The sequence below is a fragment of the Arthrobacter sp. zg-Y238 genome, from assembly GCF_024385525.1.
Lineage (GTDB): Bacteria > Actinomycetota > Actinomycetes > Actinomycetales > Micrococcaceae > Arthrobacter_B > Arthrobacter_B jinronghuae.
Genome location: NZ_JANFLU010000011.1, coordinates 452,786 through 510,456 on the forward strand (window position 1 = coordinate 452,786; position 57,671 = coordinate 510,456).

A 57,671-nucleotide genomic window follows, 5' to 3' on the forward strand; every position below is an offset into this window, starting at 1 on the left:
TCCACCGCCCTGCCGCTGGCCAAGACAGGAATGCGCAAGGCCCGCGGAGCAGCGGCCGCCCTGAAGGCCCGGCTGGGCCGCTAGCCCGCTAGGCGTCGATATCCAGCCGGGGGGCATCTGCTTCCCCGGCCGGAACCGACCCGACCGTCACGGCAAACGCAAGCGCGCCGTCGTCGTGCTGTGCGGAATCCGCAGCGAGCCGGGCCGTCACGGGTGCCTCGGACGCTGGAAGGAAGGCACTGTCTCCGGCCTCGAGTGTGAGGCTTCCCGCCGGGGACGTCAGGGCAATGGTGCCCCGCACCGCGATGACGACCGCCGGTCCGTGCTGCAGGACCGGCGCTTCGGCCGGGAGCGGATCTCCGGGCGCGGCGGAAGGTCCCTGAGCGAGCTCCAGGCGCTGGAGCGCGAACTCCTCGAACGGCGGGCGGAATACCTGCTGACCCGACCCCGTGTCCTCGGCCGCCAGGTACGGGACGCCCAACGGACGGAAATCCACGGTCCGAAGCAGTTCGGGTACGTCAATGTGCTTAGGGGTCAGCCCGCCCCGCAGGACATTGTCCGAGGCCGCCATAACCTCCACCCCCAACCCGCTGAGGTAGGCGTGGACATTGCCGGCCGGCAGGTAGACCGCTTCGCCGGGCTGCAGCGAAGCACGGTTCAGCAGCAGGGAGATCAGGACACCGGGATCCCCCGGGTAGTAGCCGTTCAGCTCGGCCAGTGTGGACATCTCGCGGGCATATTCACCGCCGTCGGCGAGCTTCGCGACGGCGGCCGCGGCAAGTTCGACGGCTTCACGCACGGATTCGCCGTCATTAATAAGGGTGCGGAAGACGGACTGCAGCCGTGCCGGTGCCGGGTGGCCGGAGGACAGCTCCGCCACGATCCATTCCAGCAGGTCGGGCACCTCCCGGCCGGAGGCGGTGACCGCAGCATTGACGGCACGGAAGAGGTCCGCGGACTCCTCCGGCTTACGGAAACCGCACAGCGCCTCGAAGGGCGTGAGCGCGAAAATCATCTCGGGCTTGGAGTTCCCGTCCTTGTAGTTGCGTTCCCGGGCACCGCGGTCCACGCCGGCTTCCTCCTCCGCGGCGTACCCGGCCCGGGCCTGCTCGGGTGTGGGGTGGACCTGCAGTGACAGGGGAGCCCCGGCCGCAAGGATCTTTGCCAGGAAAGGCAACTCGGGACCGAAGCGCCCGGCGGTGTCGGCGCCGAGCATCCGTTCAGGATCGGCCGCAATCAACTCGTCGAGTGTTTCGCTTCCGTCCACGGGCGGAACCAGCGCCGAGGGTGCCCCCGGGTGCGCACCGATCCACAGTTCAGCCTCGGGGTCGCCGGAGGGTTCCCGGCCGAACAGCTCGGCGATCGCAGTGGTCGATCCCCAGGCATAGGGTCGAAGGGTGTTCCGGAGCAGGTACACGGGCCTCTTTCGTGTGCTGGAGAGTCGGGTCGGGCTGGGAAGGCGGAACTATCCCACGCTGCACTCGCCGTTGTTGTTCAGGAGCGAGCCGAGGGTGGCATCATCGCCGATTTCCGCGAGGTACTGAAGATACTCCACCGTTATTTCGGTTTCCTCCTCCTGCGGCACCTCGGTGATGGGAGTTCCGTCGGCTGCTTCGCCGTCCGTCCCGGTGTCTGCCTCCGGCGCCGGTGCGGCTTCTGGTGCAGCTTCCTCCGGTGCGGCCGGCGCAGCTTCCTCCGCCGGAGCGGGAGCCGGAGCCGGTTCGGCAGGTGCGGCTTCCAGACCGGCCAGGAATTCCTGCACCCGGGCATGGATCAGGTTGAAGTCCGGATAGGTCACGAAGTTGTCCGCCGCCGAGCCGAAGTCCGGCGGGCCGATGGTCATCCGCTCCATGGGCTGGCCCTTGGCCTTCAACGCCAGGTCCACGAAGCTGCCCAGCTGGTCCTGGGGGAGGTCCGTCTTCACGATCTCCTCACCGGCCGTGGCGATGGCCTGGAAGCGGGTCAGGAGCGTAGCCGGGTCCATCTGCGCCACCATGGCCTGCTGGACACACTGCTGCCGGGCGATCCGGTGGTAGTCGGTTACGAATTCGCGCGAGCGGGCGTACCAAAGCGCATGGTAGCCGTCGAGGGTCTGGGTGCCCGGCGGGATCCAGCCGTCCGGTGGATAGTGCCGGTTGGTGCCGGGAATTTCCCCGGCCGTGATGGGGACCCAGCCGCCGGAATTGATGGTGACGCCGCCCATGGCGTCGACCAGCTGTTCGAAACCGCCCATGTCCACGATGACGTAGGCCTGCACCTCAAGGCCCAGACTGCCGCTGACGGCGTCCATCATGGCTTCGGCGCCGGGATCCGCTGCCCCGGGGTAGAGATCCGCGTAATTCTCCGTCACCGTCTGGTAAAGGCTGTTGATGATGCACTCGTCGCCGCAGTTATAGCCGTCGGGGTACACATCGTGCAGCGGGGAATCCGCGGGGAACTGGGCGTTCTGGAAGTTCCGGGGAATGCTGAACGTCACGGGCTGGCCGGTTTTCGCATCCACGCTGATCATCGAGATGCTGTCGGGACGCAGGCCGGTGCGGTCCTCGCCGGCGTCTCCGCCCATGAGCAGGAAGTTGTACCTGCCGTCCACCGGATCAAGGGACGGGCCCGAGGCAAAGATGGAGCCGAAAGTCTGCCGGCTGACGTTCATCAGGTAGGCGCCGTAGGCGAGGCTGCCGCTGGTGCCAACCATCAGCAGGACCAGGCAGGCGGAAACGAGCGGCCGCACCCTGCGCTGCAGCAGGGGAGGGCGGATGATGCGCAGGGTGTTCAGGAACAACAGTCCCCAGGCAACCGCCAAGGCGGCCAGCACGATCATGATGAGGAACGAGGCCCAGCCATTGGTCAGGACGTTGATCAGCAGTGCACGGTTGGTGACGGCCAGGATGATGGCTGCAATCGCCACTGCCCAAACCGCGAAGGTGACCTGCAGGGCACGCCTGCCCAGGCGCCGGTCCCCGGCAACCACCTGCGCTGACCCGGGAAGCACCAAGGTCAGCAGCAGGAGGATGAAGGCACGCTTAGTGCGCACTGCGGGGGCCGCAGCCTGGGGGTACCGCACGGGATCGGTGTAGGAGCTGCCCGAAGGCCCGGAGCGTTGCTGGTTCATTGCTGCTGGTCCGTTCCCGGCAGGGAGGTGCGCAGCGCGGCGCCTTTGGCCATGGCGGACTGGCGCAGCCCGCCGGCAAACTCGATGAGCTGCTGCTGGAGGCGGGCAGCGAGCGGGTCCGTGCCCGCTGCGAGGATCCGGACAGCAAGCAGTCCGGCGTTCCGGGCACCTCCGATCGAAACCGTGGCCACCGGCACCCCCGCGGGCATCTGGACGATTGAGAGCAGGGAGTCGATCCCGTCCAGGTACTTCAGCGGAACGGGGACTCCAATAACCGGAAGCGGGGTAACGGCGGCCAGCATGCCGGGGAGGTGGGCGGCGCCGCCCGCTCCGGCAATGATGACGCGCAGCCCGCGCCGGTGGGCGTCCTGGCCGTACTCCAGCATGTCGGCCGGCATCCGGTGGGCTGAAACGACGTCGGCCTCATAGGGGATGTCGAATTCGGCAAGGGCAGCGGCGGCTGCGTCCATGACCGGCCAATCGGAGTCCGAACCCATAACGAGGCCTACCAGCGGCGTGGTAGCACGGTGGGGCATGCTTCAGTTCTCCTTCAAGGGGTCGCGGCCGTCACGGATGATGGCTGCTGCCCGGCCGGCACTGCGGCGGAGGGCGGGGAGGTCGTCGGCGGAACCAACGGCATTAACGTGGCCGATCTTACGTCCCGGCCGGACGGATTTGCCGTAGGTATGGACCTTGACGGCGGGTTCGGCCGCCAGCGCCAGGGGATAGGCGGCAAACAGGTCGTTGTTGTCGCCGCCGAGGAAGTTCTTCATCACGGCCGCGCCGCCCCGTACTGCGGTCGCGCCGAGCGGGAGGTCGAGGACTGCACGCAGGTGCTGCTCGAACTGGCCGGTGACGGAGCCGTCCATGGTCCAGTGCCCGGAGTTGTGCGGGCGCATCGCGAGTTCATTGATCAGGAAGCCGGGACCGCGGCCGGGGGTCTCGAAGAGTTCGACAGCCATAACACCGGTGACGCCCAGTTCCTCGGCCAGGCGCAGGGCCGCTGCCGCGGCAGCGTCCGCGACGGCCGCATCCAAGTGCGGTGCCGGCGCGATGACCTCGTCGCAGACACCGTGAACCTGGATGGATTCGACAACCGGCCAGGCACGGCTTTCGCCGCTGGGAGTGCGGGCCACGAGGGCGGACAATTCCCGGTCGAACGGTACTTTTTCCTCGACCAGCAGGGGCCCGGAGCCGAACCAGTCGGCGCAGTCCGCGGCAGCCGCGGCGTCGTCCACTATGCGTACGCCCTTGCCGTCGTAGCCGCCGCGCGGGGTTTTCAGGACCACCGGCCAGCCGGCGGCGTTGCCGAACGAGGCCAGCTCCCCCGGAGTGGAGACCTCGGCCCAGCGGGGATTGGGCAGTCCGAGTCGCTCCACGGCCGCACGCATGACCAGTTTGTCCTGGGCATGGATCAGCGCGGCGGGACCAGGCTGGACATTGATGCCCTTCTCCACGAGGGCCCGCAGATGCTCGCCGGGCACGTGCTCGTGGTCAAACGTGACAACGTCCACTTGGGCGGCGAAATCCGTCAAATCCTGCAGGTTCCGGTAATCACCCACTGTGGCATTGGCCACTGCCGCCACGGCAGATACCTGGGGGCCTTCGGCGAGCACACGCAGCTCAAATCCGAGGGCTGTGGCCGCCGGGGCCATCATCCGGGCGAGCTGACCGCCGCCTATCACGCCGATAATTGGGAAATCCACGGCTTAAGCGTACCGAAGAGGGCTGTTATTCCCGCCTCGCGGCGCCGGTGTCTCCCCGGACACTAAGCAGACTCCCATAAAGGCGCGGTAATATCGCCTTTTGACCGCCGCGCGTCCGCGCGTCGGGAACTGGCAGCCGTCGATCCGAGTCTTTGGGAGTGCTGCCGCGGATCGGCCTCGGAGGGTCATGAATACATCGCTGTCAGATCGGCTTCGGGGCCTGGTTTCCCTTTTTTGGCGTGAGGTTGCCAAGTTCGGCACGGTAGGTGCCGTGGCCTTCGTGGTGGACAACGGCCTTACCCTCTACCTGATGCACGGACCCATGTCGGGCAGCGAGGTCAAGGCACGGTTCGTGGGCGCCGTCGTCGCCACCATGGTCTCCTGGATCGCCAACCGCTACTGGACCTTCCGCCGCCGCCGCAGCGTGGACAACGTGGGCCGTGAACTGGGGCTGTTCATTCTGATCAACGGCGTGGGCATCGTGATTTCCACGGGCTTCACCTGGGTTGCCCGTTACCCCATGGGTATCGAGGACAAGAACATGCTGTTCCTGGCCGGCGTGCTGGGCATCGCCGTCGCCACCGTCCTTCGGTTCTTCGCGTACCGGTTCTGGGTCTTCAACGTTGAACTGGACCAGGAGCCCGGCTTCGAGCAGGACTATGAACTGATCGACGAGTCCATAATCCCGCCCGGCAAGGTCAAGCCGTACGGCGCCGTTAAGCCTCCAAGCGCTTCGTAACCTTCTCAGAGGCCAATACCCGTTCATCCGGTTCCACGCCGGCCGCAGTAAGCACGACGGCGCCGCCCGAGGCCCATGTGCCCACGGCCTCCTCCAGCACGAGCGGCAGGTCGGGAGCCGAAGCGAGCAGCACTTCGGCGGAATCATCCGCTGCTTCGAGCAGGGTCCCGAGCGATCCGTAGGACACCGTTCCGTTCAATTCGCGGGCGGCAGTAGGACCCGCGACCTCGAGGGCCGGTTGTCCGCCGTCGGGCCGGGCGCCTTCCATGTACGTGTCGGCGTAGGAACGCACCTCCGCCGCGTAGTCGACGACGCCGGCCGGCAGGTCCGCCGGGAACGCCAGGTCCAGGGCGCCCAACGCGACGGCGACGACGGTCCCTTCGGCGCCGCTGTCCGCAGCATCGGTGACCGTGACGTCCACATGTGCTCCTTCATCCAGCGAACCGAGCACCACTGTGCAGCCGGTCTGCCAGGCAGCCAGTGCCCAGACCAAGGTCTTCCAGTGGATGGGGAGGTCCAGGTGGACGCGCAGGCCGGGCTCGGCGTCCAGTTCATCGACCAGGAAGTTCGAGGTCTTGGCCACCCAGTTGTCCAGCACCTTCCCTGAAAGCTCGATCCGTTCGCCGGCGGGGCCGTACCAGATCAGGGCAGGGGATGTAGCTTGGCGCGTGCGGAGCCCGGACAGCAGGGTGCTTGCTGCAGACATGGTCATGGAAATGGCCTCTTTCGTTGGTTCCCGCATGAGGCGGCGCGGCGTGCACCGGCCTCATGCGAATGTCGGTGCGTAATAAATACGGGGAACATGTAGTTCCCGGTTCCCGGACCGGGAAAAGTGCGACGCGCCGGGCTGATGTGCGAAATCCCGGGCGTGGCGTTCCCGGCATCCGTTGATTGAACTCTATAGGATGCCTGAACAGCTTGACGGAGCCGTATTACACACGTGTAATTAGGTATCGGATTTGTTCCAGCCACATGGGAGGAGCCGCAGGGCCCAGGCCCTGCCGGCACCACCACACAGCCGCCGCTGGAGCAGCAACACCGGGAGGACTCCATGGGGCAAGCAGAAGAAACGCAGGACAGCACGGTCATCGCCGGGCAGGCTTCGGCCAGCTACGGCTCAAGGGGTGTCCCCGTCGACTGGTACGTGGATCCTGCAGATCCGGCTGCTGCCGAGCGCTACCGCCGGGAAACCGCAGGCACCCTCGAGGACCAGGCCACTGCCTTCCTCGCCGCGCATGAAGCGCTTGCGGATGCTCCCGTCGACGAGGAGCTCGTGCTGGACCCGCCCGTTTCGTTGTTCCAGGCTCCGCCCGAGTCCGAAAGCCGGCCCGTGTGGATTGGACTGCCGGGCCTGGGCCAGGACTACGCAGACGAAGGCGAGCTGGGCTGGCAGGCGGATGCCCTCTGCGCACAGACCGATCCCGAGGCTTTCTTTCCCGAAAAGGGCGGCTCCACGAGGGACGCCAAAAAGGTCTGCGCGGCCTGCAATGTCCGTTCGCAGTGCCTCGAATATGCACTGGCCAATGACGAGAGGTTCGGAATCTGGGGCGGCCTGTCCGAGCGCGAACGCCGTCGGCTTCGGAAGCAGGCAGTCTAATTCATTCGCAAGTCCATGTCTGCGCTGTTGTTGTAGCCCATAACGGCGCCTCTTATTTGCCCGCTACACTCTCAGCGCTGACGGCCCAAACCCGGCCTGCGGACTTCTGCATCGGCGTTGACGCCGGTTCCACGGATGCCAGCGCCTCGTTGCTGCAGCTGGGACTCCCGGTCGGCAGCCCGGTCATCGCAGTTCCGGCGCGCAGCGGCTTCGGAGCAGCTGTGAAGGCGGGCCTGGCCGAACTCCCGGACAACCTGCGCTCCACCGGCAAGGTGTCCGCCCATGACGGCGGAACCGGGGACGGCGCCGGCACCGTGCAGGAATGGATCTGGCTGCTTCATGACGACTCGGCTCCGGATCCCGGCGCACTGGAGGAACTGCTCCTGGCCGTTGAGCGCGCACCTTCGGTAACCATCGCGGGTGCGAAGCAGGTGGAATGGGATAACGACCGGCGCCTGGTGGACGTGGGTCTGAGCATTGACCGGTGGGCCGAAAGGCTCACGCTGATCGACGCCGATGAACTGGACCAGGGGCAGTACGACTCCCGCAGCGACATATTTGCCGTGAACTCCGCGGGCATGCTGATCCGCCGCGATGCCTGGGACCTGCTGGGCGGCTTCGACCCCGCATTGCCCGGAAGCGGAGACGACATTGACCTCTGCTGGCGGAACCGGCTGGCCGGAAACCGGGTGGTGGTGGTGCCTTCGGCACGGATGCGCCATGCGGGCAACCGTCCCAACCCTGCCGCCTCCGCATCTGCTGCCCGACGGGCGGAGATCTTCCTCCGGCTCAAACACGCACCCTTGTGGCAGGTGCCGTTCCTGGCAGTAGGTGCGGTCCTGGGCGGCATTGGCCGCTTCTTCCTCGGGATGGTGGCGAAGGACCCCGGATATGCGGTGTCCTCGCTCCTCACCAGCGCAGCGGCGGTCGTGCGTCCGGTCGATCTGTACCGCTCCCGTCGGCGTGCGGCGGATACCCGGGGGCGCCCGCGCAACGCAGTTAATGCACTGCGCAGCGGCAGCAGGGATGTCCGGGAGCACCGGCGGACAATGTACCGGGATGCTTCGCCGGAGGCTCCCGAAACAGGGAGCGCGGAATACGTCCCCAGCGGGGACACCAATAATGACTTTGCCGCCTTGGAAGGCCCTGCGCGCGCCTGGGTAGGGCTTGGCGCCCTCGCTGCTGCACTGCTGCTGGCAGGGTTCTCCCTGGCCGGGCTGCACCGGCTCTTCGGCGCCTCGGCCGTGGCCGGCGGGGCGCTGGTACCCCTGGGGCAGGGCGTGGGTGAGATCTGGACCGCGGCTACCGGTTGGTGGGCGCACCTGGGCTCCGGAGCCCCTGCACATGGGGACCCGTTCAACTTTGTCCTCTCACTGCTGGCGGTCGCCGGATTCGGTAACGGCAATGCCGCCCTGCTGATCCTGCTGTTGCTTGCGCTCCCGCTGGCAGGGCTGAGTGCATGGTTCGCCGCCGGAGCCTTCACCGGCCATCGTGGGCTGCGCTTCTGGGCAGCGATGTTCTGGGCGGCGGTTCCCGCGTTCCAGGTGGCCCTGGGCAGCGGCCGGCTCGGCGCCCTGGTTGTGCACATCCTGCTTCCACTTACGGTGCTGGCGCTTGCCCGCGCCGTCGGCTCGGGTACTGCAGCCGGGACGGCATCCGCTGGGATGGCAGCAACCGGGACCGCAGCACCTGCCCGTGCCGCGTCCTGGACCGCAGCCGCTGCCGCAGGCCTTCTGCTGGCCGCCGTCACTTCTGCCGCACCGCTGGTGTTCGTGCTGGCTGCCGCCGCAGTGCTCCTCCTGACGCTGGGACTGCGGCGCCGTGCAAGGACCCTGTGGTGGGCCCTGCTGCCCGGCGCTGTCCTCCTGCTCCCGCAGGTCCTCTCCGCTGCTCCCAACCTTCGCGCTGTCCTGGCCGATCCCGGCATGCCGCTTGCTTTCGTCCGGTCCGAGGCCTGGCAGCAACTGCTCGGCTATCCACTGGCCTTCGACGTCAACGGCACCCTGGCGGGTCTGCTTCCGGTCGGTCCCTGGAACCTGGTGCTGGCACTGGTGGTCGGTGCTCCTGTTGTGTTCCTGGCGGCCCTTGCCCTTTTCCGGCCCCGGTCCGCGCCGCTGGCCAGGCTCTGCTGGCTGCTGGTCCTGGCGGCCCTGGCCCTGAACGCCGCAGCGTCCTACGTGGGAACCGCCGCGGCGCCGGATGCGGTGGTGACGGCATTCACCGGACCGCTCGTCTCCGCCTGCTCGCTGTTGCTTCTCTGCCCGGCGCTGGTTTTTGCCGGCGGCCTCCTGTCCGGTGCGCGGCGCCGCAGGGTTGCCCGCGGCAACCGCGTCCTGGCCGTAGTGCTTGGAACGGTGCTCGCAGCCGGTCCGGCCGCCAGCCTGGGCTTCTGGGTCATCCCGCAGTTCACCGGCAGCGGTTTCCCCGGAACCCAGACCCCGGACGGTGCCGCCGCAGGCATCCTGCCGGGCACCAATCTGGAGGTCCAGGGTGCAGAAGACCGCAGCCTGCCCGCCACGGCAGCCGATGCCGGCCATGACACTACACAGTCACGCAGCCTTGTCCTTCATGTCGACGGCGAGGGCAATGTCTCAGCCGCACTCATGCGGGGCGGCGGGACCACACTGGAGCAGCTTTCCACCATTTACGCTGCCCGCGGGATAAAGGGCGGTGCGGGCGAGGAAACGCTGGCCGACGACGATCCGGCGACTGCCGACCTGCGCCGCGCGGTTGCCGCGATTACTGCCGGAACAGGAGTTGACCCGCGGGCGGACCTTGCCCGTCTCGGCGTCGCCTTCGTGGTACTGCAGGAATCCGATACGGCAGCTGAGCTGCTGGCCGGGCGGATGGACTCCGTACCCGGATTATCCGCAGTGGGACAAACCGGCTCCGGGTGGCTTTGGCGGGTGAGTGAACCGCTCAGCGCAGCCGGTACGGAGACGCAGTCCGGGCTTGGTGCCAGGGCGCGCATTCTTAACGCGGACGGCAGCACCGCGGCGGCCGTGCCGTCCCAGTCCGAAGACATCCGCACCTCCATCCCGGCCGGCGCCGAGGGCCGCGTGTTGGTCCTCGCCGAACGCGCCGACGCCGGATGGCAGGCCAGCCTGAACGGCAGGCCGCTGACCGCCACGGATCGTGAGTGGGTGCAGGCCTTCGAACTGCCTGCCGAGGGCGGAGAGCTTCGCGTGGACTATGTCAGCGCAGCCTCGCCGTGGCTTGAGGCACTGCAGATCCTGGTGATCGGCCTGACCTTGCTGCTGGCGCTTCCCACACCCACCGGCCGAACGGTCCGCCTTCCCGGCAAACGGGATTTCCCCGAGACACAAACGGAGGCTAACGAGCCGCAGCCCGCTGCCGGCCCGGTAGACGGTTCGGAACAGCCGGCTGTAAAAGAGGAATCGCCCGTACCCTTCGGTGCAGGCCCGCACCGGGTTGACCGGACCCCGGAAGGAAGCCAGCAATGAGCAGGGACAAATCCGGCGGCAAGCCGGGAAAGCAACAACACCCTTCTACCGGGGACGAGGCTGAGGTGCTTCCAGAGGCACCGGAACGGTCTGCTTCAACTTCTCCTGCGTCCGGGCCTGCCGGCTCCGGGTCCAGCGGGGCCACTGCCCGCCGGTCCAGCTCCGGCGGAGCCAGGACCGCAGGACGCTGGACCACCGGGGTCCTGCTGCTGACCGCCGCCGGTGCCCTGGTGGCGGGGACATCGCTTGTGGGAACCGGTTCCGCAGGCGGCGCCGTCGACGTTCCCTATGCCGAAGTTCCCGCCGGACCCCTGACCGGTGTGTGCCCGCAGCCCCCGCGGCTGCTCGCCGGCAACACAGCCGGTACGGACGCCGAGTTCAGCGCGGAGTCCACCTCTGCCAAGTCGGTGGTGAGCGCCGTTCTCCTAGCCGATGCAGGCAACCCGCTGCCCGCCGCCGAACTGTCGAAAGTCTCGGACGGTTCGGTCCTCAAAAGCATCGGCGGCGGCACGGACTCACCGCTTGCCGGAGAGCGGACCGCCGGCGTCGTACGCGGGACGCCCGTCTCTGCGGCGGCGCTTTTGAGCGCGGAGCCTTCCGGTGCCCAGCAGGTCACGGCCGGTGCCACCATGACCTATACCGCTGCAGACGGCGATCTGGCCGGGCTCACGGCAGCCACTTGCCAGGCCCCGGCCAACGACCTTTGGCTGGTGGGAGCACGGACGAACGTCGGAGCCGCCGCGGTGCTGCAGTTGACCAACCCGTCCCTGACCCCCGCCGATGTCGACCTGGAACTTTACGGCACTGCCGGCCCCGTGGAAGGGCCGGGCAGCAGGGGCATCGCCGTGGGACCGGGCGAAACAAAGTCAGTGGTCCTTGCCGGACTGGCCGCCAACCAGGACTCCCTGGCCGTGCGGGTGCGTAGTTCGGGCGGCCCGGTTTCAGCGGTGATTTCGCAGAACCTGCTGCGGGGCCTGACCCCCGGCGGTGTGGAGCTGATCCAGCCCACAGCGGCTCCCGGGCCGGCGCAGGTGGTCAGCGGCGTGCGCATCCAGAACCCGGAGGCTACCCGCAAGCTGGCGAAGGAGGAGGGCTACGCGTCGGTCACGCCGTCGCTGCAGATAGCGGTTCCGGGCGCCAGCGACGCCGTTGTGAACGTCCGGGTCTTCGGCAGCAACGGTGAAGCCGCCCTGGAAGGCGGCGGAAGCTACAACGCTGCTGCAGGCACAGTCACGCGCCTTCCGCTGGATACGCTGCCCGAAGGCACATACACGCTCGATATTTCGTCCGACGTCGCCGTGGCCGCCTCAGCCGTCTTCAGCCGCGGTTCCGATGCCGAAAAGGGAACCGATATTGCCGTTGCTCCCGCCGGCGAACGCCTGGGCAGCGAGCACCTGGCGGTGCTGGCATCGGGGGACTCCACGCTCTCCTTCACGGCGCCGGAAGGGGCGTCCGAAGTGCGCCTCGCCGCTGTCACCGCCGACGGCGTCCTGTTGGCCGAGAAGACCGTGCAGCTGAAAGCCGCCTCCACTACCACGGTGAACCCTGGCGATCTGGGTGGATCCGCTGCGGCAGTCCTGGTCAGCGCCACCGGAGCACCGGTTTACGGCGCACAGATAGTGACCGGGGGAGATACCGGGATCAGCGTAGTGCCCCTGCCCCGGGGCACCGTCGGCGGCAGCCGCGTACAGGTCGGTGTGGGGTACTAGCCCTCCGCTATAGGGACGGAACCTATAGGGGGCGGAACCGGCCGTAGGCAGGATCAACGGTTTCCGGGTCCATCCCCATCAGTATCGCCAGCTGCTCCACGATGACGTCATGAACCAGTTCGCTGACGGGCACCAGGGAGCGGGCAGCCGTTTCGACGGCGTGCCGGTAGATGGTGATGACCGGCGGCCGGTTTGGTGCGGAGGCCGTCCCGGCGCCCAGCGGAATGGGTCCGCCGGAACGCGCCAGCTCCTCAAGTCCAGGAGGGATCTCCTCGACCACGAACTGGTAGGACTGGATCCGTTCGCCCCAGAGCCGTTCCAGTCGTTGGGCTGATTCGAGTACCCACTCGTCGAAACGTTCCGCACGCGTGCGGGCACCGGCCAGATGCGGCGGGATCACGTCTCCCCGCAGGCCGCGGCCGTGCCGGTTGCGCCGCCGCTGCCGGAAGGACCGGGCCGGCACGCCGGGGGAGGAGGCGGCTGCGGCGCTTGACTCAACGGCACTTGACTCAACGGCACTTGACTCAACGGCACTTGACTCAACATCGAGGCGCACCCGGAATGAAGATCCCATGGACATGTAAGAACTCTAACCGCTGCCCCCGGCCCCCGGGACCCCTTTTTCCTTCTGCAACCGCCGGCGGCGCAGCAGGGCCCGGGGCCGCGGTTCCGGCGCGCCTGCGCAGGCACCGCGCAGAGAACGGGTAAAGTGGTCCTCCGTGGAATCCTTACGCCAGTGCTCCCGGTCAGCCTGCCGCCAGCCGGCGGTAGCAACGCTGACCTACGTATACGCCGATTCCACTGCAGTGCTTGGCCCACTGGCGACCTACGCCGAGCCGCATTGTTACGATTTGTGTGCCGGCCACTCCGCCCGGCTGACCGCCCCGCTGGGATGGGAACTTGTCCGCCTGAACCTGGAGGGCCAGCCCCGGACTCCGAGCCGTGACGAACTCTCAGCTTTGGTGGATGCCGTACGTGAACAGGCCGCAAAGGCAACGGACGAGGACAGCACGGAGCCGCAGCGCAGCGGAAAGCATGCCTTGGAGCCACCGGCCGAAACCCCCGGGACGCGCCGGGCGCACCTGAAAGTGCTGCGCGAACAGAACTAGGCACCGCCCCTCGCCTGGCTTCCACGCGTTAGGCTTGGCTGTGATGCGCCGCCCACCGCGGCACCCGAATTCAAGGAAGTGCTGTATCAATGGCCAATCTGACAGCCGGACTCCTCGACGTCCTGCGTTGCCCTGTCACCGGATCCGTCCTCGTCCAGGACGGTGACGAACTCGTTTCGACCGTTCCCGACGCAGGCGGCAAACCGGTGCGGTACCGCGTGGAAGAAGGAATTCCCGTTCTGCTGAAGGCCGCCGCCACTCGGCAGGAGGGCTAACCGCCCGGACCCGCCGCGAACCTGTGAGGATTCCAGCGTGAGCATTGACTTCAAAGTAGCCGACCTTTCCCTCGCCGAAGCCGGACGCCACCAGATCCGCCTGGCCGAACACGAGATGCCGGGCTTGATGGCGCTGCGGCGCGAGTACGGTCCAAGCCAGCCGCTGGCCGGAGCCCGGATCGCCGGGTCCCTGCACATGACGGTGCAGACCGCCGTGCTGATCGAAACGCTGACGGCCTTGGGCGCTGAAGTCCGCTGGGCGTCCTGCAACATCTTCTCCACACAGGACGAAGCCGCTGCCGCTGTGGTGGTGGGCGGGGGAACGGTAGACGAACCCGCAGGCGTCCCCGTCTTCGCCTGGAAGAACGAGTCTCTCGAGGACTACTGGTGGACCGCCGAGCAGATCCTTACCTGGCCGGAAGGGTCCGGCGGCCCGAATATGATCCTTGACGACGGCGGCGACGCCACCCTCCTGCTGCACAAGGGCGTGGAGTTCGAAGCTGCGGGGTTCGTTCCGGAAAACCCGCAGGACGGCGATGAGGGCTACTCCTACGAGTTCACCGTAATCCTCGACCGTCTGCGCCGCAGCCTGGCGGAGCACCCGGGGAAGTGGACCGAAATCGCCAAGGGCATCCGGGGCGTCACGGAGGAAACCACCACCGGTGTGCTGCGCCTTTACCAGCTGGCGGCCGAAGGCAGGCTGCTGTTCCCGGCCATCAACGTCAACGACTCCGTCACCAAGTCCAAGTTCGACAACAAATACGGCATCCGGCACTCCCTCCCGGACGGCCTGAACCGTGCCACCGACACGCTCATTGGCGGCAAGGTCGCCGTCGTCTGCGGTTACGGCGACGTCGGCAAGGGAGCCGCGGAGGCACTTCGCGGGCAGGGCGCCCGGGTGATCGTCACGGAAATCGACCCGATCTGCGCACTGCAGGCGGCGATGGACGGCTACCAGGTGGCCAAGCTGGAATCCGTACTGGCGCAGGGCGACATCTTCATCACCACCACCGGCAACAAGGACATCATCATGGCCAGCCACATGGCCGCCATGAAGCACCAGGCGATTGTCGGCAACGTCGGCCACTTCGACAATGAGATCGACATGGCCGGACTCGCCCGGGTTCCCGGAATCCGCAAGGTCGAGATCAAGCCGCAGGTCCATGAATGGGTGTTCGATGAAGGCACCGACGCGCAGCGCAGCATCATTGTGCTCTCCGAAGGGCGGCTGCTCAACCTTGGCAACGCCACCGGCCACCCGTCCTTTGTTATGAGCAATTCCTTCGCGAACCAGACCATCGCGCAGATTGAGTTGTTCACCAGGCACGGCGACGGGACCTACGCCAACCAGGTCTACGTGCTGCCCAAGGTCCTGGACGAAAAGGTGGCCCGCCTGCACCTATCCGCCCTCGGCGTCGAACTGACTGAACTGACCAAGAGCCAGGCGGACTACCTGGGCGTTGACGTGGCGGGGCCTTTCAAGCCCGAGCATTACCGCTACTGACTGCTACGCGGGGGGGTGTGCCGGTTCCGCCGGATAACCCCGTCTGCTGTACTACCAGCGGACCGGTCCCGCCGGACTGTACTGTGAGCGGTTGGTCCTGCCGGAGAAGCCCATTTGCTGTACTACCAGCGGTTGGGCTCTCTGCTGGGCGTTGGTTGTACAGCTAACGGGGCTTTGGGCGCCGGATAAACCCGTCTGCTGTACTACCAGCGGCCGGTCCCGCCGGATAAGCCCGTCTGCTGTACTTCCAGCGGCCGGTCCCGCCGGAGAAGCCCAGTTGCTGTACTACCAGCGGTTGGGGCTCTCTGCTGGGCGTTGGTTGTACAGCTAACGGGGCTTTGGGCGCCGGATAACCCCGTCTGCTGTACTACCAGCGGACCGGTTCCGCAGGATAACCCCGCCAGCTGTACTGCGAGCGGCCGGTCCCGCCGGACAAGCCCATTTGCTGTACTACCAGCGGTTGGGGCTTGTCTGCTGGGCGTTGGTTGTACAGCTAACGGGGCTTTGGGCGCCGGATAACCCCGTCTGCTGTACTACCAGCGGCCGGTTCCGCCGGATAAGCCCCGGCTCAATCGGTGAACGGCATCCGATGCAGCCGTTCGGCCAGGGCCCGGGACTGCCAGCGTTGACGGTCCAGCCGGACGTAGTCGCGGTTCCGGCGCTCTGCGACGACCGCCCGGAGGTAGGCCTCCGGATGCGTGCCCGGCGGCGGCTGCGGGGAAACATGCGCAGTGGTTTCCGAGGCAAGTTCGGAGGCGAGCACCATTCTGGCCGTTCCGGTCATCCGTCCGCTCTGCGCGAGGAAGCGGGAGATCCGGCGGGCCAACCCGTCCGGCAGACGGCCGATATCGGCCAGGTCCGCCCAGCCGGCAAGCTCCGGGGGAGCCGCCACCAGTTCCGGCAGCGGTGCCACCACCCGGTCCCGCAGGGCGTAGGTGCCTGCCATGAGGTCTCCGAGGCGCTTGGACTTGTCATTGAACAACGCCACCATGAAGGCCAGCGAACCCGCGAGCATGTAGATTTCCAGGACCGCGGTGAACGCCCGGATGAAGGCATGCCGGAACCGCACCGAGCCGCCGTCGTCACGGACGATCCGCAGCCCCATGACCAGCCGGCCGAGTGACTTTCCCCGCGTCAGGGTTTCCACAGTGGCCGGGACCAACACAAACAGCAGCACCACAAGGCTCAGCGACAATGCCTGCGCCAGGGCGGGGTCCGACGACACGACGGCCTGCGCGACCAGCAGCAGCAGGACGATGAACACAAGGACCTGGGCGACGACGTCAATGAGGGCGCTGACCATCCGGGCGGCGAAGCCGGCAGGGCGGAGTTCAAGGACCACCGCTTCGCCGGTAACAATGCTGCTCATTCGAGTCCTCCTGAAGTGATGAGGACCACTGTACCGACCCGTTAGGGTGTAACCGTGGACCTCGATGCCTTCACTGCCGTGCACAGCGATGACTGGAAACGCCTCGACGAGCTGGCTGCCCGCCGCCGATTAAGCGGCCCGGAAGCGGACGAACTGCTTCGGCTCTATCAACGTGCCTCCACCCATCTTTCCATCGTGCGCTCGGTGGCACCGGAAGGAACGCTTTCCGCCTCCCTTTCCATGCGCCTGTCCCGTGCGCGCACCCGGTTCACCGGCAGCCGGTCCAACTTCATGGAGGACCTCGCGAACTTCTTCGTTTTCTCCCTCCCTGCAGCCTTTTACCGCGTACGCTGGCTCACCGTTGCGATAGGTGCAGCCTTTGTCCTGGTGGCCTGGCTGACCGGTTTCTGGGCCGTCAATACACCGGGGGTACTGGCAGCAGTGGGGTCCGACGAGGAGCTCCGCCGCTATGTCGAAGAGGATTTCGTCAACTACTACTCCGAAAACCCGGCGGCGTCGTTCTCCGGCATGGTCTGGACCAACAATGCCTGGATCGCCGTCCAAGCGGTTGCCTTCGGCATCACCGGCCTGTGGGTACCCTGGATCCTTTACCAGAACGCCGTAAGCGTGGGCTTGTCCGCGGGCATGATGGCAGCACACGGCCGGCTGGACGTGTTTTTCACCTATATCCTGCCGCACGGGTTCATGGAACTGACCGCCATTTTCATTGCCTCGGCCGCTGGGCTGCGGATTTTCTGGGCCTTCGTTGCCCCCGGCCGACGTTCCCGGATGACCTCCGTGGCGCAGGAGGGACGTTCCCTGATGACGGTTGCCCTTGGGCTGGTAGTGGTCCTGTTTATCTCGGGGCTGGTTGAGGGATTCGTTACACCCAGCCCCCTGCCGGCCTGGCTCCGCCTGACCATCGGGTTCGGAGTATTCGCGGCGTACTGGGCGTACACGCTCATCCTCGGCGGCAGGGCCTACCGGGCCGGCCACCGCGGTGACCTGTCCGCGCGCGACGCCGGGGCGTACCTGCGTACGGCCTAGCCGCGGGGTGGCGTGCGGCCCACCCGGTGCTGTCCCGGTAGGGTCGAGTGTAAGACCAGCGGAGAACAGTTTAGGAAGTGAAAGAGGAAGCAGTGGCTAGCCAGGACGAAACCCCCACGCATCGATCGACGGCCGGAGGGGAGCCGCTCAACGGAACCGAGGCTTCAGTGCCGTCGCAGGGGACTGCCCCCGACGGATCCGGCTCCCACGCCGCTACTGCCCCGGAACTCGCCGGGAACAGTGAGCACGCCGACTGGGACGCCGAGTTCGACAACCTCACCGCCTCCGAGCGGGCCGATGTGGAGGCTGCAGCAGATGAGGCGGGCCACGCACCCGTAGACGCCGTAGAACCGGACGTCGAGCAGACCCCGGAGGCGCCGGAGAGCCTCGAAGACCCCGAAGGGTCGGAGGGCCTCGAGGACCCGGAAGGGTCGAAGGACGCTGAAGACGCTGCGGACCTCGACCGGGACACGGCCGAAAGCCCGGCTGCGTCCGGAAATCGTGACAAAGCAGCAACCGGCGGCGCCGGCGGAACGGTTCCGGGCGGGCACCCGAAGGTTGCCCAGCGCAGCCACCTACCCATGCGCCGTGCCAGCACCCTGCCGGACCTGAGCGGCTATTCCTCCACCGACGATGCCGTGGACGCCGGACCCGAGGACCGGAACGTCCCGGAAGAGGAAACGGCGGCAACCTCCATGGAAATGTCTTCTAGCGCAGTGGAAGCAGGCGAAGACCGGCCGCACGCCGTGCCCTCCGGCGCCCATGAAGCCGGCCGGCATGAAGCCGACGCGCTCGGGGACGCTGAAGCCGACGCTGAAAGGGATGCAGAAACCGACGCTGAAACGGACTCCAACACGGCTCCCGAAACGACGTTGGACCGCGAAACGGAAACATCCGGCGCCATGGACCGGCATGACGGCATGGCGGAGGAGACCACCGAATCCACAGACACTGCCGTCACACCCGTTATTGCCCACTCCGCCGAGACGGAGAGGGAGACGAAGAACGGGACGGAGTCAGTCCATGACACGGCTGACTCCGCTGACGACGTCGACCCGGCACTTGCGGAAGCGCAGCGGCGCGCCCAGGAACGGGAGAAGGCGGCAGCAGGCAAGCCTGTCCTGGCCCGTGTCCTCCAGGTAATGATTGCCGTGTTCTTCCCGGTCATGGTGCTGGCCGCCGCCATCCGTGCGGTCGCGACGCCCCTGTTCCTGTGGGTGGAGTACCACCGGCCCGGTTTCCCGGCAGACAGCTACGGCTTCTCCACCGATGACCGGATGACCTACGGTTCCTACGCCGTGGACTACCTGCTCAACTTCAGCGGTTCCCGGTACCTGGGGGACCTGGTCGGGGACGGCGGAGAACCGCTGTACCTGGACAGCGAAGTCAGCCACATGGCCGATGTTAAGACGGTGCTGACGGTGGCCTTCATCGCTGCGATGGTGATGGCGGTCCTGAGCCTCTTCGCCGCGCTGTATCTGCACCGCCGCAGCCCGGGCGGCATCCGCCGGTCATTGTTCTCCGGTGCGGTGCTCACACTGGTATTGGTGGCGGCACTGGTGGTCCTCGCCGTTCTGGGCTGGGAACAGTTCTTCACCCAGCTGCATACGATCTTCTTCGCGAACGGGAACTGGACCTTCCGGCTGGATGACACCTTGATCCGGCTCTTCCCGGCCCAGTTCTGGATGGACGCCGGGATTACCATCGCCGCGCTGGTGCTGCTCACCTGCATCGTCGTGCTGGTTTCCTGCTGGCCCACCCGGGCACGCAGGGAACGCGTGTTGCAGGCCCGGGAAGACGCCCGCCGCCGTTACACAGAGTCCCTCGAAGCACTCTAGGCCGAGCGAACGCAGCGTAAGCAGCATAAAAATCCCCCGTACCGGTATCGGTACGGGGGATTTTTACTGCCGCTGCCTACTTGGCGTAAAGCTTGTCCACCTCATCGGAGTAATCCGCAATCACTGCATTCCGGCGCAGCTTCAGCGTGGCCGTGAGATGCCCCGATTCCAAGGTGAAATCCTTGGGCAGCACGGTGAACTTGCGGATCTGTTCGGCCCGGGACACCGCCGCATTCGCGGCGTCGACTGACTCCTGCAGCAGCTGCTGCACCCGGGGATCCTCCGCGGCAACTCCGTCCGGGGCACCGTTCTCCCGGCTCCACGCGGCGAGGGCCTCCTCGTCCAGGGTGATCAGGGCGGACACGAACGGGCGTCCTTCGCCCACCACGATGGCCTGTGAGACCAGCCGGTTCTCACGGATCTTTTCTTCCAGGGGACCGGGGGCCACGTTCTTGCCGCCGGCCGTGACCAGCAGGTCCTTCTTGCGGCCGGTGATGCGCAGGAAACCGTCGTCGTCGAGTACGCCCACGTCGCCCGTCTTGAACCACTCGCCCTCGAAGGCGTCCGCAGTTGCCTCAGGGTTACGGTGATAGCCCTTGAAGACCACGGCGCCGCGGACCAGGACCTCGCCGTCGTCCGCAATCCGGATGGTGGTGCCCGGCATGGGCAGCCCCACCGATCCCACCCGCGTGCGGGTTGCCTGGTTGACACTCGCCGGGGCGGTGGTTTCGGTCAGGCCGTAGCCCTCCAGCACCGTTACCCCGCAGCCGCGGAAGAAGTGCGCGAGCATCGGGCTCAGCGCGCTGGCACCGGAGATGGCGAATGCTGCGTTTCCGCCAAGGACCGCACGCACCTTCGGGTAGAAGAGGCGCTCAAACAGCTTGTGCTTCATTGCCAGCGCCACCGACGGGCCGCGGCCGCCACGGGCGGCCGAGTCCTGCGCCTCCGAGTAGGCAATGGCCGTGGCGGCTGCAGCCTCGAAGGCCTTGCCCTTGCCGGCGGCTTCGGCCGAAGCCTGTGCACCGGTGTAGATCTTTTCGAAGATCCGCGGCACGGCCAGCAGGAAGGTGGGCTGGAAGGACTTGAGGTCCGACATCAGGTCGGAGGCACTGCGGGAGTGGCCCACCTTGACGCCGGCGTGCAGGCAGCCCACCTGGACCGCGCGGGCCAGCACGTGTGCCAGCGGCAGGAACATCAGCGTGGTCGGGTTGGGGATCTTCAGCATTTCCGGCAGGACTTCAATGACGTTGACGCCGAAGAGGGCAAAATTGCCGTGCGTGATTTCGCAGCCCTTGGGCCGGCCGGTGGTTCCGGAGGTGTACACCATCGACGCGGTGTCACTGAGGTTCGCGGTACTGCGGGCCGTTTCCAGCGTGTCGTCGCTGACACTGCTTCCTGCGGCGCTGAGGCCGGTGAACGTGTCGGCGCCGTCGCCGTCGTTCATCAGCCAGATGGAAAACTCCCCTTCAAGGGCGGAAGCGGCAGCAAGCACGACGTCGGCCTTGCGTGCGTCCTCCACGAACACGTGCCGGGCACCGGAATCCTTGAGGATCCACTCGACCTGGGAGGGGGAGGAGGTTTCATAGATCGGGATGGTGACGGCCCCGGCGAACCAGTTGGCCATATCCGCCACGGTCCACTCGTAGGAGGTCCGGGACATGACGGCAACGCTGTCTCCGGGGCGGACGCCGGATCCGATCAAGCCCTTGGCCAGCCGGGTAACTTCTGCGAGGAACTGCGCGGCGGTGATGTCTTCCCAGCTGCTGCCGTTCTTGACCGCGTACAGGACGCGGGCGGGATTTTTTCGATGCATCTGGAGCAGGAGATCCGTAACATTCGAATCTTCGGGAAGGCTAACCAGGAGGTCAGTGGCGGACTCGCGCACTTATGACCCTCGCTTTCTGTGCGTTCAGCACATGGGTAATGAGACTAAATCCAGCTGGGCATCCACATACGCAGCCGCCAGCCAGAATACGGGATGGTTTCCGCTGTCCAGACCGGCAGGAAATATGCCGAGAGCGCCAGGACCCCCGCTACGAAGCACCCGGTAACCAGGAGGCCGATCCGCCGGCGGTGCGGACTGTCCGCGGGCCGGCCGAGTATCAGGCCCAGGACATACACCAGGGCGAGGATGAGGAACGGTTCAAAGGACACCGCATAGAAGAAGAAAGTTGTCCGTTCAGGATAGGCGAACCACGGAAGGTATCCAGCCGCCACTCCGGACAGCACCGCACCGGCACGCCAGTCCCGCCGGCCGGCCCAATAGAAGAGCACCAGCAGCAGCGACAGGGCGGCACCCCACCAGATCAGGGGATTGCCAACGGAGGTGACCGCGGTGGAGCAGCTCTCCACCGCGCAGCCGGCCTCTCCTTCGGCGGACGACTCGTAGAAGAACGACGTGGGGCGGCCCATGAACAGCCAGGTCCAGGCGTTGGAGGAGTAGCTGTGCTCCGAACTGAGTCCGTTGTGGAAGGCATAGGCACTGCGGTGGTACTCGGCCAGGGAGCGCACCGGGGCAGGCAGCCAGCTCCAGCCTTCGTCAGGGTTCTCCCGAGCCCACTGCCGGTTATACGCGTTATCGGAAAGCAGCCACCCGCTCCAGCTGGCCGCATAGGAGATCAACGCGGCGGGGATGATGGTGAAAAACGCCGGGATGCCGTCCCGGAACAGGGCAGTTTCCCACAGACGGACTCCCGCAACCCGCCGGGCACTGACATCCCAGAGGACGGTCATGAGCCCGAATACGGCAACGAAGGCCAGGGCTGACCACTTGGTGCCTACAGCGAGGCCGAGGCAGGCGCCGGCGACGATCCGCCACGGACGCCAGAGCAGCCACGGCCCGTACAGCAGTGCCCCGCCGCCCGGGTCCCCGCCGCCGGCCGTGCGGGAGAGGGCACGTGCCAGCCGGAGCCGGCCGTCCCTTCGGTCCAACAGGAGCGCACCGAACGCGGCCACAATCCAGAACGTCAGGAAGACATCCAGCAGGGAGGTGCGGGAATGGACCAGATGGTGTCCGTCCACGGCCAGGAACAACCCGGCCAGGGCACCGAGGGTCGCCGAGGAGAACAACCGTGCGGCGATGAGACCCAGGAGCAGGACCGTGAGGGCGCCGGTCAGCGCGGCGCCGAAGCGCCAGCCGAAGGCATTGTCCGAGCCGAAAAGGGCCATGCCGAAAGCGATCATCCATTTGCCAACGGGCGGATGCACCACATACTCGGGCTCATCGAGCAGGACCTGGGGCTGGCCCGCAGTAAAGGACTCGTTTGCATCTTCGGGCCAGGCACGTTCATAGCCGGACTGCAGTAGTGAGTAGGCGTCCTTGACATAGTAGGTTTCGTCAAAAACCAGCGCTCCGGGCTCACCCAGGCGGGTGAAGCGCAGCACACCGCCCAGTACCGCCATCATCAGCGGCAGGATCCAGCCGGCCGCTCCCAGCGGAACCAGGGTGCTGCCCAGCAGGCGGTTCCGCAGGGCATCGAAGGTGAACGCATGCTGTGGGGACTCGACCGGGGCCAGCGCCGCGGGGCGGGTCGTCGAGGTGCCGGAGAGACTCACGCGCACCACTCTATAGCCTGTCGCGTAGGGTTAGAGGGTGGACTCGAGCAAGGTAACAGGCAGCAGGACAGGCACCATGACGGCAGGCACAGCAAACAACGACGCCGCAGGGCCGGGACAGATTGTCCTCGCGGCAACGCCCATCGGCAACATGGGCGACGCAACCAACCGGCTGATCGGATTGCTGGAAAGCGCCGACATCATTGCCGCGGAGGACACCCGGCGTCTGCACCGGCTGGTAAGCGCGCTCGGCATCACCACACGGGGCCGGATCATCAGCTACCACGAGCACAACGAAGCTTCCCGCACTGCCGATCTGCTGGAGATGGTCCGCGGCGGCGCCACCCTCCTGATGGTGACGGATGCCGGCATGCCCGCCGTATCCGATCCCGGCTTCCGCCTGGTGGAGGCTGCGGCGGCCGAAGGGCTGACCGTCACCGCCGCCCCCGGACCCTCTGCGGTGCTGACCGCGCTGGCCCTTTCCGGCCTCCCGACGGACCGCTTCTGCTTCGAAGGCTTCCTGCCCCGGAAGCCCGGGGAACGCAGCAGCCGGCTCGCGAAGCTGGCGGGCGAGCAACGGACCATGGTGTTCTTCGAGGCCCCGCACCGCCTCGAACCCATGCTGCGTGCACTGGACGCCGCGTTCGGCGGGGACCGCCGTGCCGCCGTCGCCCGCGAGCTCACCAAGCTGCATGAACAGGTACTGCGCGGGCCCCTGCGCGAGCTGCTGGAATGGGCGGAAGCAGGCGACGTGCGCGGGGAAATCGCCGTGGTGGTGGAAGGCGCACCGGACGCCGCGCCGGAACAGGCAGCGGACCACGTGGCCGCCGTCAATTCCCTGGTGGAGCAGGGCATCCGGCTCAAAGACGCCGTCGCTGCCGTGGCCGAGGATGCCCGGATCAGCAAGCGCGAACTGTATTCGGCGGTGTTGGAAGCGCGCAGCTAAGGCCGCGGGCGGCCGGCAACACCACGCCGAACACTGGGCAGATGCACAGTAGCGCCCGCAGAAGGTAGTGCATACCCGCATTTACAGGCAGTGCCGCCGAAGCCTACGGTTTAGGAGAGACCGCGGGCACGCCGCCCGTGGTGGATCCGATGATTTTGGAGGCATTCCCTATGGGCATTCCCGCAGACCGTGAAGCCGAACTCCTGGCACAGGTCCCCACCGGCCTGTTGATTGACGGCCAGTGGCGGGAGGCGTCCGGCGGCCGCACGTTCGACGTCGAAGATCCCGCCACCGGCAAGGTGCTGATGAGCATTGCCGATGCCTCCACCGAAGACGGTGCGCTCGCAATGGACGCCGCCGCCGCCGCACAGGATGCCTGGGCGCGGACGGCACCGCGTGAACGCGGGGAAATCCTGCGCCGCGCCTTTGAACTGGTGACGGAACGCGCCGAGGACTTCGCCCTGCTGATGACGCTGGAAATGGGTAAACCGCTGGCAGAAGCCCGCGGCGAGGTGGTGTACGGCGCGGAGTTCCTGCGCTGGTTCTCCGAGGAAGCCGTCCGGGTTTCCGGACGCTACAGCACCGCCCCGGACGGTAAATCCCGGTTGCTGGTGAACAAGAAGCCGGTGGGGCCGTGCCTGCTGATCACCCCCTGGAACTTCCCGCTGGCCATGGCCACCCGCAAGATCGCCCCCGCCGTGGCCGCCGGCTGCACCATGGTGCTCAAGCCCGCCAAGCTGACCCCCCTGACCTCCCAGCTCTTCGCGGCCGTCATGATGGAAGCCGGGCTGCCTGCCGGGGTGCTGAACGTTGTCTCCACTACTTCTGCCGGCGATGTCACGGGGCCCATCCTCAAGGATTCCCGTTTGCGGAAGGTCTCCTTCACCGGGTCCACGCCCGTTGGCCAGGGCTTGATCCGGGATGCCGCCGAGAACGTCCTGCGCACCTCCATGGAGCTCGGCGGCAACGCACCCTTCATTGTTTTCGAGGACGCTGACCTAGACAAAGCCGTGGACGGCGCCATGGCCGCCAAGCTGCGGAACATGGGCGAGGCCTGCACGGCGGCCAACCGCTTCATCGTCCAGGACACAGTCGCGGAAGAGTTCGCAGAAAAGTTTGCGGCACGGGTGGGTGCCATGGCTACCGGCCGGGGCACCGAAGACGACACCAAAATCGGGCCGCTGATTGACGCCAAGTCACGGGACAAGGTGCACGCACTCGTCAGCGAAGCGGTCGACGGCGGCGCTGTTGCACTGGTCGGCGGCGAACCCGTGGACGGCCCGGGCTACTTCTACCGGCCCACGGTCCTGAAGAACGTTGCCCCGGACGCCCGGATCCTGAAGGAAGAGATCTTTGGTCCGGTGGCACCGATCGTCACTTTCTCCACCGAAGACGAAGCCGTGGCGCTGGCCAACAACACCGAATACGGACTGGTGTCCTACGTGTTCACGAAGGACCTGAACCGCGGGCTGCGGATCGGCGAAAAGCTGGAATCCGGCATGCTGGGACTCAACGCCGGAGTGGTGTCCAACGCGGCTGCACCGTTTGGCGGCGTCAAGCAGTCCGGGCTGGGCCGCGAGGGCGGCGCCGAAGGCATCGAGGAATACCTTTACACGCAGTACATCGGGATCGCCGACCCATATGCCGGGTAGGTAACCGGCAGGAAGAAACCCAGTGACGCCAACCGGCATCACTGGGTTTCTTTTTTTGCCGCGTCCGGGCAGGCGGGTGCGTGCCGGGGTGCTCAGTCGTGCCGAAACCGCAGAGCCAGCGACGGCGGGAGGAACCGTGCGTGCAGCCGCCCGAACAGGCTGGTGCCGCTCCGCAGTTCCTGCTCCACTGTTTCAAGGTCCGCCCACGTCGGTGCGGCTCCCCGTCCGCCGCGGCCCGCCCCGGCGTAGGCTTCCTCCTCGAACGCGACACGGATCCGGGTCAGCGCCTCCTCAGCCTGCGGGGAGAAACCGCCCTCGGCCGCGAGCCGGCGGGCGTACGTCCGGGGAGTGTCGGATGTCCGGCCGGGGTACCCGTAATCGATCCCCAGATCGGCTATTTCGTCCCAGACGGGCCCCGAACGGGAGTCATCGGCGGCAGCCTTCCGTCTTCGGGCCGCACGGCGCCGCCGCATCGCCCAGGGCATCAGCACGGCGGCAGCTGCCGCCAGCGCTCCCAGCAGGGCAACCAGCCACGCCGTTGTGCCCGTATCGGATTCGAGCACGGTTTCCGGTGCCAGCGGAGCTTCCTCCTGCGGGACGGCCGGCGCCGTCGCAAGCGCATCAGGGACCCGGGGATCGTCGTCGTCGTGAAGAGGGGCACTCCCGGGCGTCCGCTGCTGCTGCGCGTAGGCCGGCACCGATCCGCGGGAAGGGGTGGGCTCGAAACGGACCCAGCCGGCACCTTCGAAGTACAGCTCGGGCCACGCATGGGCGTCCGTGGAATCGACTACGAACTCACGCAGAGGTTCTCCGTCGGGGCCGGTCCCGTCCGGGGTCTCGCCGGTTCCCTCGCCGGGCGCGTATCCCAGTGCCATCCGGCTGGGGATGCCCTCCTGGCGGGCCATCACGGCCATGGCCGCGGCGAAATGCACGCAGTAACCGGCCTTGCGTTCAAGGAACTCGGACAGGACGGAAATTCCGTTCCCGTCGTAGCCGCCCTCCACCGGTGCCTGAAGCGAATAGGAGAACTGCGGCCCGCGCAGATAACTCTGGATAGCCATGGCCTTGGCATACGGCGTGGCGGCATCCCCGACTGCGTCGGCGGCGGCATCCCGGATGTTTTCGGGGAGGTCCGCGGGCAGGTCCGTAAACACGGGGTCCAGACTGGTGCTGTCGGCCTCCGGAATTGCCGCCAGCTGCTCCGGCGTGAACTCGGCTGCGACACTCAACACCTGGTAGTCCTGCCGGGCCGTGCCGTCGGAATCGCCGTCCAGCACGGTCATGGTCTCAGGATCCCAGGACCAGCTTCCCTCGGCACCGGTAACGCCCAGCGGATAGTAAGGGGCCAACAGCCAAGGACTGGAATAAGTGTCGGAGCTGATCCGCGTTACCACTGTCTCGGCCCGGCTTCCCCGCGGCAGCGGGTAGGTGCCTCCAGACATGGTTGCCACACCCTCCCGGCGTTCCTCCTCGCGCACATCGGGAGCCCAGCGGCTTCCGGAAAAGTCCTCCAAGGTAGTGGAGCGGAGATACAGGGGTTCAACCGAGGAGGTTGCATAGGTGATCCGGCCTGCGGACTGGGGCTGGCGCAGGTCATTGCCCAAGGTGACTATGGGGTTCAGCCCGGTGCTGCCGGAAAAGAAATTGAATCTGGTGCCCTCCGGGAAGGCACCACCGTCGAATCCGGGCAACACCGGAGGCAGCAGGAGTGCCAACGCCAGGGCAGATGCCGAAACCGCTGTTCCGCGTGCCAGCCAGGTCCGCGGGGTACGGGTTCCGTGCTGTTCCCTGCGTGCGCCGACCGCAAGCAGCACCAGGTATCCGACCGATGCGAGGAAGAAATATCCTGCTCCCAGGCTCTCGGGTTTCAGCACTGCAGGGATCATCAGCACTGCGAACAGGCCCAGCCCGGCCGTTGCCGGCATTCGCAGCGTGGCCGCCAGGGTATCCGTCAGGACGGCCACCAGCCCGATTCCCGTACAGCACAGGAACAGGATGCCGGGCAATGGCTGCACGGGGGTGACTTCGGTGAGGACGACTGTCCGCGCCTCGGACAACAGTGCGTCCGCCCGGGTAAGGGTCCCCGGCCCGGGCAGGAACCCCAGGAACGACGCCGACGACGCGAACAGCCACGTCAGGGTGCACGCCAGGACAGCCATTCCTGCCACCGGAACCAGAGGCTGCGGCACCTTCAGCCGCCGCGCGCCTGCGGTGGCCGCCAGCGGGACGAGGACGGCGAAGAAGAGCGGCGGCAGCCAGGACCAGCCTTCAATGACCCCGTGCACGCTGAGCGAACAAAGCAGGACCGCCAACGCTCCTGCCCCGGCTACCGCCAAGTTGGCCGGTTGGCGCTCGCCCCCGGGCGCCGGTTCCGTGCTCTGCTGGTGGCCGGACGCCGGCGCGGCCTCCGGGCGGCTAAGCAGGGCACTCATACCCGCCCCCCGGCGGCGTGCACGCCCTGCGGGTCATGGTCAAGGAGGGACCAGGCCGCGGGTACCGGAGTTGCCGGTGTTACGGCCACGGCAGTCCACCCGGCCTCCCGGAGGATTTTCAGTACGGGACGCAGTGCGGCCGGCCGGTCGGTGACCAGCAGAACCAGCGGCTGGCGGGCATACCGGGCAGCCGGAGCCAGCGTATGTGCCTGAGCAGCGTCGATCCGGCCGGCAACAACGAGCAGGGGGCCGGGCGCTTGGCCGGAACCATCGAGCGCGGCAAAGGGAGCGGCAGCATCGGCGCCCCTGAGATTCCCGGCCTGCGCGGGCGGCGGAGATTCCAGGCCCAGGGCGGCCAAACCTTCGGCGAGGTTCTGTACCCCGTCGGAGCCGCGGAAGCCGGTCTCGCTGCCGTCTACGGCAGAAGGGGAACGGGCCAGCCCGGGCCGGGAGAGTTCATCGGTAAAGCGCACGCCGTAGCCGGACTCGGAGAAGAAAACGGCACACGAAACAACCGCCGAAACGGCCCATTCGAATGTTTCCGAGGTCAGCAGCTCACCGTTTTCGGGATTCAGCGGCGATCCGTCATCGTAGGAGGCCAGGCGCTGGTCCAGCACGATGGAAGCGGTTGGAGCCGTCACCGGTTCCTCCTGCCGGACCATCAACTCCCCGTGCCTGGCCGTGGCCGGCCAATGAACGCGGCGCATAGGGTCGCCGTGGCGGTACTCGCGGGTGGAAGCGTCATCTTCGCTGGGTGTTCCGCGGCGCCGGCTGGGTGCGCTGCCGTCTGTGCCCAGGGCGCCGAACAACGACGACGGCGGAAACTCAAGCGGGGCCGGCGCCACTGCCAGCCGGTCGGTTCCGCCCAGCGTGTGCACCGTCCGTGCCAGGCCCAGGGGATCCACGAACTCCGCGGTTACGGGGCCGATGCCGTAGAGGCCGCGGCGGCTGGACCGCAGGCGGTACTCATAGGTGCTGGATCCGTTCTCCGCCGTGTAACCGGACGGAAACCGGAACACCGGGCTGGGTCCGAAGCGGAACGGCAGCCCCTCGCGCATGAGTGCTCCCGACGCCGGCGTTCCCCGGCTGAACACACGCAGCGATACCGTGGCGGCCGTTCCCGTTTCCACCAGCGGGGGAGAGAAGGTCCGCTCGATCTCAAAGCCCGGTTTGAACAGGCGCAGCAGCGCCGCGGCCAGGACCGGCAGCCCGATCAGCAGGACCGCGAGTGCCAGCAGGTCCCGGCGGCCCAGGCTAAATGCGCCAAGGAGCGCCGCCGCCCCGGCGCACACCAGGCCCCAGCCGCGCGGGGTGAAAAACCTCGTAACGGATGAGGTGTCCATGGGAGCCTTTCGCTCGGCGGTGCGGACTCGGTGCGGCGGAAGCCGGCCCGGGGGAAACCGTCAGGGGCAGCTAACGGTGCAGTCGCTGCGGTGTACCGGCGGACCGGGGAACCGGCACGGCCGCAATCACGGAAGCAATAACGCTCGTGGCGCTGAGCCCGGCTCCGGCTGCCTTGCGCTGCAACAGGAGCCGGTGGGCGAGGACGGGGTCCGCCAGCCTCGTCACGTCGTCGGGCAGCACGAAATCCCGGCCTTCGAGCGCTGCGTAGGCCTTGGCCGCACGGAGCAGCTGCAGGAGGGCACGGGGGCTGGCACCCAGCCGGAGATCCGGGTGTTCGCGGGTGGCCCGGCCCAGGGAAACCGTGTACTCCTTGACGGCGTCGGAAACGTAGATGTCGCGGACCCTGGCGATCATGGCCGAGGCCTCCCGTATTCCCACCACCGGGGTAACGCTATCCAGCGGTGAGCCGGACTGATGGTTTTCAAGCATTTCCACTTCGGAACGCGCATCCGGGTAGCCCAGGGAAAGCCGGGCCATGAACCTGTCCCGCTGGGCCTCCGGTAGGGGATAGGTTCCCTCCATCTCGATGGGATTCTGCGTGGCAACCACCATGAAGGGTGCCGAGAGCCGGTGAGTGCCGCCGTCGACGGTCACCTGGTGTTCCTCCATGCACTCCAGCAGAGCAGACTGGGTCTTTGCGGAAGCCCGGTTGATTTCATCGGCGATCACCAGGTTGGCGAACACCGGACCCTGGCGGAATTCGAAGCGGTGGCTGTCCTGGTTATAGATGGACACCCCGGTGACATCCGACGGAAGCAGATCCGGGGTGAACTGGATGCGGCTGACCGTGCAGTCTATGGTCCGGGCCAGTGTCTTTGCGAGCATCGTCTTACCGACCCCGGGAACGTCTTCGAGCAGCACATGCCCCTCGGCAAGCAGGACCGTCAGCACCAGCCGCGCCGCGTCCTCCTTGCCGTCAATCACCGTATTCACGGCGGCCAGGATCCCTTCCGCCGCAGCGGAGAAGGACTCGGCGTCGGCCATGGCGGGAGAGGGTTGAAGGGCGGCTGACGGCCGGGAAGGAAAGCCGGTAACGGACGCTGCGGCGGCAGAGGGGATCGGAGCGTCCATGGACACCTTCCATACTCGGCGGTTGCCGCTGCAGGATGCGGACCTCGCCTGCGGGAACACGGCAGGCGGAGTCAGCCCCGCTATCCGTAGTCGACCGGCGGGAGCTCCAACGGCATTTTGTCTGTTCAGGCTACTAGCTCACCTAGGCTTAAGAACATGATTAATCGAAGCGGATATTTCCCCGGCAGCACACCGGCGGCCTACCTCCCTTCCGCCGAAGGCGCCGCAACCGTCCGACACAAGGGCAAAGGCTATCCGCCGGCACCTGAGCCGCTGCCCGTGCCCGTAATGGATAACCACACGCATTTCGACTTTCCCGCCGGTGATATTGCCGGCGACTTCACGGTTGCCCTCGCCGCTGCCCTTGATGCGGCGGAGGCGGCAGGCGTCCAAGGCGCCGTCCAGGTAGGCACCGATCTGGCGTCTTCCCGCTTCACTGCTTCCGCCGTCGACGCAGATCCGCGACTGCTTGGCGCGGTGGCCATTCATCCGAACGACGCCCCCGTCCTCGCCTCGGAGGGCACGCTGGAGCCTGCGCTCGCCGAGATCGAGGCGCTCGCAGCGCATCCCCGCATCCGGGCGATCGGCGAAACCGGGCTCGATTACTTCCGGACCGGGGAAGACGGCCGGGAACGGCAGCACTATTCGTTCCGCCGGCACATCGACATCGCCAAGCGACTCGGGCTGGCGCTCCAGATCCATGACCGCGATGCCCATGACGACGTCGTCCGCCTCCTGAAAGAGGAGGGAGCCCCCGATACGGTGGTTTTCCACTGTTTCTCGGGGGACCGCGAGTTGGCCCGTACCTGCAACGAAAACGGTTGGTACATGTCGTTCTCCGGCACCGTAACCTTCAAGAATTCGCACGGTCTCCACGAGGCCCTCTCGATCGCGGACCGGAACCTGCTGCTGGTTGAAACGGATGCTCCGTTCCTGACCCCCCACCCGCACCGCGGGCGTCCCAACGCCAGCTATATGGTCCCCTATACGGTGCGGTCCATGGCCGACCGCATGGGAATCGACCTTTCCGAGCTGGGAGCAGGGCTGGCCTCGAACACTGTCCGGGCCTACGGCTCCTGGGCCGAGCAGTAGGCAGGCAGGTATTACCCGCTGAAGCCGGTGCCGCGCCGCGGGCCGCCACGCTACCTGCGGAACCCGTGTTTGCCCTCACATCACGGTTCGGTTACGGTAGGGAGCAATTAGCCGGGGTCGGGGAAGGCATCCGGACTATCACTGCATTGACACTGCATAAACACTGCAACAGTTTGCGGGCCCATGCCGCCGAGCGGCGGCACGGACCTGTGGAGCCGTGTCCGCGGCAGTTCGCTGCCACTGTCATGGTTTTGTTCGCCAAGCCTGTGCCTGGCCGCGTTCCGTTACCCTGCCGTCCGGCAGGTAACGGAATGCGCACGGCGCTTAAAGTCCCCGTGCCCGGATTCTGTGACAGTTTGGAATTTCGTGGCAAGTTCACTCGCAAGGCGTGGGATAAAGCTCGTTGGCCAGGCAACCGTTATGGTGTGCCTCCTGCTCGGCATGGTTGCCTTTGTCGGTGCCAGCAAGTCGGTGGTGCTGACCGTCGACGGTCAGAGCCAGGAGGTGCAGACCTTCGACGGCACCGTTGCCGAGGTACTGGAACAGGCCGATGTGGCCGTAACCTCCGCTGATCGGGTGACGCCGGAGCCGTCGGCAACCCTGGAGGACGGCGCCGCCATCGAAGTCCAGCGGGCCCTCGCGGTGGACGTCGTGCTGGATGGAAAGGGAACCACGGTCCACACCACCGGCGAGACCGTCGAGGACCTGGTCTCGGAGCTGCGGGTGGCCACCAACTCCGCCGTCTCCGCCCCGATGGATACCTCTCTCGACGGGCTGGACGGCAGGATTTCGATCTCCACTCCCAAGACGGTGTTCGTCACCGTGGACGGGAAAACCCACGAACGCAGCTCCACAGCGGCAACCGTGCGGGACCTGCTGAAGGAATCAGGGGTGCAGCTCGGTGCCGCGGACCAGATCTCGGCTCCGCGCAGTGCGGGCCTGGTGGACGGCATGGGCCTGAAGGTCACGCGTGTTTCCGCCGGCGTTGAGGAAACCGTCACGGAACCGGTGCCGTTTACCAGCACCGAGGTTCCCAATGCGGACCTGTTGGAAGGCGAGAAGAAGGTCACCACTGCCGGAGTGGACGGGGAACGGTCCCGTGTCTTCTCGGTCACCCGCGTAGACGGCAAGGAAGTCGGCCGTACGCTCGTGAAGGAAAGCGTCACCAAGGAACCCGTAGCCGAAGCCGTGGCCAAGGGCACCAAGAAGCGCCCGGAAGCCAAGCCCGCAACCGGTTCGGGTAGCGGCGGCGGCGGTGAGGCACCCGCCTCCGGAACCTGGGCTGCCCTGGCGCAGTGTGAATCCGGCGGCAACTGGCACATCAACAACGGCAACGGCTATTACGGCGGCCTGCAGTTCAGCTCCAGCAGCTGGCTGGGTGCCGGCGGCGGCGACTACGCTCCCGTTGCCAGCGAAGCCACCCCGGAGCAGCAGATCGCGGTAGCCGAGAAGCTGCGGGCCAACGGCGGATGGGGCCACTGGCCGTCCTGCGCCTCGAAGCTCGGCCTGCTCTAACCCAGGCCTGCTCAACTCCGGCCGCCCTGCCTCACCCGGCTGCCATCTCGTGGGCCAGGGCAGCCGCGTGTGCTGCGCGGTCCTTGGCTCCGGCCGAGCGGAAGCGCTGTTCGCTATCTGTCAGATAGACGGATCCGGCGTCGGGCATGCCGGTTCGTGCCAAGGCCAGCCCGAGGTGAAGGGCCAGCTCGCCCGAGTCCTGAGGAGAGAGCTCGCTCCGGTGGGCGTACACGCCGGAGAGCATCCAGACGGCCCTCGTATGTTCGCCGTTGAGGTCCAGCCAGATGCCCCGGCTGTGATCCGCTTCCAGCCGTTCGGGACCGTACAGTCCGACCGCCGACATTGCCGCTTCGGCGTGCTCTATGCAGGTCAGCGTCTCGTTGTCGTGGATGCCCGCCCCGAGCCGCATGGCAGCGGTGGCGTTATTGAAGCGGGCCCACAGCTCGACGTCGACGCCCGGCTCCAGGAGGTCCGCAGCAAGACGGTGGTGCATTAGCCCGGTGTGGATGTCCCCGCGGCGAAAGGCCACGGTGCCCACTGCCCAGCGGGCTTTACCCTCGATTTGCCGGCCAACCCCCGTCTCCAGCAACGGCAGCACCAGGGTGCGGCAGTATGCCCAGGCCTCGTTCAGTCCGCCCGCCTCGGCCAGCGTGGTGACCAGCGTCCCGCACGCTTCAAGGAAAGCCCCTGCGCCGAGCCTGGATTCCTGCACCCGTTCTACGGCCCTGCGGGCATGTGCCACGGCGGAACCTAGTTCCCCGGTGCCCTGGTAGGCGGTGGCGAGCAGCATTTCCGCCTGTGCCTTGAGGTCGGGGTACTCCGCAGCCAGGGAATGGCGGGCCAGCAGGGACGCCTTTCCGATGCAGTCCCGGTAGGCGTGCGTGGTGCAAAGGCAGCGGGCTGTCAGATAGGTCATATCCCACCAGGACCGCGGATACCCCTGCGCCAGTGCCGCATCCGCGGCGTCACCCGCCAGTGAGCATGCCGCGCCGTAGTCGCGCTCATCCAGCGCCTGGCGGGCACTGAGTTCCAGGAACAAGGCCGTTTGTTTCCCTGCCCGGTCCGTGGCGGCGCCCGAGGCCAGGCGGTCGGAGAGCAGGCTGACCGCACCCGGAACGGGTTCTCTCCGCCCGGCTTCCAAAAGCGAGATCTCACGGGGCCGAAAGGTCCCGTCTCCCAGCTGAGCCTGCGTCAGGTTTAGCTCCTGCCGCGCCGAACGCAGCTTTTCACCGAATGATTTGCCCATCGTTCATACCGCCGATCCGCGGGTGCGGCACACTGTTACCGGTGCCGGCAATGCGCTCGATGCTACCGGCCGAAACCGGCCGTCGGCAGAGCACTCCGCGCTTATGGAGGGCAAAACGGCGAACTCGATTTCCCCACCTCCGAGACGCACCACTCGAGCAGCGGGAAGACGGTCCGGGGGAGTGAACCGGACGGCCGCGCAGGCCCGCACCCGGCGCCGGCGGCCGCGCCCGCTCGGCTAGTATTACTGGGTGAGAGAATCCGAACCCGCCCCCCGAACACCTGTTCCCGCACTCCTCGGTGCCTCGGATATCCGGGCGCTGGCAGAGGAACTCGGAGTCCGCCCCACCAAGACCCTCGGCCAGAACTTCGTTATTGACGGAAACACCATCCGCCGGATTGTGGCTGCGGCCGACCTCGCTCCGGAGGAGACCGTGCTGGAGGTTGGGCCCGGCCTCGGCTCATTGACCCTCGGACTCCTTGACGCCGTCGAGTCGGTGGTGGCCGTGGAGATCGATCCCGTCCTTGCCGGCAAATTGCCGTCCACGGTTGCGCAGCGGCGTCCGGAAGCGGCCGGCCGGCTGCACGTGGTGCTTGGCGACGGCATGCGGATCACCGAACTGCCCAAGGAACCGACCGCACTGGTAGCCAACCTGCCCTACAACGTGGCCGTCCCCGTGGTGCTGCACCTGCTGGAGCATTTCCCGTCCCTGCAGCACGGCCTGGTCATGGTCCAGGACGAAGTGGCGGACCGGATGGCCGCCAAACCCGGTTCCAAGACCTACGGGGTGCCGTCGGTGAAAGCCGCCTGGTACGCGCAGATGCGCAAGGCCGGCGTGATCGGCATGAACGTGTTCTGGCCCGCTCCGAAGATTGCCTCCGGGCTGGTCGGGTTCGTCCGGCACGAACCGCCGCAGACGCGTGCCACCCGTGAAGAGGTCTTCGCAGTTATCGACGCCGCCTTCGCGCAGCGCCGCAAGACGCTGCGCGCCGCCCTGGCCGGATGGGCCGGCAGCCCCGCCGAGGCGGAGAAGGCACTGCGCGCTGCGGGAGTGGATCCCAGTGCCCGCGGCGAGGTCCTGGACATCACGGCGTTTGCCCGGATCGCCGAGGCGCGGAAGCCGCTCATTGCCTGAGGAAAAGGAAACCATGGCCGCACCGCGCTCCGTCACCGTCCGGACCCCGGGCAAGATCAACGTGTCCCTGAAGGTGGGACCGCTGCGTCCGGACGGCTACCACAGTGTGGCCAGCGTCTACCTGGCAGTGTCCCTCTTCGAGGAGGTAACGGCCACGGCGCTGGAAACGGATGAGATCCAGCTGACGCTCAGCGATCCCGACGGGCGCCTTCCGCAGGAAGGCATACCTCTGGACGGGAACAACCTGGCTGCCCGTGCCGCCCGGGCAGTGGCGTCCAGGGCCGGCCTGGCGCAGGCAGGCGTGCACCTGCACATCACCAAACGGGTGCCGGTGGCCGGCGGCATGGGGGGCGGCTCCGCGGACGCCGCAGCCGCGCTTCTCGCCTGCAATGAGCTCTGGAACGCGGGACTGACGCCGGCTGAACTGGCCGACCTGGCTGCCGGGCTCGGGGCCGATGTGCCGTTCGCCCTCCTCGGCGGTGCTGCTGCCGGGCTCGGCGTGGGGGACCGGCTCACCCCGGTACCGGCACCGCACCGGCTGCACTGGGTCCTCGTTCCGGCACCCTACGGGCTTTCCACCCCGCAGGTTTATGCCGCCGTCGACCGCCTCCGCAGCGGGACCGACGTCGCCGAGCCCACGGAAGTGGACCCGGTGATCCTTGCCGCCCTGGCGGACGGGAACACCTCCGCACTGGCGGGCGTTCTAGTCAATGACCTGCAGCCGGCGGCCTTGGAGCTTGCACCCGGACTTCGGACCGTTCTTGAGGCGGGGACCCGGCTCGGCGCCCTCGCCGGCGTGGTTTCCGGTTCCGGCCCCACTCTGGCCTTTCTGGCGGCGGATGAAGCCGCTGCCTCCGCCCTGGCCGCCGCTCTGCGCACCGAAGGCCACTCGGCCCTGGCCGTTTACGGGCCAGCCGAGGGTGCCGTCACGGCTGCCGACACCACCGCACATCAGACGTACAGAAAGTAGTACCGATTGGCACACCTGCTTGGTGCTGAAAACCTCAGCATTTCCTTTGGCACGCGCACCATCCTCGACGGCGTTTCGCTCGGTCTCGAGGAAGGCGACCGGATCGGCATGGTCGGCCGCAACGGCGACGGCAAGTCGACCCTGATGAGCCTGCTGGCCGAACGGCAGAGGCCCGACGACGGCCGCGTGACCCGCCGTCGGGATGTCACCGTGGGCTATCTGGACCAGACGGACGTCCTGGACGGGGACCTGACCGTCGGCCAGGCCATCGTCGGCGACGCGGCGGACTACGAATGGGCGTCCAACGCACGGATCCGCGACGTGATGAGCGGCCTGGTGCAGGAAGTGGACTGGAACGCGCAGGTCTCTTCGCTGTCCGGCGGGCAGAAGCGCCGCGTGGCGCTGGCCAAGCTGCTCACGGGCGACGACGACGTCATCATGCTGGACGAGCCCACCAACCACCTCGACGTCGAAGGCGTGGCCTGGCTGGCCCGGCACCTGAAGCAGCGCTGGCGCCCTTCCGACGGCGGCCTGCTGGTGGTCACCCACGACCGCTGGTTCCTGGACGAAATCTGCACCCGGACCTGGGAGGTCCATGACGCGATGGTGGATCCGTTCGACGGCGGGTACGCCGCCTACGTGCTGGCCCGCGCCGAGCGTGACCGGATGGCATCAGTGGTGGAAGGCAAGCGCCAGCAGCTGGTTAAGAAGGAACTGGCCTGGCTGCGCCGCGGTGCCCCGGCCCGTACTGCCAAGCCCAAGTTCCGCATCGAGGCCGCAAACAACCTGATTGCGGACGTCCCCGAACCCCGCGACACACTGTCCCTGAACAAGATGGCCACCGCGCGCCTGGGCAAGGACGTCCTGGACCTGGAGAACGTCTCCCTGACGCTCGGCGACACCAACCTGTTCCGCAACATCACCCTGCGCCTCGCGCCGGGGGAGCGGCTGGGCCTGGTGGGCGTCAACGGCGCAGGCAAGACCACCCTGCTCCGCCTGCTGAACGGTGACATTGAGCCTACGTCCGGCCGGCTCAAGCGCGGCAAGACCGTGCAGACCGCCGTGCTGTCGCAGGAAGTGAAGGAACTGGATGAGGTCGCGGACCAGCGGGTCATCGAGGTCATTGAAAACGAGAAGCGGGTCTTCAACGTGGGCGGCCGCGAGCTGTCCGCCGGCCAGCTCGTGGAGCAGCTTGGCTTCAGCGCCCAGCGGCAGTGGACCCCTGTCCGTGAGCTTTCCGGCGGTGAACGGCGCCGGCTGCAGCTGCTGCGCCTGCTGGTGGGGGAGCCGAATGTGCTGATGCTCGACGAACCGACCAATGACCTGGACACCGACACGCTGGCTGCCGTCGAGGATGTGCTGGACGGCTGGCCCGGCACGCTCGTGGTGGTCTCCCACGACCGCTACCTCCTGGAACGGGTCACCGACCACCAGATGGCACTCCTCGGCGACGGGAAGCTGCGCGGCCTGCCCGGCGGCGTGGACCAGTACCTGCAGCTGCGCGGCGAAGCCCTGGCCGCCAACTCGTCTGCCTCCACCGCTGCCCGCGGCTCGTCCCAGGCGGCGCGCGCCGCTGCGGCCGGGGCCTCGCGTCCCGGCGGCTCTTCCACGGCTGCTTCAGCCGGCACGCCGGGTGGAACGACGACGGCGCTGGCCGGCTCCGGTGCGACCGAAGCTGAAAAGCGGGCGGCCAAGAAGGACCTCACCCGGATCGAGCGGCAGTTGAGCAAGCTCACCGCACAGGCCGAAAAAATCAACGCCCAGATGAACGACGCCACCCAGAAGGCCGGCGGCGCCGACTTTGAACTCATCGGCGAGCTCAACGCCAAGCTGCAGGCCGTTGCGGCCGAGCAGGAGGAACTGGAAAGGGAGTGGCTCGAGGCTTCGGAGATTCTCGAGTAGGAACCGCTGCCCTCCAGCGGCAGCTAGCCCAGCAGGCGCGGCAGGATGTGCGTGCTCAGCAGCGGCGAGAGATCGGTGCGTTCCGCGGCGGCCGCGGGTGCCGTCCAGAGCAGTTCCTCGATCTCCGCCGCGGCGGCGGGCTGCGGGCCGTCCGCGGGAAGGGTCCAGGCAAACAGGCCGGCGTCAATGAAGGTGTTTTCCTCATTCGCCGCCGGACCGTACCAGCGGCCCAGATCCTCGAGATCGGCGGCTGCTACGGCAAGTCCGAGTTCCTCGCCCACCTCCCGGGCCGCTGCTTCCGCAAAGGTCTCCCCGGGCTCGAGCTTTCCGCCGGGCTGCATAAAGCGCGAGGTGCCGCGCTTGCGCACCAGGAGGATCCGGCCGGCGTCGTCGTGCACCAGGACAGCCGAAAGCCGAAGGACCGCCGGGGCCGGACCGCCGTAGCCGGCCTCCGGTATGGCAGAGCCGGCGGGCATGTGGGACAGCCGGGGATCCTTCTGCAGGCCGGCCAGGCCGTTCCAGGAAAGGTTCACCAGATGCGCCGCCACGGTGGCCTTATCCGGCGTACGGGTGTCCAGCCACCACTGGCCGGTCATGGCAACCATGCCCACCAGCATCTGCGCGTACATCCCGCCCACCTCGGCGCTCAGGCCGCGGCTGCCGAATTCCTTGGACAGGATGTGTTCCACGTGGCGGGTGATCCGGGACAGCAGGGTGGAAAACGTCCCCTCGGGCTGCGACGGCGGCGCGTCCCGGGTAAGGATCCGGAAACCGTCGGTGTGGTTCTCGATGTAGTCCAGCAAGGCGTAGGCGGCCCGTTCGAGCAGCACCCGGGGGCCGGCGTCGGCGCTAAGCGATTCGGTCATCACTTCGAGCAGGCGGCGGAACTCAATGTCCACCACCTCCGTGTAGAGGCCTTCCTTGGAACCGAAATGCTCGTAGACCACCGGTTTGGAAACACCCGCTGCAGCGGCAATCTCCTCGATGGTTGCGCCGTCGAGGCCGCGCAGGGCAAACAGCCCGCGTGCCACCTCGATCAGCTGGGCGCGGCGCTGGACGCCGGTCATACGCAGGCGTGTGCCGCCGGCGGAAGTCTTTACCACCGGACCAGTCTACCCATGCACCCCTGCCGGTTCGGCGGCAACGCCGCACCTGGGGACTCAACTCGCGAACGCATCGGCTCCCGTGGCAGACTAAACTCTTGTGTGCGCGGCAAGCCGCGCACATGATCCGCCCTGGTGTAATGGCAGCACCCCGGCCTTTGGAGCCGTGGAGTATAGGTTCGAATCCTATGGGCGGAACGCTGCGCAGCGGACCTGTGAAGGACTGCCGCGGAGCCGATCTACGCCGGCCGTACCACCGAGGAGCGCCATTTTCGTGACCACCAGCGATGTCCGAACCAACGAGGCCTCCACCGGCGCTTTGTCCGCGGTGATTGTCCTTGCAGCCGGCGCCGGGACGCGGATGAAGTCCCGGACCCCGAAAATCCTGCATCAAGTGGGCGGCATCTCGATGCTTGGCCATGCACTTGCCGCAGCCTCCGCGCTGCACCCCCGCTTCCTGGCCGTCGTGGTGCGCCATGAACGTGACCTTGTCGCCGCGCATGCCGCCGAACAGGCCCCCGGGGCCGTCATCGTTGACCAGGACGAGGTTCCCGGCACCGGCCGCGCGGTCCAGGTGGCACTCTCTGCCCTGGACGCCGCCGCCCGGCTCGAAGGCACCGTGGTAGTCACCTACGGGGACACCCCGCTGCTCGAAGCACAGACACTCCGCAACCTGGTGGCCGTACACGAAACGGACGGCAACGCCGTGACCGTCCTGACCGCGCGGCTTGCGGACCCGACGGGCTACGGACGCGTTCTGCGGGCAGAAGACGGCACCGTGACCGGAATCGTGGAGCACAAGGACGCCACCGATGAGCAGCGTGCCGTAAACGAGATCAACTCCGGCATCTATGCCTTCGACGCCGCGGTGCTGCGCAGCGCACTGGAATCGGTGACCACCTCCAACTCCCAGGGCGAGATGTACCTGACCGACGTCCTGGGCATCGCCCGCGCGGCGGGTGGACGGATCAGCGCCGTAGTCACCGACGACACCTGGCAGGTGGAAGGCGTAAATGACCGCGTCCAGCTCGCTGCCCTCAACGCAGAACACAACCGACGCAACCTGAACCGGTGGATGCGCGCCGGCGTCACCGTCGTGGATCCGGCCACCACGTGGATCGACTCGACAGTGACCCTCGCTGAAGACGTCACTGTCCTGCCGGGCACGCAGCTGCACGGTTCCACCAGGATTGCCCGGGACGCCGTCGTCGGACCGGATACCACGCTGACCAACGTCACCGTGGGCGAGGGTGCTTCGGTGGTGCGGACCCACGGCAGTGATGCCGTCCTGGGTGCCGGAACCAGCGTGGGACCGTTCGCGTACCTGCGCCCCGGAACAGTGCTGGGTGCCAAGGGCAAGATCGGCACCTTCGTGGAAACCAAGAACGCCGACATCGGTGCCGGGTCCAAGGTTCCCCACCTTTCCTATGTGGGGGATGCCACCATCGGCGAGCAGTCGAACATCGGTGCGGCCTCGGTTTTCGTGAACTATGACGGCGTCAACAAGCACCACACGACCATCGGTTCGCACGTGCGCATGGGCAGCGACAACATGTACGTGGCACCCGTCACGGTGGGCGACGGAGCGTACAGTGGAGCCGGAACGGTGATCCGCAAGGATGTCCCCGCCGGTGCCCTGGCGATCAATGTGGCGCCTCAGCGCAACCTCGACGGCTGGGTGCTGGATAAGCGCCCCGGCACGGCCGCCGCTGCAGCCGCCGCGGCTTCCGCCACCAACACTTCTTCCTCCGAAACTGAATCCCCCACGCGAGAAAGCGATCATTAATGAGCAGCGAGATCACCGCACAAGGTGAAAAGAAGCTTGTCCTTGCCACTGGCCGGGCACACCCGGAGCTGGCGGAGGAGATTGCACGCTGTCTTGACACCGACCTGCTGCCGCTGGCGTCTTATGACTTCGCGAACGGCGAGATCTACGTCCGTCCCGGTGAGAGTGTCCGCGGCACCGATGCCTTCGTGATCCAGGCGCATCCGGCACCGATGAACAACTGGCTGATGGAACAGCTGATTACCGTGGATGCGTTGAAGCGGGCCTCTGCCAAGCGCATCACCGTGGTGTCCCCGTTCTACCCGTACGCCCGGCAGGACAAGAAGGGCCGCGGCCGCGAACCCATCTCGGCACGCCTGATCGCAGACCTGTACAAGACCGCCGGCGCAGACCGCATCATGAGCGTGGACCTGCACACCTCCCAGATCCAGGGCTTCTTCGACGGCCCCGTGGACCACCTGATGGCCATCCCGCTGCTGGCCGACTACATCCGCACCCGCGTGGATGTCTCCAACGTCACTGTGGTGTCTCCGGACACCGGCCGCGTCCGCGTTGCCGAGCAGTGGGCCGAGCGCCTGGGCGGTGCGCCGCTTGCCTTCGTGCACAAGAGCCGCGACCTCACCGTCCCGAACCAGGCCGTTTCCAAGCAGGTTGTGGGACAGGTTCAAGGCCGCACCTGCGTGCTCATCGATGACATGATCGACACCGGCGGCACCATTGCCGGTGCCGTCCGAGTGCTCAAGGAAGCCGGCGCCAAGGACGTCATCATCGCTGCCACGCATGCGGTGTTCTCCGACCCGGCGGCGCGGACCCTGGCCGAGTCCGGCGCCCGCGAGGTAGTCGTCACCAACACCCTGCCTATTCCGGCTGCCAAGCGTTTTGACCAGCTGACCGTGCTTTCGATTGCCCCGCTGATCGCCCGGGCCATCAAGGAAGTCTTCGAAGACGGATCCGTCACGAGCCTCTTCGACGGCAAGGCCTAGGCACTAACAGCTTGTATAACCGCCCGCCCGGGCTGCGCTTCGGCGCCGTTCGGGCGGGCGGACTTGTGCTGGTAGCATTGAGACCGATGCCTAGGCGAGGGAGCGGCCCGGAGAATTCCGGACGAACTCCGTTATCGACGGTGGCTGGCAACTTCTGATCGTACAAAGGACCGTTATCCGGTCCGTACGGTGCACTGTTCCGAAACCGGCGCCTGAGGCAACCACGGAACACCACTTACAGGAGTAGCAATGTCTGAGCAGAAGCTCGCAGGAACCGCCCGCACCGAGTTCGGCAAGGGCGCAGCCCGCAAGGCCCGCGCCGCCGGCCAGATCCCGGCAGTCATCTACGGCCACGGCGCCGATGTTATGCACATCCTGCTGCCGGCCAAGGCCACCACGCTGGCCGTCCGCACCTCCAACGCCCTGCTGGAAATCGACGTCGACGGCGAGTCCCACCTGGCCCTGGCCCGCGACATCCAGCGCGACCCGATCAAGCAGATCATCGAGCACATCGACCTCCTGACCGTCCGCAAGGGCGAGAAGGTCGAGGTTGAGGTCAACGTCCACGTCGAAGGCGAACTGGCTGCAGGCGACTCCGTCTACAACCAGGAAGCCAACACCGTCCTGGTTACCGCAGACGCCACCGACCTGCCGGAAACCATCGTGGTCAGCATCGAAGGCCGCAAGGCCGGCGAGCACATCTACGCCTCCGACCTCGTCCTGCCTGCCGGCGTCGAGCTGCTGCTTGATCCGGAGACCATGATCATCAACATCTCCGAGCCCACCGTCCAGGACCTCGGCGCTCCGTCCGACGAGCAGGTTGCTGTTGCAGCTGCTGAAGTCGGCGCCGAAGCGTAATCCACTTCCGGGGCCTGCTCCCCGTAACGGAGCCGTCCGGTTCTCATTGAAGGAGCAGTACCAGTAGTGAGCAGCAATACCTGGCTTGTAGCCGGGCTCGGCAACCCCGGGCCCGGCTACAGCCGTAACCGGCACAATGTGGGCCAGATGGTCCTGGATGAACTTGCCTCCCGCATGGGTGGAAAGTTCAAGACGCATAAGTCCCACGCGTCCATTGTCGAAGGACGCCTCGGCATCGGCGGTCCGCGCGTGGTCCTGGCCAAGCCCCTGACGTACATGAATCTGTCCGGCGGTCCCGTTTCCTCCCTGGCCCGGTTCTTCGACATCGACCCCGCGCAGGTGGTGGCCGTCCACGACGAGATCGACATCCCCTTCAACACCATCAAGCTCAAGCTCGGCGGGGGAGAAGGCGGACACAACGGTCTCCGGGATATCAGCAAGGCCCTGGGCACCAAGGATTATCTTCGTGTGAGGGTAGGCGTCGGCCGCCCGCCTGGGCGTATGGACACCGCGGATTACGTACTTAAGGATTTTTCCGGCACCGAGGCCAAGGAGCTTCCGTTCCTCGTCGGCGACGCCGCCGACGCCGTGGAGCTGCTCCTGTCCGAGGGCCTTACCGCCGCTCAGCAGAAGTTTCATGCCACAGGTGCGTGAGCTCAGAGCTAGGTAGCAGCGGGGCAGAATGGAGTAGTTTTCCAGCGTCCCGATTGCCGGGGGACCATTGTTTCGGTTCGGTCACCGGGCCTAAAATGGAACCAGCCTTCAGGGCTCCCAAAGCGGGGCCGACGTCGGGAGGCCTCCGAGACTGGGCCACCCCCATCCCGGCGTCGGTCCCTTATTATCACCGCATTCCTATCACCCTTATTAGTACCGTCTTTCCGCCTCAGCCCGGTGCAGCCTGATGCTTCTAAGCCAGGCTGAAGAGGCTCGGTGCGCTCATTAGGCGCGCCGTGAAAAAACATGCTTTTGTATCTAGACGCTTCCTACTTACGCGCGTATGCTCCATTCCACTGAGCAGTTGCTACCGATAGACGCGGCATCCCGAATCCGGATTCCGTGCTGGCGTTGTGGGGGGCGTGGGCTGGTTGATGGAAAGTGTTTCACTTGTCGCCGGGCTAATCGGACGCAAAGAGCTAGTTGAAGATCTGTGTTCGGCCCTTGCTGCCGGCGGAGCCGGAGCAGTCATCCTCGGTCAGCCCGGTGCCGGGAAAACTGCGGTGCTCAACGCCGTCGCTGACCGTCTGCGGGCTGACTTCCACATAATTCCGGTCCGCGGTACAGCCATCGCCGCCGAGACTCCGTACGGAGCCCTGGCCTACCTCGTAAGCAGCCTGCCCGAAGGCGCGGACCAGGATCCGCTTCAGCTGCTGCAGGAACTCGGCCGCTCCTTTGAGTCCGAAGCGCAGGAAAAGCCCGTGCTGGTCACGGTGGACAACGCGGACCGGTTGGATCGATTTTCCATCATGGTGCTGTCCCAGTTGCTTCGGCGGGGAAAGATTGCCGTGCTGGCGGCTGCTTCTCAGTCGATGGACGCAAACCATGAGCTGGTGGGCCTGTGGAGCGAAGGCCTGCTGGAACGGGTCGACCTTGAACTGCTCACAGAGCGGCAAACCCGCCTGTTGATGCAGGAGTTGCTCGGAGGTCCCGTATCGTCTCTTGCCGCAGCCACAATGTGGCAGGAAACAGCGGGCAGCCCCCGGCTCATCCGGCTCATGACAGGTGCACAGGTGCGGTCCGGAACCTTGGTGCGCCGGGAAAGCATATGGGTCCGCACAGCCCCCTTTGTCCGCACCGGCGAGGTCAGTGAGGTTTTCGACACCGTGCTGGACCTGCTGGGCGCCCACGAACGCCGGCTGGTGGAGGTCCTGGCCCTGTGTGTCAGCCTGCCGTTATCCAGAGTCCTGGAACTGGTACCGGCAGCTGCCGTAGAGACACTCGAAGAGCAGCAGGTTATCTCTGTTGGCGGCGACCCGCCTTCCGTGAGGCTCGGCGGTGGAACTCCGGGCTCAGTGATAGCGGCGAGTATGGCGCCCGGCCGGAGGCGGGAACTGTGGGAGGACGTGGCAGTCCGGATTGACCCCACGGACATGGACGGCGAGGAACTGACCGCTTTCCTGGGCTGGGCCCTGTCCTGCGGTGAGGAGGTGCGTCCGGCGGACGCCCTCCGCGCCGCGCGTGTGGCCAACGACCGTGCGGATGGAGCGGCCGCTCTGCGGTTTGTCCGGTCAGTGCCCTCGAAGGCCGCCAGCCAGGAGATGCTTCTTGAAGAGGTCCGCGCCCTGCTCAGTGTGGGGCATCTCGACAAAGCACTGCGTGTTTTCCGCGACGCAGAGCCCCGCTTGGCATCGGAGCAGCGCTCCAGCTTTGTGCCGTTGATGCTGCTTTACAGCTATCTCCTGGCCCGTGTTCCCGGATCAGGAGATCCCCAACGGGCCCTTGCCGCAATTGAGGAGTCATGCCCGGCAGAGTGGGATTCACCGGAATTGGAGGCGGCGCTGGTCATTGCCCGCAGCGCACTGGCTGCGGACGGAGGCCGGCTTGCGTCGGTCCCGGACCGTCTCACGAGCCTGGCGGGGGACCGGAAACTGGGGCAGGCCACTCGGATGCAGGCAGCGGCGTTGTCCGCCCATGTCCTCGCCCTGGCCGGGCGGACCGGAGAAGCACTGCACATCCTGGACTCGCTGGGGCAGCCGGAGAACTACGCGCTCAATGCCGGAAACGCCGGGGAAGTCTGCACCCGAATATTCGATACCTATGTCCTTTCGGGTGAGCTGGACCGGGCTGCTAAATTCGTTCGGGCCTTCGACCAGGCCGGGGTCCGGCCCTCCTATCAGGGCAGCGCAGGCGAACTGGCTGTGGCCGTCCTGGCGGCCTGGCAAGGGCAGGAGAAAAGGAGCCGGGATGCGCTGACCGGCGCTATCGGGCAGCTCCGCGTCCACGACCCGCAGGACATGCTTCCCCTTGCCCGAACCCTCACTGCCTATATCCATCGCGAGCAGCGCCCGGAAGCCGCCGAGATGCTTCGGCAGGCTCGCGCCGGCAGGCAATATTACGGCTACTTCCGGGGGTTCCTCCTCCGCTATTTCGCGATCCTGTCCGAAGATGCCGACGACGGAATCCGCTGCGGGCGTCTGCGAGGAGAAGCTGCGTCCGCCCATGCAGCAGGGTACGCGGCACCGGCACTGCTGTTCCTGTCGGCAGCTGTTCGGGCCGGTGACAAGGACGCCGCCTCCGATGTCATTAGGGTGTCCAAGGACGTGAGCGGAAGGTTCAGCGGGCTGATGGCTGACTTCGCTGCCGGGTTGCTCAACGATGATCCTGCCCGTTTGGTCGCCGCGGCAAAGGAATTCCTTGACTGCGGTCAGTACCTGCTGTCCCGGGATGCCGCCCGGGCGGCTGAGCACCGCATGGCCAACTGCACCGCAGGTGAGCGGAAAATTCTGGCACGAGCGGCTCGTGAAGTGGCAAATGCAAGCATGCGCCGTATGCAGCATTCCGGTGACCGCGCAGAAACACTGGCAAAACTGAGCGAATTCGAGGCAGATCTTGCGCGTCGGGCGGTTACGCTGGCCACTACCACGCAGATAGCCGGGGATCTGAACCTGTCTCCCCGGACCATCGAGTGGCACCTGGGAAAGATTTTCGCGAAGCTCCACGTCTCCGGCCGCATTGAGCTGTCCGAGATCCTGGCCTAGGGACCGACGGGGGGGGATGGGATGCACGGGTTGAACGCGCGGTCGCTGACGGGCAGGGATATCGTCCTTGCCTCCGTGCTCGAGAGCCTGCGCCGTCCCGCTGGACACGGTGCCGCCGTCGCGGCGGAAGCCGGACTGGGCAAAACTGCCATAGCAACGGCAGCCGCCCAGGAAATGCAGGCGGAGATGCCCGTCTACTGGGTGTACTCCAGTCCCGCCCTGAAGACCGTGCCGTACGGTGCACTGGCTGCGCTCCTGCCTGACCTCGCGCCACGGCAGACGGGGTCTGCCCTGGCGGTGATGCGTGCTTTGATGGCTCGCATTATTGCCCAGGCGCCAGAGGGCGGAGCGCCCGCAGGCCGGCCGGGCCGGGCACCGTTGGTGGTTGTCGACGATGCGCACGACATTGACGGCCCCAGTCTCGATCTACTCGCCCAGCTCCTTGACGCCCGTCACATCAGGCTGCTCGTCCTGACCCGGACCTTCCAGGACATTTCAGACGTGCTTCCGCACATGTGGGACGGGCAGGTAACCCGCCACCAGCTCCTGCCGCTGGACGAACGGGAGGTCCTTCAGCTGTGCCAGCAGGAGCTCCAGGGCCAGGTCAGCATCACTGCCGCAGTTGAGCTGGCCCGCCTCACCGGTGGAAATCCCATGTACCTGCTCGCATTGCTCGATGAGGCGGTGCGCACCGGTTTCCTGGTCCAGCGGCAGGGCATCTGGGCAACGACAGACAGCGAGACGCCCGTCGGAGGACGCGTGGGAGACCTCGTCAAAGCCCAGATCCGGGGTCTGGACCCGGCCGACCGTACGGCGCTGGAGGTCATTTCACTTGCTGAACCGCTGCCGCTGCGGCTCGCCTTCCGGTTGGGACTGCACGCCTCAGTGGACCGTCTGGCGAACGTCCTCCTGGTGAGGGTTTCCGGCGCGTCCGACGCCGGACAGGTTGTGCGTCCGCTGCACCCGATCTATGGAGAAGTTGTCCGGGGGATGGTTCCGGCTGCCCGCAGTGCGCGCCTGCACAAACAGCTGCAGGCCGTGCTGGCAGGCGTCGACCTGGGGGAGGAAGGGCAGCTCCACCTTGTCTCATGGTCCTTGGCGCTCGGAGCACAGGTTCCGGAGCAGGAGCTGCTGTATGCCGCGGAAACGGCAAACAACCGATCCGATCCCCGGCTGGCACTGAGGGCTGCCGCTGCTGCAGGAAGAGGGGCGCTGCGCATACCGGCACGCATCCAGGAGGCGCGCGCACTGCTGCTGCTCGGTAAAGCAGGCCAGGCAACGGCAACGTTGGAAGGGACACTCGAGCAGGCAGCAGATCTGCGCACCGTGAAGCAGGCAATGATGGTGCACGTCCAGCTGGCGCAGCAGTCCACATTCGGGAGCGGCTGGGAGGTTCCCCTGGCCAGGCAGTGGAACCGGGCAATAGACCGCTTGTCCGGGAGCCAGCCGGCGGAAGCGGTTGAATCGGCCCGCTGCGGGGCACAGACGCTCCGTCTCCTGTCCCGGGTTTGGGCGGGTGAATACGCCCAAGCGGAACTGGAACTGGCTGAGGTACTCCGCAAGGCACGTGAAAGCGCCGACGTTGAAGCAATCCTGTTTGCCGAAGCGATGACGGCCGAGGTCCAAGTTGCGACAGGGCGGGCGCAAACCGCGCTTAAGCACAGCACGGCCGCCATGGATCTGTTACCGGAAGCCACTGCCGGTTCACGGCTCTTCGGCCCGTTTGTCCTCCACCGGCATCTCACCGTGCTGCTCTGGCTTGGGGACTGGGAACAGCTGCAGCGGTCCGTTGCCTCCGCGGATTCGCCGGTTCAACGCACGCTGTTGCATTCCGGCGGAGTCGCGGATTTTGCGATGGGCCTGGGCCATCTGCGTTCCAACGACCTGCACGAGGCCGTGAAAGACTTTTCCGCTGCAGTGGAAGCAGCAACCCGCAATGATCCCGAAGGGATCCTTCCGTTGGCCCTGGCATTGGCTTCCTTTGCCGCCGCGAGCCTTGGCCAGCGGGAAGCAGCCGGGCGGCTGCTTGCCGCCGCTGGAAGGACTCCGCCGCGGGGACCGGAACAATACCGGCTTCTGGCCGAGGGAATTCTCGCCGGGGGTCGGTTCGCACTGGACTCCGACGGCTCGTACATTCAAAAGCTGCGCGACACGGCGGCTGCTGCCCAGGAGCGCTCCTTCACGGCGGTGGAATTCACCCTGCGCACCCTGTCCCTGCGGCTGGGGGACCTTTCCGAGGCCGGCCGACTGCTGAAGGTGACAGAGGGATTCGAAGGACCGCAGGCTCTTGTGCTGAACCGGGCGACCCGGGCCCTCGTCGACCAGGACAGCGCGGCGTTGGTGGCACTGGCCTCGGACCCGGAGCCGGAACTTGACCTGCAGCTGGCCCGGCAATGCCTGCTCGAAGCCCAGCGGCTGGCCCGCAGGAACAACGACCGCGCCTTATTGAATCGAATCCATCGGCTGACGGGACGGCACGGCGGTGGGAACCGCGGCATGCTTCCGGAGTTGACCCGGCGGGAGCGCGACGTCGCTGCCCTGGTCGCCGCCGGACAGCGCAACGCGGAAATCGCCAGAACGCTGAATCTCTCCGTCCGTACTGTCGAAGGGCATATCTACCGGACGTACGAAAAACTGGGGATCAGCCGGCGGGAAGAACTGAGGGAACGGTTTCCCCTGCTCGACCGCCCCTCCGGAGGCTGGAACCGGCCTGCTGAGGCCGAGTAATTTCCGCCGGGAACACCAGTAGGTTTTACTCGGGCGCTGCCATTCCGGGGTTCGTAGCCTTGTGCATGTTACTCAAGGTCAACCTGGTTACGGCAGCGGGCTTCCACCCGGTTCTGCCGCACCGGTACCTCGGGTCCCACATACGGAGCCGGCGGCGTCGATGCCCTCTGAGACCGGGGCGTCCCCCCAGCCGCCGTCGGCTCCTTCCCGGGTGCAATCCATGCACCCGCAGCAAGACCCCCGCAGTTTGGGCGAGACGCCAGGTCTGTACGACGCCGGTGAAGGAGCCGTTCGATGGAACTTGCCGGACGCAGCCGGACTCCCAGCGGCAGCCGGGACCCCGGAAGGAAAACCGGCACCCACCTCAGCGAACCCGTGCTGGCACAGGTGAAAAACACGGTGGCAGGAGCCCTCGAAGCATTGTCCGAGGACCGGAGCGTGGTGGTGACGGGGGCAGCGGGAACAGGTAAGTCCACCGCAATGGCCGGCATCCTGGCCGGCCTCGGCGACCGCTATTCGGTGCTGCAGCTGCGCGGCGCGGCTTCATGGGCCGGAAAGCCTTTCGCCGGGCTGTTCTGGCTGCTCAGTGAGCTGCCGCCTGAGACGCTGTCCAACCCGGTTTACGTGCTCCAGTATCTCCGGCGGGTCTTGAAAGACAAGGCAGCCGGACGTCGTCTTGTTCTTGCAATCGAAAACGTGGAGGACATGGACGAGGCAACCGTCGCTGTTCTTCTCCAACTGTGCAGGACAGGCAGTGCCCTGATGCTGGCAACCGTCCGCGATCTCTCCGCCTGCACCGGCGAGTTTGTCCGATGGTGGTCGGAAGAGTCAGTGCACAGGGAAGGCCTGGAGCCGTTGCGTTCCGGCGGAACCCGGGTGTTGCTGGAAGGACTGGCCGGGGGAAGGGTTTCCAACCGGCTGGTGGTCCAGGTGCAGGCCCGGAGCCGGGGCAACCCGCTGCTTTCTGCCCTGTTCCTACGGGAACAGATGGACGCCGGGACAGTGGTCCGCCGGCGGGGAACATGGGTATGGACGGGGTCGGTGTCATATTCGGGCGCTCTGGCCGAGCGGATGGAGGCGGAGACCGGCGGGCTGTCCACCGCGGAACGGTTCGCTGCGGACGTGCTCGCGGTCTGCGGTGCCCTGCCCGTTCTTTTGCTGCTGCAGGTTGCCGATCCACCGGCTGTGGAACGGCTTGAACAGGATCTGCTGGTCTCCTCCGGATCGGCCGGTACCCTTCGGTTCAAGGATCCGCTGCTCGCCGAGGCCGCGGCAGCACTGGTCCCGCCGGGCCGCGCCGCAGAGATCCGGTCCCGGCTTGCCGCGGTCCAGAGCCGGCAGACGGCCGAATACACCCGGAACCCCCCGCATGCTGCGGACATAGCTGCTGTACGGGCAGCAGTGCAGGAAGCAGGGGACTTGTCCCGCTGCGGCCGGTGGACGGAAGCCAGTGCAGCGGCACGGACCGGACTGGAGCTTGCGGACAGGTACGGAATAACCGGTCGCCAGCGGCGGGACCTTCTCTCGGAGCTGTTCTGTGTGTTCCTGCGCTGCGGTGAGCTGCGCCATGCTGCCGATGTGCTGGCACAAACAGACAAGGCAGCCGAGGGAATGGAGCTTCGAGGAGGCAATGATCTGTGCGAGGGCATTGTGCAGGTCCTGGGCGGCCGCGCTGACCGTGCCCTGGACTCCCTGCAGCGGGCGCTGGCGCAGTTTGAGGAAGAAGGAACAGGGGACTTGGTTCCCCTGGCCGGAACGGCTGCGGCTTATGCATGCGTCCTGCTTGACGACGGCGATGCTGCCCGCAGCTACCTTTCGGCGGCCGGCCCCGGCACCCGGCAGCGCAGGGACGGTGCCAATGCTTCTTCCACGGACGCCGGCGCACGGAGCTCCGACTGGGAAACCGCCCTTACCCGGAGCTTTTCCGAGTTGTGCGCCGTTCACGGGGTATCGGTCCCCGGGGACAACGGGGGGTTTACTGCAGCCGTCCCCAGCGGCACCCCCCAGGACCTTCCAACGTCCATGCTGGTGTTGACCGCTGCGGCTCTGCACGGCAGGCCCGGGGCAGCGGAGGAACTGCGGGAGGCAGCGGCCGGCTGCAGCGGGGATTCCGCGCAGATGTACCTGGAGCTGGCCGAGGGGCTCACGGCGCGCCGTCCTGCCAGCCTGCTCAGGGCAGCGGAAAGGGCACACAGCTTGGGCCAGTACCTTACGGCATACGGGGCAGCCGGCGGGGCGGTCCGGCTGGCACGCGAGCAGTCGGACCGCGCGCGGCTGCGTGCTGCGCGGCGACTCGAGAACGCCAGTTACCGCTTGCTGCGGGCGGCAAACTCGGTGGCCGACCGGTTACCGGAATTGTCGGACTTTGAGCGGGAGCTGGCACTCGGGGCTGCAGCAGGGAAGAGCAGTTCGCAGCTGGCGGGTGGCCTGCACCTCTCACCACGGACAGTGGACTGGCACCTCGGCCGCATCTTTCAGAAACTACGCGTTTCGGGGCGGGCAGAACTGAGGGAGTGCCTCGAGGCGGAGCGCCCACGTAGCTGATGAGGCGCGTTTTTCCCCTGTCGACGGCGTTGTTGGCGGCGTTGCAGGTGGTTGGTACGGAGAAACCACGTAGACACGGGCCGTCCCGGCACTTCATTTCCAAGTAACCCAGGTGGTCTAACTAGGGAGCGCTACTCGTGTAGCGCAGATGCTCCCTTTCTACTCTGGTGCATGGCAGCAGGGCCTTCAGTCCTGCGGAACCCGCACGCCGACGGCGCCTGGGTGCGCCAGCTCCGTTGCCGAACCTGTTCCAGAACCGCTTGTACGTGAACCGAAAAACGTTAGCCGACAGAAAACGGGTCTCAAAGTGCAGCTTCATGATGATCAACCAGCCTTTCCCCGTCTAACCGCCGCAGACACACCAGATGCCGCAGCGGGCACAGAGGCCCGACAGCAGGCCCAGCCCGTCGTCGTCGGCCGCGAACAGGTGCTGCAAGAAATACTGCGGAGCCTGTCCGGGGGTACACAGGGAACCGGCTGCCTGCTTGTGGGGGAGGCCGGTATCGGCAAGACCGCCGTGATGCAGCACGTGCTCCGCAACCTGCAGGAAGACACGTACATCGTGCAGGTGCGCGGTTCGGAGTTTGCGGGGAGAACACCGTTTGGTGCACTGACGTTCCTGCTCTCGGACCTGGACCCGGAGCTTTCCAACCATCCGGTGATGATCCTGCGCGGGCTCACGCAGCTGGTGTCGGAACGTTCCGGAGGGCGGCCCGTTCTCCTGTCCGTGGACAACGCGGAGGAGCTGGACGAGTTTTCAGCCATGGTGCTTACCCAGATGGTGCTGAACCGCAGCGCCGGGATGCTCGTGGCGTTCCGGGATTTCAGTTCGGCCCCGGCGGAATTTGCCGGACTGTGGCGGGACGGCATCCTGGAGCGGGTGGATCTTGAGCCGTTGAGCGTACCCGAAACAGCTGCCTACCTCGGTGCGCTGCTGGGCGGGACGGTCTCGCGGGCTGCAGCAGCCGCCGTCCACGACCACGCCGGAGGCAACCCGCATCTGCTGGCGCTGGCGAGAACAGACTTTCAGGATGCGGGCCGGTTGAAACTGCATAACGGAAGCTGGATCCTTGCCCCCGGCGAAGAAATCCAGGGAGGTCGGGTCGCTTCCGCAGTCATGGGCAACCTCGCCGACCTGCCGCCCGCCCAGATCAAACTGCTCCAGTTGCTGTCGATGGCACAGTCGCTCCCGCTGCCCGTGGTCCTTGCCCGGTTGGACAACGCGGATCTGGACTCGCTGCAGGAAAAGGGAATCGTGACCCTCGCTGCCGGTCCCGTTGTTGACGTGCTGATCTCCAGTCCCGTAGTGGCACGGTCCGTGCGGGCCGGCCTGACCCCGGCGCGGCAGCGGCAGCTCTTTGAGGAACTTGCGCCGGCGCTGAACACCGGGCTGGTCCTGGATCCGCTCGTCCTGGCCCGCTGGCTGAGTGCCATCGGTGAAGAGCCGGCCTTGGAGCTGGTGCTCCGGGCTTCGCGTCTTGCCACTGCCTCGGGGCAGCCGGAGACCGCTGTCCGGTTGCTTTCGGCGGTCATCGACGGTGAGGAAAGCGCAGGGACCGTCGTCGAACTCGCACGTGCACGCACAGCACAGGGCGAATACGGAGCAGCAATGGGAGTGCTTGCGCGCTTCCGCGGCAGCGAATCGGTGCCGTCCGTGCAGGACCGGATCCGGCTGCTGCTCGCTGAGGGCAAGGTGATGTGTATTGAGGCCACCGGACTGCGCGATCCCCGCTCCGCGGACGTCCCCGCGGAGCCGGCCCGGATGCGGCATACGGATCTCTTCGAGCAGGCGGAACGGGAAATTGCAGACCTCGGCGACGGGAACGGCGGAGATACCGCCGATCTGGTCCGGGAACTTGCTTTGGCCCGAGCCGAATGCCACTCCGCCCACGGCCGGTTCCTGGCCAACGCCACCTATCTGGCTGACCTGGACATGCCCGACGCGGGCTTCAGGATACTGCGGGCTACCTGGCAGGCCGAGGCGTGGAGCATGAGCAACCGCCAGGATGACGCCGTCGAGCAGGCGGGAAAGGTGGAGCGGCTCCTCCAAGGAGCTGAACTCACTGCCGGTACCCGTGCCCGCGTGGTCAGCAGGCTGCTGCACACCTACGCGCTCACCGGGGCGCTGCCCGCCTGCCAGCGGTTGCTTGAGCGGTCTGCTGCCGAGGGCATGGAGGGCACGTACGCGGAATTGGCTGAAGGATTGCTCCATGCCTTCGCCGGCAGGCCGGAACCGGCGCTCGCCGCACTGACCCCCGGGGTCAACCAACTGACGGTTAGCGGACCCGCGGCGTTCCTTCCGCTCGCTGCTGCCGCGGCAGCGTACTGCCACGCCGTGGAGGGGCGGAGTGAGGAGGCGCGCCGGTACCTGCAGGTGCAGCGTTCGGCGGCTGACGGCGGCCCCTGGACGGTTCGCCGCGGTGCCCGGCACTTCGCCGCCCTGACCGAAGCAGCGCTGGGATCGGAGACCGGGAGTTCCCGCTTTGCCTCCCTCGCGGCGCAGGACCACAGGCGGGGGGCCTACGCCTATGAACTGTTGGCCCGGTTGACCGCCATGCGGCTGGGCGACGAGGAAAGCCTGGATGACGTCCTTTCCGTTGCGGCCAACCAGGAAGGGGACTTCGCGGCCTTGTGCGAGCTTTATGCCAAGGGGCTGGGCAACGGGGACTCCCAGGTACTGCTGCGGGCGTCGGAGACAGCCGCCGGGATCGGGCATGTCCTGCTGGCCCGGGAAATCTCGGAACATGCCCTGAGCATCGCCTCGGGAGCCGGGGACCGCGCCACGGTCCGCTTTATCCACCGCAGCCGCCGAGTGGCAGCTCCCGATTCTCCGGCCGAAGCGGCCGACGAATTTCTTGGCGCACTTACTGCCAGGGAACGCTCCATTGCGCGGAAGGCCGTGGCGGGCACCAGCAACAAAAAGATCGCAGAGGAACTGGGCATCTCGGTCCGGACGGTAGAAGGACATCTGTATCAGGTGTACTCCAAACTCCATGTGGGAAGCCGGCGGGAGCTGGCCCGAACTATTGCCGAGCAGTCAGGGGCGAAGAAATGACGCACTGGGGACAGGGCCGCCAACTGTTCGGCCGCGAACGTGAACTCGCAGAAGTGACCAGCCGGCTCTTGGACCCGGGACTGCGCGGCGTGGTCCTGCTGGGAGCCGAGGGGATCGGCAAGTCCTCCCTCGCCGAGCTGGCGGCTGAGCGCCTCAGCTCCATCATGGTTCCGTATTATGTCTGCGGTTCCCCGGTGCTGTCCCGGATGCAGTACGGCATCCTGTCCACTTACCTGGGTTCGGCCACGGCTTCCGAAATGGAGTCCCCGCTCGCGGTCCTGCGGACGGTGCGGGCGCATTTCCAGCGCCTGACGGAAACCAGCGGGATGCAGACCCTGCTGGTGGTGGACAATGCCCAGCACATAGACGAAGCCAGCGCGCACCTGCTTACCCAGCTGGCCATGTCCGGAGAACTGCGCCTGATGGTCATCTCCCGTGCCCGGGCACCGAGGATCCATGAGTTGCTCTCACTGGCCCGGGACGGTCTGCTGGCCCGCGTGGACCTGGGGCCCCTGTCCCGGCACGCCGTCCACGAGTTCTGCGTCAGCGTCCTGGGAGGCCCGGTGCTCCAAGCCTCCAGCACGCTGTTGAGCCGGATGTCCGGCGGCAACCCCCTGTACGTGAAGGAACTGTTGAGCCGGGCCCAGCGGCAGCAGCGGCTCCTGGAAATGAACGGTGCCTGGTATCTGGGGAAAGAGCCCGACAGCTGCGACACCTCCCTGGTGGATCTGGTTAAGGGCATGCTGGCTTCGCGCAATCCCGCAGAACGCAATGTCCTGGAGACGGTCGCGCTCGCCGAACGGCTGCCGCGGTCCGTTCTGTCGGCGGTGTCCGACGACGAGGCCGTCCGCGCGCTCTTGATCGACGGGATCCTGGGAATCCTGCCGGACCGGGATGAATCCGTGTACCTGGTGCAGCCGCTGCACGAGCAGATCATCCGCAGCCTGGTTCCGGCCGCCCGCAGCGCCGAGATCCGCGCCCGGATCCTGGGGCGTTACGAGCCAGGATCGCTGCTGGACACGGTGCAACCGGCTGGCTTTGATACCCCGCTTAGGTATGCGGAGTGGGCCCTCGACTGCGGCGAACGGCTTTCCCCTGAGGAGTTGCTGGCGGCGGCGCGTGCGGCAAACGGAATGGGGGACGCAGCACGCGGCCAGCGTTTCGCTGCTGCCGTTCACCTGCCGGCCTTCCGGAAGGCGGCAGAAGTGGAGCTCGCAGTTTCCTGTGCCAAACAGGGAAGCTACGCACGGGCTCGAACCCATCTGGAAGCACTCAAGACGGGTCCGGGCGAGATCGGCACCTGGGATCAGCGGAGCCTGCAGCGGGCAGCCTTCACAAGTGCGCTGATGCTCCGCCAGAGCAACGCGGACGCCGAGGAATTGAATGCCCTGGCGCAACGCTGGACTGACGTGGCAACCGGGGCGGCCGTCAGGGAGGTGGCTTCCGCCGGTACGCCGCCCGGCGTTTCCGCGGGGGCGGGAATGCTCGAGGCTGCCGCACTCGTGTTGAAGGGGGACTACGCCGAAGCCCGCACGCGGCTGGCCGCCATCGCAGGCGACGAGGAAGAACCGCAGTCGGCCGACGACGTCGAGCGGGCCCTGGTCATCCACGGACTTTATGCGGAAGTGCTGGGGGCGTGCGGCGAGGTGGGACCGGCGCTGCAGCAGGCGCAGGCCGCCGCGAACATCCTCGCGGACAGCGCCGGACGGTTCCGGAGCTATTCCGGGTTCGTTTTTGTGCGCCATGCCTTCGCCCTGCTCCACGGCGGCCGGTTTACCCAACTGGAACAGCTGATCGCCAAGATGCACACCGGACCCCAGCACCTGCTGACTTTGCTGGGAGGAACCATGGGCGTTTTCGAGGCTGCCCTCGAAATCCACCGGGGGCGTTTGCAGGAAGGACTGCAGCGGCTGCGGCCGGCCGTGGAAGCGCTCCGCGAACACGATCCCGAACTGATGCTTCCCTACGCCCTCGGCCTGGCCGGCTACGCTTCGACGGTCGTCGGAGACGGAACTCCTGCCGCCGGGTTCGGCACTCAGGTGTCCGCCGCCGGCTACCCAGGTCCCCGGCATTTGTGGCTTACCGCCCAGGCGTACGCGGCGGCTGCTGAAGCCTCCCAGTCCACCGAGGGGCCCACCTCCGGCCGACTGGCGGTGCTTGCCGCTGAGGCCCGGGCGGCCGGGCTGCGCAGCAGCGAAAAGGACATCCTGGAACTGTGCCTTGCCGTGGGGGACCTCACCCAGGTGGGACGTCTGGCCGAGCTGACGGCGGACTTCGAGGGCGCAGAAGCGCAGGCCCTGCACACCTATGCTGCGGCGGTTGCCTCCGGCAACCCTGACCGCATGGTTGCCGCCGCCGAGGACGCGATCGGAGCACAGAAGTACCTGGTGGCTGTGGAGAGCATCGGCCACGCCATCCGCTTCTACGGCAACCACGGAAACCTGCGCCGGCAGCGCGCGCTTATCCAGCAGCTGCGGCGGCGACGGGAGGAACTGGCGGGAGTGACCGTCTCGTACCTGAGCCCCTCGCTGCAC

40 protein-coding genes and 1 tRNA gene (2 of these 41 running past the window's edge) are annotated in these 57,671 nt (G+C 66.8%); 27 read left to right on the plus strand and 14 right to left on the minus strand.

Annotated features, from left to right (window positions below; all coding sequences use genetic code 11):
* On the plus strand, window positions 1-84 hold the final stretch of the coding sequence (locus NNX38_RS13880) for a peptidoglycan bridge formation glycyltransferase FemA/FemB family protein (RefSeq protein WP_255798527.1). Its footprint begins 945 nt before the window's first position; 84 of the gene's 1,029 nt are visible here — the last part of the coding sequence; the start codon falls outside the window, past its left edge; the stop codon is at window positions 82-84.
* Between the two features lie 4 nt (window positions 85-88).
* On the opposite strand, the gene manA is transcribed toward NNX38_RS13880, so the two are convergent.
* The 4 genes from manA to NNX38_RS13900 are packed head-to-tail and all read right to left on the minus strand — an operon-like array spanning window position 89 to window position 4,815.
* Window positions 89-1,417: a mannose-6-phosphate isomerase, class I gene (gene manA / locus NNX38_RS13885; RefSeq protein WP_255798528.1), complete on the minus strand. Its 1,329-nt coding sequence runs from the start codon at window positions 1,415-1,417 to the stop codon at window positions 89-91.
* 48 nt (window positions 1,418-1,465) lie between these two features.
* Window positions 1,466-3,109 carry an LCP family protein gene (locus NNX38_RS13890; RefSeq protein ID WP_255798529.1) on the minus strand — a complete coding sequence of 548 codons (1,644 nt, stop codon included), beginning with the start codon at window positions 3,107-3,109 and terminating at the stop codon, window positions 1,466-1,468.
* Window positions 3,106-3,645 (minus strand): 5-(carboxyamino)imidazole ribonucleotide mutase, encoded by a 540-nt coding sequence (gene purE, locus NNX38_RS13895; protein WP_255798530.1) that lies wholly within the window; start codon window positions 3,643-3,645, stop codon window positions 3,106-3,108. Before purE ends, NNX38_RS13890 begins: the two co-directional genes overlap by 4 nt.
* 3 nt (window positions 3,646-3,648) lie before the next feature.
* On the minus strand, window positions 3,649-4,815 hold the full coding sequence (locus NNX38_RS13900) for a 5-(carboxyamino)imidazole ribonucleotide synthase (protein WP_255798531.1): 1,167 nt from the start codon (window positions 4,813-4,815) through the stop codon (window positions 3,649-3,651).
* A gap of 187 nt (window positions 4,816-5,002) precedes the next feature.
* On the opposite strand from NNX38_RS13900, the gene NNX38_RS13905 reads away from it, so the two are divergent.
* Complete coding sequence (locus NNX38_RS13905; protein ID WP_229952466.1) at window positions 5,003-5,554, plus strand: GtrA family protein; 552 nt, start codon at window positions 5,003-5,005, stop codon at window positions 5,552-5,554.
* On the opposite strand, the gene NNX38_RS13910 is transcribed toward NNX38_RS13905, so the two are convergent.
* A complete protein-coding gene (locus NNX38_RS13910; protein WP_255798532.1) occupies window positions 5,532-6,266 on the minus strand; it encodes a TIGR03089 family protein in 735 nt (244 codons plus the stop codon). The genes NNX38_RS13905 and NNX38_RS13910 overlap by 23 nt on opposite strands.
* Window positions 6,267-6,605: 339 nt before the next feature.
* Here NNX38_RS13910 and NNX38_RS13915 point away from each other — a divergent pair, with 339 nt between their 5' ends.
* The 3 genes from NNX38_RS13915 to NNX38_RS13925 are packed head-to-tail and all read left to right on the plus strand — an operon-like array spanning window position 6,606 to window position 12,324.
* Window positions 6,606-7,151: a WhiB family transcriptional regulator gene (locus tag NNX38_RS13915; protein ID WP_255798533.1), complete on the plus strand. Its 546-nt coding sequence runs from the start codon at window positions 6,606-6,608 to the stop codon at window positions 7,149-7,151.
* Window positions 7,151-10,615, plus strand: coding sequence for a glycosyltransferase family 2 protein (locus NNX38_RS13920; protein ID WP_255798663.1), 3,465 nt, complete (start codon window positions 7,151-7,153; stop codon window positions 10,613-10,615). Before NNX38_RS13915 ends, NNX38_RS13920 begins: the two co-directional genes overlap by 1 nt.
* Window positions 10,612-12,324, plus strand: a complete 1,713-nt coding sequence (locus NNX38_RS13925) for a DUF5719 family protein (RefSeq protein WP_255798534.1) — start codon at window positions 10,612-10,614, stop codon at window positions 12,322-12,324. The genes NNX38_RS13920 and NNX38_RS13925 overlap by 4 nt, the downstream gene beginning before the upstream one ends.
* Window positions 12,325-12,346: 22 nt before the next feature.
* Here the strand turns inward: NNX38_RS13925 and NNX38_RS13930 are convergent, their stop codons facing one another.
* Window positions 12,347-12,904 carry a metallopeptidase family protein gene (locus tag NNX38_RS13930; RefSeq protein WP_255798535.1) on the minus strand — a complete coding sequence of 186 codons (558 nt, stop codon included), beginning with the start codon at window positions 12,902-12,904 and terminating at the stop codon, window positions 12,347-12,349.
* A 139-nt stretch (window positions 12,905-13,043) separates the two neighbouring features.
* On the opposite strand from NNX38_RS13930, the gene NNX38_RS13935 reads away from it, so the two are divergent.
* From NNX38_RS13935 to ahcY, 3 genes are all read left to right on the plus strand, one after another.
* A complete protein-coding gene (locus NNX38_RS13935; protein WP_255798536.1) occupies window positions 13,044-13,433 on the plus strand; it encodes a DUF3499 domain-containing protein in 390 nt (129 codons plus the stop codon).
* Between the two features lie 89 nt (window positions 13,434-13,522).
* On the plus strand, window positions 13,523-13,708 hold the full coding sequence (locus NNX38_RS13940) for a Trm112 family protein (RefSeq protein ID WP_229952460.1): 186 nt from the start codon (window positions 13,523-13,525) through the stop codon (window positions 13,706-13,708).
* A 37-nt stretch (window positions 13,709-13,745) separates the two neighbouring features.
* Window positions 13,746-15,212 (plus strand): adenosylhomocysteinase, encoded by a 1,467-nt coding sequence (gene ahcY / locus NNX38_RS13945; RefSeq protein WP_255798537.1) that lies wholly within the window; start codon window positions 13,746-13,748, stop codon window positions 15,210-15,212.
* A 568-nt stretch (window positions 15,213-15,780) separates the two neighbouring features.
* Here ahcY and NNX38_RS13950 read toward each other — a convergent pair.
* A complete protein-coding gene (locus tag NNX38_RS13950) occupies window positions 15,781-16,581 on the minus strand; it encodes an RDD family protein (protein WP_255798538.1) in 801 nt (266 codons plus the stop codon).
* 54 nt (window positions 16,582-16,635) lie between these two features.
* On the opposite strand from NNX38_RS13950, the gene NNX38_RS13955 reads away from it, so the two are divergent.
* Entirely contained in the window at window positions 16,636-17,628 is a 993-nt protein-coding gene (locus NNX38_RS13955) for a stage II sporulation protein M (protein WP_255798539.1), read from the plus strand.
* A gap of 77 nt (window positions 17,629-17,705) precedes the next feature.
* Window positions 17,706-19,466, plus strand: a complete 1,761-nt coding sequence (locus NNX38_RS16965) for a TIGR01906 family membrane protein (protein ID WP_370646455.1) — start codon at window positions 17,706-17,708, stop codon at window positions 19,464-19,466.
* A gap of 76 nt (window positions 19,467-19,542) precedes the next feature.
* On the opposite strand, the gene NNX38_RS13965 is transcribed toward NNX38_RS16965, so the two are convergent.
* Window positions 19,543-21,351, minus strand: coding sequence for a long-chain fatty acid--CoA ligase (locus NNX38_RS13965; RefSeq protein ID WP_255798540.1), 1,809 nt, complete (start codon window positions 21,349-21,351; stop codon window positions 19,543-19,545).
* A gap of 44 nt (window positions 21,352-21,395) precedes the next feature.
* Window positions 21,396-22,871 (minus strand): dolichyl-phosphate-mannose--protein mannosyltransferase, encoded by a 1,476-nt coding sequence (locus NNX38_RS13970; protein WP_255798664.1) that lies wholly within the window; start codon window positions 22,869-22,871, stop codon window positions 21,396-21,398.
* A gap of 226 nt (window positions 22,872-23,097) precedes the next feature.
* Here NNX38_RS13970 and rsmI point away from each other — a divergent pair, with 226 nt between their 5' ends.
* Both rsmI and NNX38_RS13980 read left to right on the plus strand, forming a co-directional pair.
* On the plus strand, window positions 23,098-23,967 hold the full coding sequence (rsmI, locus tag NNX38_RS13975) for a 16S rRNA (cytidine(1402)-2'-O)-methyltransferase (protein WP_255798541.1): 870 nt from the start codon (window positions 23,098-23,100) through the stop codon (window positions 23,965-23,967).
* A gap of 170 nt (window positions 23,968-24,137) precedes the next feature.
* Window positions 24,138-25,619: an NAD-dependent succinate-semialdehyde dehydrogenase gene (locus NNX38_RS13980; RefSeq protein ID WP_255798542.1), complete on the plus strand. Its 1,482-nt coding sequence runs from the start codon at window positions 24,138-24,140 to the stop codon at window positions 25,617-25,619.
* A gap of 92 nt (window positions 25,620-25,711) precedes the next feature.
* On the opposite strand, the gene NNX38_RS13985 is transcribed toward NNX38_RS13980, so the two are convergent.
* The 3 genes from NNX38_RS13985 to NNX38_RS13995 form a co-directional block, all read right to left on the minus strand.
* Complete coding sequence (locus NNX38_RS13985; RefSeq protein ID WP_255798543.1) at window positions 25,712-28,051, minus strand: DUF3488 and transglutaminase-like domain-containing protein; 2,340 nt, start codon at window positions 28,049-28,051, stop codon at window positions 25,712-25,714.
* Window positions 28,048-29,394: a DUF58 domain-containing protein gene (locus NNX38_RS13990; RefSeq protein ID WP_255798544.1), complete on the minus strand. Its 1,347-nt coding sequence runs from the start codon at window positions 29,392-29,394 to the stop codon at window positions 28,048-28,050. Before NNX38_RS13990 ends, NNX38_RS13985 begins: the two co-directional genes overlap by 4 nt.
* 70 nt (window positions 29,395-29,464) lie before the next feature.
* Complete coding sequence (locus NNX38_RS13995) at window positions 29,465-30,526, minus strand: MoxR family ATPase (protein ID WP_255798545.1); 1,062 nt, start codon at window positions 30,524-30,526, stop codon at window positions 29,465-29,467.
* A 156-nt stretch (window positions 30,527-30,682) separates the two neighbouring features.
* Here NNX38_RS13995 and NNX38_RS14000 point away from each other — a divergent pair, with 156 nt between their 5' ends.
* The gene (locus tag NNX38_RS14000; protein ID WP_255798546.1) at window positions 30,683-31,618 is read left to right on the plus strand and encodes a TatD family hydrolase; all 936 of its coding nucleotides are present in this window, start codon (window positions 30,683-30,685) and stop codon (window positions 31,616-31,618) included.
* Window positions 31,619-32,038: 420 nt separating this feature from the next.
* Window positions 32,039-33,133 (plus strand): resuscitation-promoting factor, encoded by a 1,095-nt coding sequence (locus NNX38_RS14005; protein WP_304661707.1) that lies wholly within the window; start codon window positions 32,039-32,041, stop codon window positions 33,131-33,133.
* A gap of 31 nt (window positions 33,134-33,164) precedes the next feature.
* Here the strand turns inward: NNX38_RS14005 and NNX38_RS14015 are convergent, their stop codons facing one another.
* Window positions 33,165-34,379, minus strand: a complete 1,215-nt coding sequence (locus tag NNX38_RS14015; protein ID WP_255798547.1) for a helix-turn-helix transcriptional regulator — start codon at window positions 34,377-34,379, stop codon at window positions 33,165-33,167.
* Between the two features lie 250 nt (window positions 34,380-34,629).
* Between NNX38_RS14015 and rsmA the strand changes: the two genes are divergently transcribed.
* The 3 genes from rsmA to NNX38_RS14030 are packed head-to-tail and all read left to right on the plus strand — an operon-like array spanning window position 34,630 to window position 38,386.
* Window positions 34,630-35,514, plus strand: coding sequence for a 16S rRNA (adenine(1518)-N(6)/adenine(1519)-N(6))-dimethyltransferase RsmA (gene rsmA / locus NNX38_RS14020; RefSeq protein WP_255798548.1), 885 nt, complete (start codon window positions 34,630-34,632; stop codon window positions 35,512-35,514).
* A 13-nt stretch (window positions 35,515-35,527) separates the two neighbouring features.
* The gene (locus NNX38_RS14025; RefSeq protein WP_255798549.1) at window positions 35,528-36,484 is read left to right on the plus strand and encodes a 4-(cytidine 5'-diphospho)-2-C-methyl-D-erythritol kinase; all 957 of its coding nucleotides are present in this window, start codon (window positions 35,528-35,530) and stop codon (window positions 36,482-36,484) included.
* 6 nt (window positions 36,485-36,490) lie between these two features.
* The gene (locus NNX38_RS14030; protein ID WP_255798550.1) at window positions 36,491-38,386 is read left to right on the plus strand and encodes an ABC-F family ATP-binding cassette domain-containing protein; all 1,896 of its coding nucleotides are present in this window, start codon (window positions 36,491-36,493) and stop codon (window positions 38,384-38,386) included.
* 23 nt (window positions 38,387-38,409) lie between these two features.
* Here the strand turns inward: NNX38_RS14030 and NNX38_RS16970 are convergent, their stop codons facing one another.
* Window positions 38,410-39,489, minus strand: coding sequence for a TetR family transcriptional regulator (locus NNX38_RS16970; protein ID WP_370646457.1), 1,080 nt, complete (start codon window positions 39,487-39,489; stop codon window positions 38,410-38,412).
* A 126-nt stretch (window positions 39,490-39,615) separates the two neighbouring features.
* Here NNX38_RS16970 and NNX38_RS14045 point away from each other — a divergent pair.
* The 10 genes from NNX38_RS14045 to NNX38_RS14090 all read left to right on the plus strand — a co-directional run.
* Window positions 39,616-39,687, plus strand: a tRNA-Gln gene (locus NNX38_RS14045).
* A gap of 163 nt (window positions 39,688-39,850) precedes the next feature.
* On the plus strand, window positions 39,851-41,275 hold the full coding sequence (glmU, locus tag NNX38_RS14050; RefSeq protein WP_370646472.1) for a bifunctional UDP-N-acetylglucosamine diphosphorylase/glucosamine-1-phosphate N-acetyltransferase GlmU: 1,425 nt from the start codon (window positions 39,851-39,853) through the stop codon (window positions 41,273-41,275).
* Window positions 41,275-42,258 (plus strand): ribose-phosphate diphosphokinase, encoded by a 984-nt coding sequence (locus NNX38_RS14055; protein ID WP_255798552.1) that lies wholly within the window; start codon window positions 41,275-41,277, stop codon window positions 42,256-42,258. The genes glmU and NNX38_RS14055 overlap by 1 nt, the downstream gene beginning before the upstream one ends.
* 249 nt (window positions 42,259-42,507) lie before the next feature.
* The gene (locus tag NNX38_RS14060) at window positions 42,508-43,116 is read left to right on the plus strand and encodes a 50S ribosomal protein L25/general stress protein Ctc (protein WP_255798553.1); all 609 of its coding nucleotides are present in this window, start codon (window positions 42,508-42,510) and stop codon (window positions 43,114-43,116) included.
* Window positions 43,117-43,182: 66 nt separating this feature from the next.
* Window positions 43,183-43,770, plus strand: coding sequence for an aminoacyl-tRNA hydrolase (gene pth, locus NNX38_RS14065; RefSeq protein WP_255798554.1), 588 nt, complete (start codon window positions 43,183-43,185; stop codon window positions 43,768-43,770).
* A gap of 434 nt (window positions 43,771-44,204) precedes the next feature.
* On the plus strand, window positions 44,205-46,811 hold the full coding sequence (locus NNX38_RS14070; RefSeq protein ID WP_255798555.1) for an AAA family ATPase: 2,607 nt from the start codon (window positions 44,205-44,207) through the stop codon (window positions 46,809-46,811).
* A gap of 21 nt (window positions 46,812-46,832) precedes the next feature.
* A complete protein-coding gene (locus NNX38_RS14075) occupies window positions 46,833-49,538 on the plus strand; it encodes a helix-turn-helix transcriptional regulator (RefSeq protein ID WP_255798556.1) in 2,706 nt (901 codons plus the stop codon).
* A 294-nt stretch (window positions 49,539-49,832) separates the two neighbouring features.
* Window positions 49,833-52,082 (plus strand): LuxR C-terminal-related transcriptional regulator, encoded by a 2,250-nt coding sequence (locus NNX38_RS14080; RefSeq protein WP_255798557.1) that lies wholly within the window; start codon window positions 49,833-49,835, stop codon window positions 52,080-52,082.
* 307 nt (window positions 52,083-52,389) lie between these two features.
* A complete protein-coding gene (locus NNX38_RS14085) occupies window positions 52,390-55,137 on the plus strand; it encodes a LuxR C-terminal-related transcriptional regulator (RefSeq protein ID WP_255798558.1) in 2,748 nt (915 codons plus the stop codon).
* Window positions 55,134-57,671 carry the 5' portion of an AAA family ATPase gene (locus NNX38_RS14090; protein ID WP_255798559.1) on the plus strand. 216 nt of this gene lie beyond the right edge of the window, so 2,538 of the gene's 2,754 nt are visible here — the first part of the coding sequence; it begins with the start codon at window positions 55,134-55,136; the stop codon falls past the right edge of the window. The genes NNX38_RS14085 and NNX38_RS14090 overlap by 4 nt, the downstream gene beginning before the upstream one ends.

Coding starts and splice junctions, on each gene's coding strand:
- NNX38_RS13890 (WP_255798529.1), bottom strand. CDS start 3,109: ATGAACCAGCAACGCTCCGGGCCTTCGGGCAGCTCCTACACCGATCCC.
- purE (WP_255798530.1), bottom strand. CDS start 3,645: ATGCCCCACCGTGCTACCACGCCGCTGGTAGGCCTCGTTATGGGTTCG.
- NNX38_RS13905 (WP_229952466.1), top strand. CDS start 5,003: ATGAATACATCGCTGTCAGATCGGCTTCGGGGCCTGGTTTCCCTTTTT.
- NNX38_RS13910 (WP_255798532.1), bottom strand. CDS start 6,266: ATGACCATGTCTGCAGCAAGCACCCTGCTGTCCGGGCTCCGCACGCGC.
- NNX38_RS13915 (WP_255798533.1), top strand. CDS start 6,606: ATGGGGCAAGCAGAAGAAACGCAGGACAGCACGGTCATCGCCGGGCAG.
- NNX38_RS13925 (WP_255798534.1), top strand. CDS start 10,612: ATGAGCAGGGACAAATCCGGCGGCAAGCCGGGAAAGCAACAACACCCT.
- NNX38_RS13930 (WP_255798535.1), bottom strand. CDS start 12,904: ATGTCCATGGGATCTTCATTCCGGGTGCGCCTCGATGTTGAGTCAAGT.
- NNX38_RS13940 (WP_229952460.1), top strand. CDS start 13,523: ATGGCCAATCTGACAGCCGGACTCCTCGACGTCCTGCGTTGCCCTGTC.
- NNX38_RS13950 (WP_255798538.1), bottom strand. CDS start 16,581: ATGAGCAGCATTGTTACCGGCGAAGCGGTGGTCCTTGAACTCCGCCCT.
- NNX38_RS13970 (WP_255798664.1), bottom strand. CDS start 22,871: ATGATGGCGGTACTGGGCGGTGTGCTGCGCTTCACCCGCCTGGGTGAG.
- rsmI (WP_255798541.1), top strand. CDS start 23,098: ATGACGGCAGGCACAGCAAACAACGACGCCGCAGGGCCGGGACAGATT.
- NNX38_RS13980 (WP_255798542.1), top strand. CDS start 24,138: ATGGGCATTCCCGCAGACCGTGAAGCCGAACTCCTGGCACAGGTCCCC.
- NNX38_RS13985 (WP_255798543.1), bottom strand. CDS start 28,051: ATGAGTGCCCTGCTTAGCCGCCCGGAGGCCGCGCCGGCGTCCGGCCAC.
- NNX38_RS13990 (WP_255798544.1), bottom strand. CDS start 29,394: ATGGACACCTCATCCGTTACGAGGTTTTTCACCCCGCGCGGCTGGGGC.
- NNX38_RS13995 (WP_255798545.1), bottom strand. CDS start 30,526: ATGGACGCTCCGATCCCCTCTGCCGCCGCAGCGTCCGTTACCGGCTTT.
- NNX38_RS14000 (WP_255798546.1), top strand. CDS start 30,683: ATGATTAATCGAAGCGGATATTTCCCCGGCAGCACACCGGCGGCCTAC.
- NNX38_RS14005 (WP_304661707.1), top strand. CDS start 32,039: ATGGTGTGCCTCCTGCTCGGCATGGTTGCCTTTGTCGGTGCCAGCAAG.
- NNX38_RS14015 (WP_255798547.1), bottom strand. CDS start 34,379: ATGGGCAAATCATTCGGTGAAAAGCTGCGTTCGGCGCGGCAGGAGCTA.
- NNX38_RS14025 (WP_255798549.1), top strand. CDS start 35,528: ATGGCCGCACCGCGCTCCGTCACCGTCCGGACCCCGGGCAAGATCAAC.
- glmU (WP_370646472.1), top strand. CDS start 39,851: ATGAAGTCCCGGACCCCGAAAATCCTGCATCAAGTGGGCGGCATCTCG.
- NNX38_RS14055 (WP_255798552.1), top strand. CDS start 41,275: ATGAGCAGCGAGATCACCGCACAAGGTGAAAAGAAGCTTGTCCTTGCC.
- NNX38_RS14060 (WP_255798553.1), top strand. CDS start 42,508: ATGTCTGAGCAGAAGCTCGCAGGAACCGCCCGCACCGAGTTCGGCAAG.
- NNX38_RS14070 (WP_255798555.1), top strand. CDS start 44,205: ATGGAAAGTGTTTCACTTGTCGCCGGGCTAATCGGACGCAAAGAGCTA.
- NNX38_RS14075 (WP_255798556.1), top strand. CDS start 46,833: ATGCACGGGTTGAACGCGCGGTCGCTGACGGGCAGGGATATCGTCCTT.
- NNX38_RS14080 (WP_255798557.1), top strand. CDS start 49,833: ATGGAACTTGCCGGACGCAGCCGGACTCCCAGCGGCAGCCGGGACCCC.